Origin of the sequence: Xanthomonas campestris pv. badrii, assembly GCF_012848175.1 — a bacterium.
Classification (GTDB): domain Bacteria; phylum Pseudomonadota; class Gammaproteobacteria; order Xanthomonadales; family Xanthomonadaceae; genus Xanthomonas; species Xanthomonas campestris_C.
Window position 1 is genome coordinate 4,029,142 of sequence record NZ_CP051651.1, and the last position, 57,671, is coordinate 4,086,812.

A 57,671-nucleotide genomic window follows, 5' to 3' on the forward strand; every position below is an offset into this window, starting at 1 on the left:
CGGGTTTCACCGTCACTCGGCACCGGCATCGACAGCCTTGGAGGCGGTTTGCTCAACCGGGTCGCGCGGGCAACAGAGGGATGACTACCACCCTCCTCGTGCCCGAATACCGCTGCCTGCAGTAGCTCGGCCAGCTCGTTGCCTTCGGCCCGAAGTGTTCGTATGAAGCGCAGCACCTGGATCCTCAGACGCTCCGCATCGCCTCTGGCGCCCAACCTTGAGACCTGGACCAATTCAGCCATCAATCTTTCATTTTGGGCCGACAACTCTGCAACTAACTGTTTTTCATCTATTTTTTTCATTGCAAAAGCGGCCTAATTGAACGACCAAATAGTCTCATATGGGCCAACGGAATGCAATCGTGCGCATACCCACCCCATCCGAAGGCAAGGCCCACTCTTCATAGTTCACTTGGCCAGCCAGGCGAGCACGGAGGCCTCTTGAGCGCGAGTCCAGATCTAAGACAGCAGACCGACCGAATCTGCGCACCGGTCTGATCAAGTCGCGCGGAGCACCGGACAAGCGAGGATCTCGGGCGTTCCAAAGCTTCGGGCCTGACTAGGCTCCCCGCGACCTGCATGTGCTAGAGGACATCCAGCGCGACATGCTTGCAACATCGCAAGCAGACCAGTCCGTAATTAGTTGATTTTTGGACTAGGTCAGCCGACTGCGGTCCAGTCCATCATCGGGGCGACGGACAGACGCAGGGAGGCGGCGTAACGATCGGAAGCAACGGTCATTGACGGTCGGCCGCGGCAGGCGGCCATTGGAATGCGAAGCAGGATCAAGAGCTTACACGGGCATCGATGAACCTGCGGCAGTGCGGCATGGCATGCCGGAGCGCCCTGTCTGCCGGAGGCGCTGGATGATCACCTGTTCGCTGCGCGATGTGATCGACCCGTATCGGTTGGCCGAATTCGAACATGACGCTCGCTTGCGGATTCGCTGGTGGCGCGCTTGGGCGGCCAGCATCACGGCTGCTTCCTGCCCTCGGAAGGGGCGAACACCATCGCCCTGGCGCTGTTTTCGTTTCCCTCGCTACAGAGTATGCGCGCTATCGGGAGGCATCGCTGCAGGATGCCCAGTGCCTGGCGGCGTTCGCCTGCGAAGCTAACGCGTTGCATCAATAGTGACGAATGCAGCTTCTTTCGTCCGGTGCTCGGATAGGCGCGTCGCGCGCCCGCGTCCCGGACCCAGGTGCAATTACGGGTTACGGACACCCACACGCTCTTCGGCGCTCAGCGGCTTGCCGAGGGCGTGGTAGGAGGCAGCCAGCACGATCAGCGAAGTCCCCATCACCGCGTAGAAGCTCCACGAGGTTGCCAGCACGTGCACCTGGCCGAACACCAGCGCGACGACGGCGGTTGCGGTGCACAGCACCATGGCCAGCAGCGACATCAGGAAAGGGATGGAGGGATCGATCTTCATGGTGGGGGTTCCAGGCTGCGATGGCTGAAGCATCGGCGTTCCCGGCCCGTTCTTGAACTGTTTTCTGCGCTTTTTTTCGGCCGATTCAACACAAGTCAGCGCACGCTCAGTTTTCTGTCAAAGCCTTGGCGCACAAGGCTTTGCGCGTCGGAAATTCCCTGACTTGCGAGCAGCGCAATCACCACTTCGCCAGAGTTCCAACGCAGGCGTGGCGGAAAACCGACAGTGCCAAAACAGGCGATGTTGCACTGCAAAATCCCTGCGCGCTTTGGGCTAGCGCTGGTGCCCAGACGATGCCGCCACGGCAGAACCTGTTGCTTGAGCGCGGCGGGCGGTCTGCCGATGCCGGCTGTCCACGCGTGATGCGTTGTCGCTTCGGCTCGATGCAGCCAGCTCCGGTGCGTTCCAGGCCCCATCAGAGGGAGCGACATCCAGTAAACGATCAATGACTGGTTACATGCGGCGCGGCGTTGCCTGCAACTTGCGCGGGCGAGCCAGCCCCGAGACACGCAGGCCTATGCGAAAGCCGCGGTGGTGCCGGGTCAGCGTGCCGGGGCGGTAGCGAACTCGCCGCGTTGCAGCTTGGTCACGTCGTTGCCCTGCCCGTCCTTGAGGCTGAGGTCCGCGCCCTTGGCGGCCAGATCCTTGAGCACGTCGGTGCGCTGGAACAGCGCGGCATACATGGCCGCAGTCTGGCCGGCGTTGTTGCGTTGGTCGGGCGCGCAATCGGCCTGCATCAGGCGCTTGGCGATCGCCAGCTCGCCCTTGAAGATGGCGCCCATCAGGGCGGTGTTGCCGCGCTTGTCCTGCGCGCAAGGGTCGGCACCGGCGCTAAGCAGCTGCTCCACCGCCGGGCGCTGGCCGTGGTAGGCAGCCAGGATCAACGCGGTGTAGCCCTTTTCGTCGCGGGTGTTGAGGTCGTAGTGCGAGCGGATGAATTCGGCCAGCATGTCCTGGCGGCCTTCGCGCGCGGCGTCGAAGAAATAGTCGCGCAGTTGCAGCTTGATCTGCTCGGGGCTGGCTACCGCGGTGCGTGCCGGCGCCGGCGTGGTCGTTGGCGAGGCAGCCATGGCTTGCGCGCAGACCGCGCTCAGCAGGATCAACATCAGAGTGCGCATATCGCTCTCCTGAAGAAGGACGGCACCGCGGTGGAGGCCGCGATGCCGTCGGGTGGATCAGTCCTGCAGGCTGGAGGCCAGCTGCTTGACGCGGGCCAGGTCGCCCTTGGCAACGCGGGTTACACCGGTGCCGTATTCCGGGTCGGCCTTGTACAGGAACGACAGCATCAGGTGCTTGCTTTCGGTGTCGGTGTTGGCCAGCGACTCGCCGAAGCTCTGCACCAGATCGGCGCGGTCCTTCTTGCTGTAGGAGCGATACAACTCGCCGGCCTGCTTGAAGTTCTGCTCGCGGGTGATCTTGGCCTGCTGGGTGGTGCCCGACAGCGGCAATTCGCTGTAGCGCGCCGCGGTGTCCTGCGGACGCGGCTCCAGGCGGCTCGGCTCGTAATTCACGCCGCTGGTGGTCTGGCCGATGTTGCCCTGGCCGTCCTGGTTGCCGTTGTTGACGGCCACACGCGGGCGGTTGACCGGCAGGCTCAGGCCATTGGCACCGATGCGATACAGCTGGGTGTCGGCGTAGGAGAAGATGCGGCCCTGCAACAGGCGATCTTCCGAAGGTTCGATGCCCGGCACCAGATTGGCCGGCGCCATCGCGACCTGCTCGGTCTCCTGGAAGAAGTTGTCGACGTTCTTGTTCAACACCATCTGGCCGACCTTCTGCTCCGGAACGTCCGGCCAGATCTTGGTCGCATCGAGCGGGTCGAAGTCGAACTTGGCCAGGTCCTCGGGCTTGAGCACCTGCACGTACAGGTCCCATTTCGGGTAATCGCCCTTCTTGATCGCGCCGACCAGGTCGTTGGTCAGGTGGCTGTAGTCCTTGGCCTGCACCGCGGCGACCTGCTTGGGATCGAGGTTCTTGATGCCCTGCAGCGTCTTCCAGTGGAACTTGACGTAATGCACTTCGCCCTGCGCGTTGACCAGCTTGTAGGCGTGCACGCCGTTGCCATCCATGAACCGGTAGCCGGCAGGCGTGCCTTCATTGGAGTACAACAGGGTCAGCGTGCGGGTGCTTTCTGGCACGTGCGAGAAGAAATCGAAGCGACGCGAGTCGTCGTCCAGATTGGTGCGCGGGTCCGGCTTGAACGCGTGGACCATGTCGGGGAACTTGATCGCATCGCGGATGAAGAAGGTGGGGAAGTTGTTGCCGACCAGATCCCAGTTGCCTTCGCTGGTATAGAACTTGGTCGCGAAGCCATGCGGGTCGCGCAGCGTTTCCGGCGAGTGATTGCCGTGCACCACCGATGAAAAGCGCACGAACACCGGGGTCTTTTCGCCGGCGCTGAACACCTTGGCCTTGGTCAGGTTGGACAGATCGGCGGTGGCGGTGAACTCGCCTTTGACGCCGGTGCCGCGCGCATGCACCACACGCTCGGGAATGCGCTCACGATCGAAACGCTGGAGTTTCTGGATCAGCTGCACGTCCTGCAGCAAGGTCGGGCCGGTGGCGCCCGCGGTCTGCGAGTTCTGGTTGTCGCCCACCTTGGCACCGTTGTCGCGGGTCAGAACGGATTGGGCAAGGACCGGCGGGGCGATCAGCGTGGGGGCTAGCAGGGCTAGCACCATGAGGTGTCCAGGGCGCATGGCGTCAGCTCGTTTGAGGAAGCTGAATCATCGCCAGCAGGCCGAAGCGTGAGAAGTCGTTAATTATGATCGCTTCGATAGGCGAACATGATGATGACCGCGTTGCGTGATATGCATCGCTTTCGGTGTGGCAGCGTGTTGCAGATAGCAGCGCTTTGCTGGGCTGCGCCCGCGTTGCGGGCGTTTGTATTGCATTACGAAACTGCCGACGGCGATGCACTGACGCTGCGATGCAAAATCACTGTGTCCGACCCATGAGGCCCGGCACTCCCAGCCCACGATCCAGTAACGCGATCCGGCACCGTAGTCATGTTACTACCCGCATGCGCCAAGGAGATCAGCGCCCGATCACCCGCTTGAACGGCGGCAAGGCGTCGATGATGCGCTTGCCGTAACGGCGTGTGAGCAGGCGCGAGTCGAGGATGATGACGCGGCCATGGTCGTTGGAGCTTCGGATCAACCGGCCGGCGAATTGGGTGAGCGTGCGTAGCGCGTGCGGGATGGCGATCAGGTTGAAGGCGTTGTGGCCGCGGCTTTCCAGCCACTCGCTCAAGGTCGAGGTCTGCGGGTCGGTGGGCACGGCGAACGGCACCTGGGTGATGACCACGGTGGTGCAGGCTTCGCCCGGCAGATCCAGGCCTTCGCCAAAGGAATTGAGCCCGAACAACACCGAGCCCTCGCCAGCGCCGATGCGGCGCAGGTGTTCGGTGATCAACTGCGACTTGTTGCCCTCGCCCTGCACCAGCACGCGGTTGCGCTGCGCCAGCGGCATCAGGTCGGCCACCTTTTCCATCTTCCAGCGCGAGGTGAACAGCACGATGCTGCCCTTGGCGTTCCAATCCAGTTCGCGCACCAGATACCTGGCCACTTCCTTGGGATGGCCTTCGCGATCGTCCGGGGTCACCGGGAAATTGGGCACGATCAATTCGGCCTGGTTGGGCAGGTCGAACGGCGAGGCCAGCGAGGCCATCTCGGCGTGATCGGGCAGACCGTTATCGATGGCGAAGGATTGAAAATCGCCGCCGCCGGTGAGCGTGGCCGAGGTCATCACCACCGAATCGACCTCGTTCCAGATCATCGTGCGCAACACCTGCGCGGCCGACACCGGCGAGCAGTGGCAGATCAGATCGCCATCGCGCGAGAGGGTGATCCAGCGTGCCATCGGCGGCTGGCCCTCCTTGTCCTCGCGCCGCCAGCCGCTCCACAGATTGTGTTGTTGCTCGGCCATTTCCAGCGCCAGCCCCAGGTTGCGCTGCAGGCGTTCGCGTGCGGCATCGTCCTGCTTGCCCTTGGCCACCGCGCTGTGCGCGGCGTGCACCCAGTTGAACAGCGCGCGGGTTTCTTCGCCCAGCTCCTCGATGGCCGGGCCCCACTGCGGCGGCAACTTGCCGTTGGCCGCACGCCACAACGGATCGCGCTCGCCGGGCTCGGGCTTCCACACGCGCTCGACTTCGGCATGGAAGGCCTTGAGCAACTTGGAAACGCGCGCGGCCACCTCGATGGCCTCGTTGGGCAGCAGGTTGCCGATCCTGTCCTTGTCCACTGCGCGATACGCCGCGGCGATGAGGATCTGCATGCGGCCGGTGCGCTTGGCCATGTCGTCCAGCGGCAAGTTGGCCGCGCCCTGGTCGATCGCCACGCCGGCGATGTGATGGCCCTCGTCGAGCACCAGCAGCATGTCCGCTGGCGGGGCGATCAGCGGCTGGCCGTTTTCGGCATCGCCCAGCGACAACGAGGACAGCAGCAAGGCGTGGTTGGTCACCACGATCTGCGCTTCGCGCACATCGGTACGCGCCTTGAGCACCGGGCATTGCGCGGCGTAGCTGCAGCGGCGTCCCGCGCAGCCGGAGGCCGGGGTGGTGATGCGCATGCGCAACGACACCGAGACCTGCTCGGGCGCATCGTCCAGGTCGCCGTTCCAGGTACGTGCGGCATAGGCCTTGGCCAGCCGCTTGGCCAGATCCGCATCGACCGGGCTCAGCGGGCGGTCGTACAGCGCCTGCTCGTCTTCGAACATGGCGTTCTGGCTGGTGTCGCCTTCCAGCTCGGCGGCGTTGCGCGTGCACAGGTAGCGGGTGCGGCCCTTGGCCAGCGCCACGGTGGCCTCCAGCCCGGTGGCCTTGAGGAAGGCCGGGATGTCGCGTTCCACCAGCTGCGATTGCAGCGCCACCGTGCCGGTGCTGATCACCAGCTTTTTTTTGGTAGCCAAGGCGATCGGCACGCCGGCAGTGAGGTAGCCCAGGCTCTTGCCGACGCCGGTGGGTGCCTCGGCGATGCCGATGCCGCCGGAGGTGGCCAGCGCACGCGAGACCAGGCCGATCATCTGGCTCTGCGCGCGGCGGGTGGCAAAACCGGGCGTATTGGCCTGCAGCTTGGCGTAGGCATCGCGGATGCCGGCCTTGATCGGGTCGGTCAGCACGCGCTGGGTGGGAACGGGCGCAGACGGCGCGGCCGGAGGGGCAAGATCACTCATCGCGCCATTTTCGCACGGACCGGCGCAGCGCCTGCGACCGCCGCGCCCCGCGGCTGAACGCAATGAGCGGGATCACCCGCGCGGGCCGGCATCCTTCGCCGGCCCCTGCAGGCTGCGCGCCAGCGTCCACACCAACAGGCCGATGCCCACCGCCTGCACCGCCGTCAGCACGACGCGGCTGATGCCCATCACCATGCCGATCTGGCGCACATTGCCCTGCTCCAGCAGCAGCATGGGGATGGCCTGGAACGCGCCTTCCGCCAGCACGCAACCCAGCAGCAGCCACAGCCCAACCAGCCCCGCCCGCCGCAGCGGGCCCTGCGGGGCGCGCCACAGCAGCACCAGGCCCAGCAGCACGGCGATCAGCATCGGTACCCGCGACAGCAGGCTGGTGATCACGCTGAGCAGGATGTCGGTGAGCGTCATGGCGGCCGGCTCAGTCGGCGCTGACCAGCACCGCCTCGCGGGCACGCAGCGCGGCATAGACCGGGTCGGTCTCCGGGCGCACGCCATGCCACAGCGCGAAGCTTTCGGCCGCCTGTTCCACCAGCATGCCCAGCCCGTCGATGGCGTAACGGCACTGCGCCGCGCGCGCCCAGGCCAGGAAGGCGATGGCGGTTTCGCCATAGTTGAGGTCGACCGCGGCGGTCAGGCTGTTGACCAGGCCCAGCGGCAATGCGAAGGCGCCGGCATCGCGGTCGCGCCCGGCCGCGGTGGCATTGACGATCAGCTCGAAGTCGCCCAGCTCGCGCAGGTCTTCGATGTAACGCGACATCACGCGCGCCGGTTCGCCCAGCGCATCGCACAAGGCGTCGGCGCGTTCGGGCGAGCGGTTCACCACCACCATTTCGGTGATGCCGGCCTCCAGCAGCGCCGGTGCCACGCCACGTGCAGCGCCACCGGCGCCGAGCAGCAGCATGCGGCGGCCGCGCAGATCCAGGCCGTGGCGCTCGGTGAGATCGCGCACCAGGCCGGCACCGTCGGTGTTGTCGCCCTGCCACTGGCCGTCGTTGCGCACCAGGGTATTGACCGCGCCGGCCAGGCGCGCGCGCGCGCTCAGGCTGCTGGACAGGGCACAGGCGGCCTCCTTCAACGGCAGGGTGACGTTGGCCCCCTTGCCACCTTCATCGGCGAAGCGCTGCAGCGCGGCGGCGAAGTCTTCCGGCGGCGCATCGATGGCGGTGTAGTCCAGCGCGATGCCGGTCTGCTTCCCGAAGTCGGCATGGATGGCCGGCGACAGCGAATGGGCAACGGGGTGACCGAACACGGCATAACGGGATACGGGCATGTAACGCTCTCTGGTTGACTAGACTGTGCGCAAGATGAGGCAGGAACACCGCATGCAAGTTCGATGGACGCTGCCCGCGCTGGCGGCGAGTTTACTCTTCGCGTCGTCTGCGTCGGGACTGGCCGAATTCGGTATCGAAGGCATGGGCGTGGTCTCCACGCCGGCCAACGAGGCGCGCGCCACGCTCAGCCCGGACGGGCAACGCATCGTCTGGGCCAGCGACCGCGCCGGTGGCGCCGGCGGCTGGGACCTGTGGCAGGCGCAGCTGCGCGGCGGGCGCTGGCAGGACCCGCAGCCGCTGGCGATCAACACCGCCCAGGACGAGAGCACGCCGGTGTTCAGTGCCGATGGGCGCTGGCTGCTGTTCGCCTCATCGCGGCCTGGCGGCGCCGGCGGCAGCGATCTGTACCGGGTGCCGGTGCACAGGGCCGCCTCGGTGCGGTGCAGTCGCTGGGCGCGGCGATCAACAGCGCGGGCAATGAGCGGGCCCCCACGCTGTCGCTGGACGGTACGCGCCTGCTGTTCGCCAGCGACGGGCATCGGGGCGCCGGCGGCATGGACCTGTTCGTGGCGCGCTGGGACGGGCAGGCCTTCACCGCCCCCATGCCCTTGGGCGAGATCAACACCGCTGCCGACGAATCCGATGCGGCCTGGCTTGCCGATGGCCGCGGCCTGGTGTGGGCGCGCGGCGCGGCCGGCGGCCCCAGCCAGCTGCTGCTGGCGGCCTGCAAAGGCGGCCACTACGGCGTGGGCCAGCCACTGCCGCTGTCGTTCAACGGGCCGCAGGAACGCACCTTCGGTGCGGTGGTGGATGCGGCCAAGCCGGGCGAGCTGCTGGTGACCGGCAGTGCGCGTGCACCGCGTGCCGGGCAGCTGGACATCTACCGGATGAAGGCGCCGACGGTGGATGCAGAGGCCGGCTGCCGCTGAGCCGAGCCTGCCCGCGGGCAGGTCGCGATGCCGCCAATTCCTGAAAGCGCCAACTCGCGCCATCGCTGCGCACCGCCGATCAGAAAGCTGTGATGCGACCGATAGCGCGACACACCTGCCAGAGCCGCGACCGCTGTCCGCGGCAACCGCTCGTATCAGTAGACATCGCGCCGGTAACGACCGGCGGCGGTCAGCGATTCCACCCGCGCCTGGCCCAGAACGTCGCGCAGCGTGGCGTCCACCGCACGCGCCATGCTGTCCAGGCTGCCGCAGACGTACAGCACCGCACCGCGATCGATCCAATGGCGCAACGCGTCGCCGGTCTCGTGCAGACGATGCTGTACATAGCGCTTGTGCGCCTGGTCGCGCGAGAACACCCGGTCCAGCTGTTGCAGATGGCCGCTGGCCTGCCAGGCCTGCAGCTCGTCGGCAAACAGCCGGTCGTGCGCGGCCTGGCGTTCACCAAACAGCAGCCAGTGCCCGTGCACGTCGGCCAGGTCGGCCTCGCGCAACAAGGCCCGCAGGCCCGCAATGCCGGTTCCGTTGCCGATCAACACCATCGGGGCGGTCTCCACCCGATGGAAGCCGGGATTGGTGCGCAGCCGCGCATGCACCGGCGCACCGATCGGTGCGTGATGGATCAGCCAGCCCGAGCCCAGCCCCGGGCGGCCATCGGCGCCAGTGGTCAACCGCACCACCGCCGTCGCCAGGCCATCGGCCGGCACGCTGGCCAGCGAATAGTCGCGGGTGGGCAACCAGTCGCAGCCATCCAGCCAGGCCTGCGGATCCGGGGGTGGCAGCGGGCCGGTGGCCGGCGCTTCGGGCAACACTCGCTCGGCGGCGGCGCGATGCAGCGGCAGCAGCTGCGCTTCCACGTGCACCGACGCCTCTGCTGGCAACCCCCACGCCGCCAGGCAGGAACGCACCTGCGCGTCGGCATGCGCGGACTGCACTTCCAGGATGTCGCCGGCCTGCCACTGCGCATCGGCCGGCGGCTGCAGGTCGATGCGCCAGATCGGCGCGCCGGCGCTGCCCGGATTCAGATGCGTGCGCGACGCCAGAACCCATTGCGTTCGCTGCGGCCGCGCCAGCGCTACCGCAGTCAGCGGCGTACCGGCGATCTGTTCCAGCTGCGCATGCCATTGCGCCAGCGCCTGCGGATCGGTGTTGTCCATTTCCACCGCCGGGAACAGGGCGCGTGCGCCCTGTGCCTGCACCCACTGTTCGATGCGCCGCGAAAACCCGCAGAACTGCGGGTACTGGCGGTCGCCCAGCGCCAGCACCGCATAGGCCAGCTGCGGCAGTGCAATGCGCTGGCGCAGCAGCTCGCGCTCGACGCCACGCGCCGCATCCGGCGGCTCGCCGTCACCGAAGGTGCTGATCACGAACAAGGCATGCCGGGTGGCCTGCAGTTGCTGCGCATCCACCTGACCGAGCGGGCGCACCTGCACCGGCAGGCCGGCCGCCTGCAGATGTCCGGCCGCCTGCCACGCCAGCCGTTCGGCAAAACCACTCTGGCTGGCGAAGGCGATCAGCCACGGCGCGGCCTGCGAGGCCGGCGGCGCGCTTTGCAGCACCACACGCACCGCACGCAACGCGCGTTTCTTGCGCCGCCGATCCAGATACAGCATCCAGCCGCTGACGAAGAACACCGACATGCCCAGGCTGGCCAGCATCACCACGATGCGCCCCGGCAGGCCGAAGAAACTGCCGGTGTGCAACGGAAACATGCTGACCATCCACTGCTGCCCACGCGCCAGTTGCGCGTAGTCACGGCGCGTCAGCAAGGCGCCGCTGGCGGGATCGATTTCCAGCGTGTCGAAGGCACGGTCGTGATCGGGATCCTCAGGCAGGAACCGCGCGATCAACGGTTGCCCTGCACGCGCGGGAATGCGCACATCCAATGCCGCGTGGCGGGTGGCGGGAATGCCGCCGAGGGTGCGCTGCACCCGCGCGACATCCACCGTGGCCTTGGCGTGCGAGCGCTGCTCGGCGTGCGGCGCCGGTTCGGCGCCCAGCAACGCCGCCATGCCATCGCGATACCAGGGATAGGACCAGGTCAGCCCGGTCAGGGCCACCAGCAAATAGACCAGCAGGCACCAGGTGCCGAACACCGCGTGCAGGCTCCACAGAAAGCTGCGCCCCTGCCGCCGCCATTCCACTGCCAGCCAGGTGCGCGGGCTCCACCAGCGCCGCGGCCAACGCAGGTACAAGCCCGAGGCACAGAAGAACAGCAGGATCAGCGCGCAGGCACCGGTGACCGCCTGGCCACGCTTGCCGGCAGCCAGATGCCGGTGCAGGTCTTCGATGAAGGCGAATGCGTCGCTGAGCCGTGGCGCCGCCACGCGCTGCCCGGTGTAGGGGTCGAAGTACACCCGTGCGCTGCCCTTGGCGGCCAGACGCGCGTTGGACGGCCGCATACCGGTGGGGTCGATCAGCATGCGCGTGACCGCCGGCCCCGTGCCGGGCGCTTGCTGCGCCAGGTCGAGCCGCTGCAGCAGCACGTCCACCGGCAATGCCTGCTCGCCGGCCGCATGCCGCTGCGCCAGCTGCGCGATGGCCGGATTGGCCAACCGCACGACCTCGTCCTCGAACGACATCAACGCGCCGGTCGCTCCCATCACCGACAGCACCAGGCCGGCAGTGATGCCAAGCAGCCAATGCAGTTGAAACAGCAGCGTTTTGATCAAGACGGGAAAGACTGAAGATGGCGTGACGGCATTGTAGATGAGAATGCGTCTCATGCGGTGCAGCGCACCAAACAGCGCGCTCGCCCCTGGCTGCAGGCACATCGCCAGCGGTTGCCTGGCGCAAATCTCGCGGCCTCAGCGAGTTGTCTGATGTCTCTTGGCACGTGGCTGCCTGGTCCTGGCAGCGTTGTTCGGCACTTCCGCAGCGCTGTGGCTACCCGCTGCCCCTGGCCGAAAGCGCTGAGGCAAACCTTTCCCATCGCCAAGGTCGTGCCGCAGGACCACATGCTCTACGGGCAATGGGCAATGGGCAATGGGCGCATCGCGCAGCGCAGGTGCACCAGCGGCGCGATGGCCGCAGGCCTTGACGCTCAGCGCGTTTCGCGCAACCAACGCGCCACTTGCGGGGCGAAATAGGTCAGCACGCCATCGGCACCGGCGCGCTTGAAGGCCATCAGCGCCTCGAGCACGCAACGGCGCTCATCCAGCCAGCCATTGGCCGCTGCCGCCTTGAGCATCGCGTACTCGCCGCTGACCTGATACGCGAAGGTCGGCACGCGGAATTCGTCCTTCACCCGGCGCACCACATCCAGATACGGCATGCCCGGCTTGACCATCACCATGTCCGCACCCTCTTCCAGATCCAGCGCGATCTCGCGCAGCGCCTCGTCGCCATTGGCCGGATCCATCTGATACGTGGTCTTGTCGGCCTTGCCCAGATTGCCGGCGCTGCCCACCGCATCGCGGAACGGGCCGTAGAACGCCGAGGCGTACTTGGCCGAATACGCCATGATGCGCACGTTGAGATGCGCGTCGGCATCGAGCGCGCGGCGGATCGCGCCGATACGGCCATCCATCATGTCCGAGGGCGAAATGATGTCCACGCCGGCCTGCGCATGCGACAGCGATTGCTTGACCAGCGCCTCGACAGTGATCTCGTTGAGCACGTAGCCCTTTTCGTCGATCAGCCCGTCCTGGCCGTGCGTGGTGTACGGGTCCAGCGCCACGTCGGTCATGACGCCCAGCTCGGGGAAGCGCGACTTGAGCGCACGCACCGCGCGCTGTGCCAGGCCGTCCGGATTCCAGGCTTCGGCCGCGTCCAGGCTCTTGCCGGCCGGGTCGATGACCGGGAACAGATCGATCACCGGGATGCCCAGCTCCAGCGCGCTTTCCGCCTCGCGCAGCAGCTCGTCCAGCGACAGGCGCTCCACGCCCGGCATCGATGCGATCGGCGCGCGGCCGGGTAGCTCATGCACGAACACCGGCCAGATCAGGTCATCGGTGGTCAGCGTGTTTTCGCGCATCAACCGACGCGAAAACGCGTCGTGGCGCATGCGGCGGGGGCGATAGTGTGGATGGGCCATGACAAGGCTCCTTTAGACAGCGCATCAGTTTACGCCCGCCATCCCATGCGGGACGCGCTGCGACGCAGTGTCGCAGCGCTGCAACGTCAGATCACCCCGCCACCCAGGCTCAGCCGGATCACCCCGACCACGATCACCAGGCCATTGAGCAGCAGGCCGGTCTTGGCCCGGCCGCGGTTACCGGCCGAGGTGAACAACAGCGCGACCGCGGCAATCAGCGCACCGACGGCCGCGAACGGAATCAGGAACCAATTGCCCCACCCCAGCAGCGGGATGAAGGCCAGCACCATCCACAGCAACGCCACGATGCCCCACAACAGACTGATCAATCCCACGTGCCACCCCGCCTCGACGAAAGCACGAGCTTAGCGGCGCGACCGTCCTCACGCCGTGGGCGGGTGGTCATCATGACCAATGGCGGCTTGGCGGCAGCCTCACACCGGCATGGCTAGGGTGCGTCAAAGTCCGGCGCGATTCAGTCCAGGCGCCGGATCATCGCCAGCACTACCCGGCTTTCATTACCCAAGGGGGCCACATGCACATGCAGTCACTGATCAGGAACGCCGCCATCGCTGTGGCCACCGCCGCCTTGCTGGCCGGCTGCGCCAGCAGCTCCAAGGTGATGCTGGGCCAGGCCCGCGCACCAATCGATCCGGCCCAGGTGCAGGTGTACTCGCACGCACCGGTCGGTTCGGTGGAGATCGCCCAGCTCGAATCCACCAGCGCCGCCGGCTTCGGCACCCAGGGCCAGACAGATGCGGCTGTGCAACGGCTCAAGCGCGAAGCGGCCAAGCTGGGTGCCAATGGCGTGGTGATCGTCGGCGTCGGCTCGGAGCGCTCCGGCGGCGGCCTCTCGGTCGGCGGTGGCAGCTACGGCGGCCGCGTCGGCGGCGGCCTGGGCATCGGCATCCCGACCACGCAAAAACGCGCAGCCGGCATGGCGATCTGGGTGCCCGCGGGTGCAGAGGTTCCTCAACCCATACAGCCATCATCGCCTCAGGTACGTTGAGCAAGCCTGGGGAGAAATGGATACCTTAGTTGCCCCACGTCTCACCGAGGGTTGCAGCCATCGCGTGTTGGATGCCTTGCCAAGGCTCTTTGGTAAGCTTGGTGGCCGGATAGTATCCTTTGCTTATGTTGCCTGACTGACTTGATCGGGTTTCCGCTCGAACGTGCAGATCCTTCATGACGAGGATCGGACCGAGCACACGGTGTCACTTCGCTAACAGAGGGAATCGTTATGAAACGCTGGATATGGATATTGGTTGGCGCTGTTGGTTTGCAAAACACCGCTTCAGCCTCGACACCGCACCAGAAACTGGTTTGTCGTATGGACGATCCTTTTCTATTCTGCACGAAGGGGTGCGACACGCCTGACTACAACTGGAAGCCTTTGGACCCGATTTCTGGTACCTGGACACCCGTTGCGCCCTACTGTCCATTCCCCACACCGACATCAACAAACTACTGTGAAGGCTGGACAATGACAGCAATCACTGCACTCCAGCAGTACCAGAGCATTTGTCCAGGTGCCTTGAAGCAGGGGCAGTGGAAAGGAACAAAACAGCCTGAAATGGTGCCATTCAAGCACTGAGCCAGCTGCGCATGCCACACGTGTTTCTGCACGTGTGGCTAACCCTGCGTTTTGGGTTGTGTCACCCTAGGGAAACTCTGATCAACACCACCAGCAGACATGAAAAGCCGTCCAGGGCCGCGTGTTTTGCGTTCAAACCCTCGATTTTTGCCGTTTTCGGCGCATTTGCTGCCGGTTTCCCAAACTACGGGCGCACGTCGACCACGGCAGGTAATAAATGCTTACGCTTCAGCCACAGATTCGACAGCGCAAACAGCGTCAGCACCTGCGCGGTGTTCTTCGCCAAACCGCGATAGCGCACCTTGACGTAGCCGAACTGGCGTTTGATCACCCGAAACGGATGCTCCACCTTCGCCCGCAGGCTGGCCTTGGTGTACTCCCTACGCTTGGCTCGCTTCAATTCACGTTTGTTCTTGATCTGCTTCAGCTTCGAGCGCTTCTCCGCGATCAGGTAGCGCAGCTTGCGCTTGCCCTTCATCTCATCGCGCTTCTCAAGCCCGGTGTAGCCGCTGTCCCCGCACACCGTGGCTTCCTTGCCGTGCAGCAGCTTGTGCGCTTGCGTGATATCGGCCACGTTGGCCGCCGTGCATTCGACGTGGTGCACCGCCCGGAGTCGTCGTCCACCCCGATGTGCGCCTCCATCCCGAAGTAATACTGGTTGCCCTTCTTGGTCTGATGCATCTCCGGATCGCGCTCGCCCTGCTTGTTCTTGGTCGAGCTGGGCGCAGCGATGATCGTGGCGTCTACGATCGTCCCGCCGCGCAAGCTCTGCCCCTTGCGCCACAGATGCGCGTTCACCCGATCGAACAGCTTGCGCGCCAGATCGTGCTGCTCCAACAAATGGCGGAAGTTGAGAATCGTCGTCTCGTCCGGCACCTCGTCCAGCTCGCCGATCTTGGCGAAACGGCGCATCGACACCGTGTCGTACAGGGCTTCTTCCGCTGATGGATCGCTCAGCGCATACCACTGCTGCAAAAAGTGGATGCGCAGCATCGTTTCCAACCGATACGGCTGGCGCCCCGGCTGCCCGGACTTCGGGTAGTGCGGCTCGATCAGCGCCAGCAAGGCCTTCCACGGCACCACTTGATCCATCTCGGCCAAGAACACCTCGCGCCGTGTGCGCTTGCGCTTGCCGTTGTACTCCGCGTCGCCGAAGGTCAGTTGCATCGAAATCGTCTACTCGGGTCCTTGATCGATTGTCGCAGATCAGGATGGATTGTTCAGAGTTTCCCTAGCGCCTACTCGTCACTTTTCAGTTACTGTCTTGCTGCGCCGGGATGAACTGCGTCTCCACTGCCTTGGCCAGTTGGTCCGGCGGCAACAGGCCCTGGTCGAGCAGGAAGTTGTTGAAGGCCAGGCGATCGAACTTCTTGCCGAGCGCCAGTTCGGTGCGCATGCGCAGTTCGAGGATGCGGGTGTAACCGTAGAAATAGCTGCCGGCCTGGCCGGGGGCGCGGACGGTGTAGCGGTCCAGCTCCTGGCGGGTCATGGCGGACGATAGGCCGACATCGTCTTCCAGCACCTGGCGCGCGCGTTCGCGGTCGATCAGGCCCAGGTTGAGCATCGGGTCGAGCATGGCGCGTGCAGCGCGCAACAGGCGGAACTGCAGGGCGATCAGCTGACCGTCCAGCGGTTCGTACGGCACCATTTCCGCTTCGGCATACAGCGCCCAGCCTTCGACGTTGACCGAGTTGAAGGCGAACATGCTGCGCGCCAGCGAGACGCCGCGTTCGACCATGGCGGTGAACTGCAGCTCGTGACCGGGACGGCCTTCGTGGGCGCTGAGCGTCCAGGCGGCCGAGCCGAAGTTGAAGTCGTCGTACTGCTCCTTCTTGCCCTCCTCTGCGCTCGGGTTGCCCAGCGGCAACACGAACTGGCCCTGCTGGCCGGTGTTACCGATCAGCGGCGCGGGCAGGAAATGCGGCGCCGGTTGCGCGGCGCTTTCGGCGGCGCTGCCCAGACGCATCTGCATCGGGCGGTTGGGCACATCGACGATGCGCTGCTTGCGGATGATCGGGTCGATCTGATCGATCACACCGCGGTAGTGGGTTTCCAGCTGGTCGTCGGCGATGGTGTTGCCCTTGAGCGCGCGGATCACCTGCACGTAATCCTCGCCTTGCACGCCCTTGGCCTTGGCCACCAGCGGGGCCAGCTGACGCATGGCCGAGCGGGTCTCCATGAATTCCAGTTGCGCGCGCTGGATCAGCTGCTGCGGGGCGATATCGATGCCCACCTGCTTGAGTTGGTACGCGTACAGCGGTTCCGGCAGGCGGGTGTCCTTGCGCGCCTTGGGCAGCACGGTGGTGCGGGTCCAGCTGGCGTAGTCCTTGAGCTGGGTGGACATGGCCCTGAGCGCCTCGTCGGCGCCGGCGATCTTGTACTTGGCGAACAGCTCGCCGATGCCGGCAACGTAGGTGTCCACATTGGCCAGTGCCTGTTCCACCTCGCGCTGGGTGGGCTGCAGCAGCGCGGCGTTGCTCAGCTTTTCCTCGTAGCGCTGGCGTGCCAGCGTGGTGGTGGGCGTGCTGCCCGGCACCAGGCCGACATAACGCTTGAGGCGATCCAGCGCCTTTGCCCGGCGCTCGGGCACGGTCTGGTCGGACAGCAGGCCATTGAGGCCGCTGAAGACCGCCTCCGGGGCGTCGCTCCAGGGCAGCAGGTAGCGCTCGTTGAGCTCGCTGCCTTCGATGTTCTGCTCGGCGGCGCCGATCATGATCTGCAGGTCCTGGCGCACGTTGGCATCGCGCTCGGTGGCCAGCTTGGCCTGCAACGCGGCACGCGCCTTGCGCATGGCATCGCGATAGCGCGCGGCGTTGTCAGGGCCCAGGTCCACGACCTGATCGTCATAGCCGGGCACGCCGAAGAAGCTGGCGTATTCGGGCTGGAACGGTGCCTGCGCAGTGAGCAGGATCTGCGCATAGCCGTTGCTGGTCTGTACCCAGGCAGGCGCAGCCGGTGCGCTGGCGGTGCTGGTGCTGGTCTTTGCCTGCAGCGGCAGACAGGTGCCGAGCGCCAGGGCGACGGCAATCACGAGAGGCTTCATCGGGAAGATTCCAACAGGACGATGCGCGACCGTACGCGGAGCGCGTGGCGCCGGCAACCTGCCGAAGGTCATCGTCGGTCCAGGCGCGCACGATCGACCCACCGCCGGATGCGGTGTGCTGCGGGTGATCGAAGCGTCCGCGCAATGGACACGCGGACGCTCGATTCAGCGGGAAAGCCGCAAGGCCATGCCTTCAGGGCGCCAGGCAGCGCGCCAGGAACGCGTCGGCAGTCTTGTAGCGATGCAGCGCCGTGCTGCCGGACAAACCGTGCTTCGCACCGGGATAGGTCATCAACTCGAATGCGGTGCCGCGCTGCTGCAGCTCGCTCATCAGCGCGGTGGAGTTGGTGAACAGCACATTGTCGTCGGCCATGCCGTGGATCAACAGCAACCTGGCGTGCAGGCCGTCCAGGTGGGTGGCGACACGCGCGCCGCGATAGCCGGCGGCATTGCCGGCCGGCAGGTCCATGTAGCGCTCGGTGTAGTGGGTGTCGTACAGGCCCCAATCGGTGACCGGTGCGCCGGCCACACCGCACGCATAGGCGTCGCTGTGCTTGGCCAGCAGCATCAGCGTCATGTAGCCGCCGTTGGACCAGCCCTGCACGCCGATGCGCTTGGCATCGACCCAGGGTTGCTGCTTGAGCCAGGCCACGCCCTGCAGCTGGTCCTCCACTTCCACCGTGCCCTGCCTGCCGTACAGCGCGCCACCGAAATCGCGGCCACGCCGCGGGGTGCCGCGGTTGTCCAGCGAGAACACCACGTAGCCGCGCTGCGCCAGGTACTGGTCGAACAAGGCATCGCCGCGGCTGGCCCAGGCATCGAGGACGGTTTGTGCAGCGGGGCCGCCGTAGACATAGACGATGACCGGGTAGCGTTTGCTCGGGTCGAAGTTGTCCGGCTTGGTCAGCCGATAGTGCAAGGGCGTCTTGCCATCGGCTGCGGCGAGCGTACCGAATTCGATCGGGCGCTGGGCGTCGCGGTACCTGGCGTAGGGATGCTGCGGGTCGTCCAGATCGTTGTTCAGCAGCGTGGCGATTTTTTCGCCATTGGCACGAAACAGTTCGATCTGCGGCGGGGTGGTGGTATTGGACCAGGTATCGACATACACGCTGGCATTGCTGGCGAAGCTGGCTGCATGGGTGCCGTGGATGGCGGACCGCTTTTCTATCGCGCCGCCGCCCAGCGGCACGGCGTAGATGTGGGTCTGGGTCGGCGATTGCTTGCTGGCCGAAAAATATACCTGCCCGGCTTGCTCATCGACGGCGAGCAGCGCGTCGACCACCCAGGGGCCGGAGGTCAGCGGCGTGAGCGTGCGCCCGTCTTCCGATGCCACATACAGATGCTCGTAGCCGCTGCGCTCGGAGTTCCAGATGAAGCGGCCGTCCTTGAGGAACCGCAGGTCGTTGGTCAGCGGCACCCAGGTGGGCGAGGTTTCGGTGATGAGGGTGCGCTGCGCGCCGCTGGCCAGCGTGGTTTCGACCAGCTCGAGGGTTTTCTGATCGCGCGACTGGCGCTGGAACGTCAGCCGCTGCGCATCGCGCCAGTCCACCCTTGCCAGATAGATGTCCGGGTTGTTGCCCAGGTCGATCCACTGCGGCGCCGCACCTGCGCGCGGGGCGATCACGCCAAGCTGCACGGCCACGTTCGGCTGGCCGGCCTGTGGATAGCGCTGCTCCACCACCTCGGTGTGGTCGGCATACACCTCCGGGCGCTTTTGCACCGGCACGCGGGATTCGTCGATGCGCGCGAAGGCGATCGCCGAATCGTCCGGCGCCCACCAGTAGCCGGTATGGCGGTCCATCTCCTCGTCGGCGACGAACTCGGCCACACCGTTGCCGATGGTGTCGCTGCCATCACCGGTCAGCTGCACCTGCTTGCCGCTGGCCAGGTCGATCACCCACAGGTTGCGCGCACGCACGAAGCTGACGAAGCCGCCCTTGGGCGACAGCTTGGCGTCGGTGGCAAAGCCTTCGCCATGGGTGAGCTGGCGCACGGCCGCCGCGCCGGTCTTGCGCAGGTCGTACAGATACAGCTCGCCGCCGAGCGGAAACAGCAGCGCGTGCGCATCCGGCGCCCATTGGTAATCGACGATGCCGGCGTAGGCGGCGATACGCTGGCGTTCGCGCCGGGCCTTTTCGACGTCGCTCAAGGTCTCGGTGCCGGGCAGTACCACTTTGGAATCCACCAGCAGCCGGGTCTGGCCGCTGGCGATGTCGTATTCCCACAGGTCCAGCTGGTTGCGGTCGCTGTCCTTGCCGCGCAGGAAGCTCACTCGCGCGCCATCCGGGGCCACCTTGGGCTTCATCAGCGTCGGGCCGGACAGCGGCAACGGGCCGGTGATGGCCTCCAGAGTGAGTTTTTCGGCGTGGGCCATGGGAGCGGTGCTGAGCATGAGGGCAAGGGCGGCAAATAGTGCGCGCATCGAAGATCCTGTCGGAAGACAGCACACAGGATGCGTGTGCGTGGCGTGTTTGAGAAGCGTGGCGATGATGCGTGTGCGCGATCAGAGCTGTACGCGTGGTTGTGTGCGTGTGATGCAGGGGGGTACCGAGGCTGTGGTCGCTCTGGTTGGGGCCGATGGAAGTGCGCGCGGGCTGGTTGCAATGGGCGCGCTGCGGCTGCTGCATGCGCATTTCATGCGAAGTAGATTGCAGGGGGCGGTAGGCCTGGCGCTACGTGCGCACCCTCACCCCAACCCCTCTCCCGGAGGGAGAGGGGCTTGAGCCGCCGCGATGATGTCGCGTGCGGTTACTGCGCTCGCTAACCGCTACTGCTACTACTGCCAACACTGCGAGTGGTGATGCTATTGCGGCTTGCTGTTGCTGCTGGCTGTGCAGTCGCAACAGCCGCCGCTTTCGCCGTGTGTACAGTTGCGCAACCGCTCCTACGACGTTGCCTTAGCGCTTGCCGAACAGGTGCTTGCGCTCTTCGTCGCTGAGTGGCTTGCCTGCGTTGGGGTTGACCTGCTCTTTGAGCGCGTACGCGCGTTGGGTGGCCGGGCGCGCGGCGATGGCGTCGTGCCAGCGCTTGAGGTGCGGGAAGGCGGCGTAGTCGGGGCGCAGGTCGCCGTACACCTCGATCCACGGGTAGCTCGCCATGTCGGCAATGCCGTAATCGTTGCCGGCCAGGAACGCATGCTCGGCCAGACGCTTGTCGAGCACGCCATGCAGGCGGCGAACCTCGGCGTTGTAGCGGTCGATTGCGTAAGGAAGCTTTTCGGGCGCGTAGACGTTGAAGTGGCCCATCTGGCCGGTCATCGGGCCCAGCCCGCCCATCTGCCAGAACAACCATTCCAGTGCAGCGATGCGGCCGCGGGCATCGCGCGGCAGGAAGCGGCCGGTCTTCTCGGCCAGATACAGCAGGATCGCACCCGACTCGAACACGCTCTGCGGCGCGCCGCCATCGGCCGGGGCATGGTCGACGATGGCCGGCATCTTGTTGTTGGGCGAAAGTTGCAGGAACGCCGGGGCGAACTGCTCGCCCTTGCCGATGTCGACCGGCTTGAGGCTGTAGTCCAGCCCGGCTTCTTCCAGGAACAAGGTGACTTTGTGGCCATTGGGGGTAGGCCAGTAATACAGGTCGATCATGCGTGCTCCGGTACGTAGGGGTGATGCGCGGCTGAGCCGACACGGGCGCCAATAGCGTGCATCGCCATGCGTCAACGCGCTGCAAGCTGGCTTGCGGCCAAGCCGAGCCTGCGCCTGGCCCTGTCGGTCGGGGTGATTCCTTCGGAACGGGATTGGGCAGTGGAGATTGGAGATTTGCGTAAGCACAAGCGCGGCAAGCCTGCCGATCCCGAATGACCAATCCCGACTCCCCGCCCTGCCATCGACGCCCGATGGTACGACCAAGCCATTGCCTGCGCCTGCACTGGACGAAGCCGGCGCTGGAACGATGTGTGACGCCATTGGCTCGCGGCCGATGCTGCACTGCAAATTGACTTTGTTAAGCCGGCGCTAACAAATGCGCGATTGCGCCACTGACCTTTGCCTGTCCCATCCGGGGCCGGCTTTTTCTTCACTTGGGGATGGAATCATCGTGAGAGAGCTACGCACCCTGCCGCGCACGCGGCGCTTGACGTCTGCCCTGCTGTTCGCCCTGTCGACTCCGCTGGCCGCGCAGACCGCGCCAGCGCCGCAGTCGGCCTCTACCGTCCCCGGCTCCAGCCAGGCCGACCCTGCCACCCTCGATACCGTCCAGGTCAGCGGTATCCGCGGCAGCCTCACCTCGTCGATGAACGTCAAGCGCGATGCACAGGGCATCGTCGACGGCATCGTGGCCGAGGACATCGGCAAGTTCCCCGATACCAACCTGGCCGAATCGTTGCAGCGCATCAGCGGCGTGTCGATCGACCGCTCGCTGGGCGAAGGCTCGCGCGTGACCGTGCGCGGCGTCGGCCCGGACTTCAACCTGGTGCTGTTGAACGGCCGCCAGATGCCCGGCGCCAGCATCGAGGAATCCAATGCCTCCAACTCGCGCGCGTTCGACTTCGCCAACCTGGCGTCCGAGTCGATCTCCGGCATCGAGGTGTTCAAGACCAGCCGCGCCAGCACGCCTACCGGCGGTATCGGTGCCACCATCAATATCAAGACGGCCCGCCCGCTGGACAATCCGGGCATGCATGCCAATGTGGGTCTGAAGGGCGTGCACGATGCGTCCAACGAGAACCTGCCCGGCCGCCTGCAGGGCGATTCGCTGACGCCGGAAATCTCCGGCATCTTCAGCACCACCTCGGACGATGGCCGCTTTGGCGTGTCGCTGAGCGGCAGCTACCAGGAACGCGACTTCGGCTACAGCCAGGTCGGCGTGCCCAACGGCTGGCGCTCGTTCCGTGGCGATTCCACCGCCTACGGCACCATTCCGCAGCCGGGCACGGCGGGCTCGGAGAACATCGTCAACCGTCCCGGCCCCAACGATATCTACTCGGTGCCGCAGAACCTCAACTACCGCGTGGTCGGCGTCGAACGCCAGCGCACCAACGGCCAGCTGGTGCTGCAGTACAAGCCGCTGGACAACATCACCACCACGCTGGATTACACCTACTCGGAAAACAAGATCCAGCAGCAGCGCAACGAGATGTCGGTGTGGTTCAACTACGGCCCGTCTGCCAGCGCCTGGACCAATGGGCCGGTGGCCGGCCCGATCACCTATTCGGAAATCGTCGATCCGGCCACCAGCGACCTGGCCACCGCCGGCTCCAAGGCGGCCACGCGCAACCAGAACAAGTCGCTGGGCTTCAACGTGGATTGGGCGGTGAACGATCAGTTCAAGCTCAACTTCGACATCCACCGCTCCACCGCCGAAGCCGGCGCGGACAGCCCGTATGGGTCGAGCAACTCGCTGGGCGTGTCCGGGTTCTATCGCGGCACCTCGGTGGTGGATTTCAGCAAGGATTTCCCGGTGCTGCAGCAGCAGCTGGGCTTCGGGCTGACCGGGCTGGATCCCTCGCGCACGCTGGTCACCGGCTCGGCCTTCCGCAACAGCTACATGAAGTCGGAGATCGACCAGGCGCAGGTCAACGGCGACTTCACCTTCGAAAACTATTCGCAGTTGAAGTTCGGTATCGGCAGCACCGAGGTCAAGAACCGCTCGGCGTTCTCCAACGTGCAGCGCGATACCTGGGGCGGCAACGGCACCGCGGCCGATTATCCGGATGACCTGTGGATTCCGAGCTCGTTCGCGCAGTATTTCGATGCGATCGATGGCAGCGGCAATCCGGCGCAGTTCGACCAGCTGTTCCTGTTCGACTTCGAGCGTGCACGTCAGGCCGCCGCGCAGGCTGCCGGCGATGACGCGCTGTACCGCATCGCGCCGGTGTTCACCACCGACCGCCGCGTGACCGAAAAATCCAAGAACGCCTACCTGCAGTGGAACAACAGCTGGGACGATCTGCGCGTGCCGATCAGCCTGGCCGCGGGCGTGCGTTACGAAGAAACCAAGGTGGATGCGCAGGCGCTGGTGCCGGTGGCGGTGGGCATCGACTGGGTCGCCAACAACGAGTTGCCGATCCGCCTGGCCGACTCGGCGTTCTCCGGCGCCAGCGGCAAGTACGAATACTGGCTGCCCAGCCTGGACCTGAGCTTCAAGCTCACCGAAGACCTGGTGCTGCGCGGCAGCTACGGCGAAACCATCGGCCGTCCCGGCTGGGGCGATATCCAGGGCGGGCAGACGCTCAACCAGATCGCGCGCGTGGAAGGCGGCACCGGCCAGGAAGGCAACCCCGGCCTGAAGCCGCTGCTCTCGCACAACATCGATGTCTCGCTGGAGTGGTACTACAGCGATGCCAGCTACGCCTCGGTGGGCTTCTTCCGCAAGAACATCGACAACTACATCGGCGTGACCACGCGCAACGACACCTCGCTGGGCCTGAACACACCGATTGGCGGTGCGTACTGGAACGAGGCGCTGGGCAACGGCTGCGCCTCGGCCGACCTGACCTGTATTCGCAACTACATCTTCCGCAACCGCGCCGGCGCGCCGGGGGTGGTGCGGGGTGCGGACGACGCCAACGGCAACGCCACCGGCGTGATCAGCGGGCAGCCGGGCGACCCGGTGGCCAACTTCGCCATCACCGCGCCGGCCAACCAGCGCTCGGCCTCGCTGGACGGTTGGGAATTCAATCTGCAGCACATGTTCGGCACCAGCGGCTTCGGCGTGTCGGCCAACTACACCAAGGTCGACTCCGGGCTGACCTACGACAACGCCGTGATCGGCGAGCAGTTCGCGCTGGAAGGCCTGAGCGACTCGGCCAACGTTGTCGGCTTCTACGACAAGGACAAGTGGCAGGTGCGTGCGGCCTACAACTGGCGCGACGAGTTCCTGGCCGCGCGCTTCGACGGCAGTGGCCAGCCCAACCCGGTCTATACAGAGGCCTATGGCCAGCTGGACCTGAGCATCGGCTACCAGTGGAACGAGAACCTGTCGCTGAGTCTGGAGGCGATCAACCTCACCGACGAAGTGCAGCGCCAGCACGGCCGGCATCCGAACCAGATCGTGTATGCCACCCAGACCGGCCCGCGCTACATGCTGGGCCTGCGCTACAAGTTCTGGTGATCTGAGGCCTGTACCAGGCGTCCCGGCGGCAGCGCTGCCGGGACGCTGCTGCAACCCTCACGCGCAGTGCCCGGATGCGGCGCAGCCGGCACTTGCCGCGCGATGGGGAATGTCCAAGCATGGGCCACGCGCCCCCGCGTGATATAGCGACCCCCATGACCAATGCCGTGTTGTTGAACAATCTCGATCACCGCGATCTGCGCGTGATCACCGCCCGCGGCGCCGCCTATGGCGACGACGTGATGTCGGCGGCGACGTTTCCGCAGGAATTCCGCCAGCTGCAGGGCCAGTACCCGATCGTGTTCCACCGCAGCGACAGCGGGCGGTTCCAGCCGCTGGCCTTGCTGGGCCTGCGCCTGGGCGAAAACCTGTTCCTGGATGGCGCGCGCTGGGATGCACCGTATATTCCGCTGGCGATCCAGCGCCAACCGTTCCTGATCGGCCAGCAACCGGAAGGGCCGATGGTGCACGTGGATCTGGACAGCCCGCGCGTGAGCACCCAGGACGGCGAACTGCTGTTCCGCGAACATGGCGGCACCACCGATTTCCTGTATCACATCAGCCAATTGCTGCGCACGCTGCACGACGGGCTGGCGGCCAGCGATGCCTTCGTCGAACGCCTGCTGCGTTATGAGTTGCTGGAACCGTTCGTGTTCGAAGCCACCCTGGACAATGGCCTGGACTGCCGCCTGGCCGGCCTGCACACCGTGCACGAAGAACGCCTGCGCACGCTCGGCAATACCGCCTTGCTGGACCTGCACCGCCACGGCGACCTGGAACCGCTGTACATGGCAGTGGCCTCGATCGCGCAATTCCGTCACCTGCTCGAACGCCTCAACCGCCGCCATGCCGGCTGAGCCGCGCGCCATCGACGAACGCCATGGCCTGGCTGCGCAGCAGCTGGATCCGACGCTGCTGCGCTCGACCACGCCGCTGGTGCTGCGCGGGTTGGTGCGCAACTGGCCGCTGGCGCGCGCCGGCGCGCAGTCCGCGCAGGCCGCCGCCGCGTACCTGCGCGGTTTCGACCGCGGCGAGGCGGTGGTGGCGCAGGTCGGGCCGCCGGAGATCGGCGGGCGCTTCTTCTACAACGCGGACCTGAGCGGATTCAATTTCCGCCCCGAGCGCGTGCCGCTGGGCGTGGTGCTGGACACGCTGCTGCGCGACCTGGGCAACGCCCAGCCACCGGCGATCTATGTCGGCTCCACCACGCTGGACACCTACCTGCCAGGCCTGCGTGCCGCCAACCCGATCGCACTGCCGCAGGCCGCCCCGCTGGGCAGCATCTGGATCGGCAACCGCACCCGCATCGCCGCCCACCAGGACCTGCCGGACAACCTGGCCTGCGTGGTCGCCGGCCGCCGCCGCTTCACCCTGTTTCCGCCGGACCAGCTGGGCAACCTCTACATCGGCCCGCTGGATCTCACCCCGGCCGGGCAGCCGATCAGCCTGGTGGACATCACCGCGCCGGACCTGCAGCGCTTTCCGCGCTATGCCCAGGCGCTGGAGCACGCGGTGGTGGCCGAACTGGAGCCGGGCGATGCGCTGTTCATTCCCAGCATGTGGTGGCATCACGTCCAGGCGCTGGACGGCTTCAACGTGCTGGTGAATTTCTGGTGGCGGCAGAGCCCGGCCTACATGGATTCGCCGATGAACGCGCTGATGCTGGCGCTGCTCACCGTGCGCGACCTGCCGCCCGAGCAGCGCGCCACCTGGCAGGAAGTGTTCCGCCATTACGTGTTCGAGCCGGATGCGCACACCGCCGCACACGTGCCCGAGGCCGCACGCGGCGTGCTCGCGCCGATGGACGACACCCGCGCCCGCACCCTGCGCGCCCGGCTGCTGCAACGTTTGAATCGCTGAGGATTGCCGATGGACCCTGCCCCCGCTTCCGATCCACGCCAGCGCCCGGTGCGGCGCGTGGTCATCGCCGGTGGCGGCACCGCCGGCTGGATGGCCGCGGCCGCCCTGTCCAAGCTGCTTGGCCGGCAGCTGCAGATCACCCTGGTGGAATCGGACGAGATCGGCACCGTGGGCGTGGGCGAAGCCACCATCCCCAGCCTGGTCACCTTCCACCGCCTGCTGGAGATCGACGAGGCGGCCTTCATGGCCGCCACCCAGGCCACCTTCAAGCTCGGCATCGCCTTCGAGCACTGGCGCGATGTGGACAGGCACTACATCCACTCCTTCGGCCATACCGGCACCGATCACTGGAGCGCAGGCTTCCACCACTTCTGGCTGAAGGGCCAGCAGCGTGGGGTGGCGCGCGACTTCGGCGACTACTGCCTGGAACTGCGCGCCACCCAGGAAGGGCGGTTTGCACACCTGCCCAGCGGTGGCATGAACTACGCCTACCATCTGGATGCCGGCCTGTACGCGCGTTTCCTGCGCCGCTTCAGCGAAGGCTTCGGCGTACAGCGCATCGAGGGGCGCATCGGCCAGGTCGAGACCGACCCGGAGAGCGGCTTCCTCACCGCGCTGACCCTGCACAACGGTACCCGCGTGGAAGGCGATCTGTTCATCGACTGCACCGGCTTTGCCGGCTTGCTGATCGGCAAGACGCTGGGCGTGGGCAGCGAGGACTGGTCGCAGTGGCTGTTCGCCGACAGCGCGCTGGCCGTGCAGACCGAGTCGGTGGGGCCACCGGTGACCTACACCCGCGCGCGCGCCGACCAGTCGGGCTGGATGTGGCGCATTCCGCTACAGCACCGGGTGGGCAACGGCATCGTCTATTCCAGCCGCTACATGGACCAGGATGGCGCCCGTGCGGTGCTGGAACGCAACCTCACCGGGCGCGCGCTCACCGAACCGCGGCCGCTGCGCTTCACCCCCAACCAGCGCCACCGCGTGTGGGAAAAGAACTGCGTGGCGCTGGGGCTGGCCAGCGGCTTCCTGGAGCCGATCGAGTCCACCAACATCCACCTGATCCAGCGCGGCATCGTGCGCCTGCTGCAGACCTTTCCGCAGGTCATCCACCCGGTGGACATCGCCGAATACAACCGCCAGGCCGCCGATGAGATCGCCCACATCCGCGATTTCGTGATCCTGCACTACCACGCCACCGATCGCCGCGACACGCCGTTCTGGCGCGACTGCGCCGCCATGGACATCCCCGACTCGCTGCGCCACCGCATTGCGCTGTTCCAGGAGAGCGGGCGGGTGTTCCATCGCGGCAACGAGTTGTTTGCGGAGAATTCGTGGGTGCAGGTGATGCTGGGCCAGGGCATCACGCCCCGCCAGCACCACCCGGTGGCCGACCTGATGGGCGATGCGGAGCTGAGCCAGTTTCTGGAGGGCATCCGCCAGCGCGTGGACGCCACCGTGGCCAGGCTGCCGCCGCATGCGGACTTTTTGCGACACCATTGCCCGGCCGCCCCGCTGCCCGGCCTCCCCGTCCGGGTGCCGGCCGACGCCGCACTGGCGCCCCCGGCACGATGAATTCGCATCCGGCATGCGCAACCCTTGGCTTACACCGCCCCAGCAATGCTAGATTGCGGCATTGCCGCCCATTGCGGGAACAATGGCCGGCGCTCGCCGCAACGTATCTTTCGCACTCGGGGTAAGGGGGACGCATGTTGGATCTGACACAGGGCCGTATGGCACGCCGGATCGCGCCGGTCATTTTGCTGGTTGGCCTGGCTGCCTGCTCCAAGCAGGAAGACAAGGCCGCCACCACCACGCCAGCTGCCGGCACCACGCCGACCACGCAGGCGCCGACGCCGGCCACCGCGGTGTCGCCGCAGGTGCAGTCGATGGCCACCGAGCAGTTGCGCGAATCGGCCACCAAGGCGCTGCAGGACAACCGCATGTACGCCCCGGCCGGCGACAACGCAGTGGAGTACTACCTGGCGCTGCGCGAGAAGCAGCCGCAGGACGCCACCGTCAACAGCGCACTGACCGACCTGCTGCCGTACACCCTGATCGCCGCCGAACAGGGCATCAGCCGCGAAGAATTTCCCGAGGCGCAGCGGCTGATTGCGCTGATCGAAAAGGTCGACCCCAAGGCACCGGCACTGCCGCGCCTGAAGAGCGGCCTGGAGACGGCCATGAAGACCGCTGCCAGCCGCTCCGAACAGGATGCCGAGCAGGCCAAGAAGCTGGCCGAGGACAAGGCCAAGCAGGCCGCAGAGCAGAAGCGCCTGGCCGAACAGCAGACCCGCGAAGCTGCCGCTGCCCAGCAGATTGCCGCCCAGCAGGAAGCCGCACGCCAGCAGGCGGCCGAAGCCGAGCGCCAAGCCGCGGCCAAACGGCCTGCCGAACCGGCAACGCCGGCGCCCGCCGCACCGCGCCCCACACCGGCGGCTGCGGCCGCTGCACCGACGGCGCAATCGCTGCGCCCGATCAGCACCCCGGCACCGCGTTACCCGCCCGAAGCGCTGCGCGCCGGCACCTCCGGCGAAGTGCTGGTGGAACTCACCGTCGGCACCGACGGCTCGATCACCGCCTCGCGCGTGCTGCGCGCCAACCCGCCGCGCGTGTTCGACCGCGAAGCGCTCAACGCCGTGAAGCGCTGGCGCTTCGAACCGGTGGCCGCACCGGTGACCACCCGCCGCACGCTGTCGTTCAACCCGGGTGGCTGAGTGGGTGGCTGGGCGATTGCGCGGCTCTGCACGCGGCTGAGTTGGTGCGTTGGTTGTTGATGGTTGATAGTTGCTGACAATTGATGCACTGCACTTCTGGCAACTACCAGGCGCCCACCAAAAAGCCCGCAGCGATGCGGTTTTTTTGGTGGCTGGCCATCCGTACCCTCATCCGCCCTTCGGGCACCTTCTCCCGAGGGGAGAAGGATTAAAGCCCCTCTCCTGCGGGAGAGGGGTTGGGGTGAGGGTACGGCGACCAAGTGGACGTCACGCACTAAGAGCAGCTAGCAAAACTACTGCGCGGCCGCCAGGCGGGCGCGGTCGGTGCTCGGAATCGGCATGTACCACTCGTACACTGCGGTTCCTCCGCGGCGTCCGCACCCACCTGCCGACCGCTCGCTACGTTTCGTCAGCCGCTCCAAGCAGACAACAAGGACGCTCAGTCATTCAACATCAACATGCGTCACCGTGCATTCGTATTGGCAATCCGTACCCTCATCCGGCGCTGCGCGCCACCTTCTCCCGGCGGGAGAAGGACACATCACCCGGAAATGGCCAGGCGCTCCTGGTGATACCGGCGCACCGCCGCATACCACAGCAGCGCGGCCAGGCCAAAGCCCGCCAACAGATACACCGCCCAGGTCTGCGCATCGATGGTCTCGTGGCGGATCACCTTGAGCAGCATCTGGTTCTGCGCCAGGAACGGCACCGCGAAATGCCATAGCTGCGTCTTCAGCGGATACGCCATCAACGCGTAACCGGGCAGCATCGGCAGCAGCAGCAGCCAGGTCATGTGCGCCTGTGCTTCCTTCATGCTCTTGGCCGCAGCGGCCAGATAGGTCAGCAGCGAGGTGCCGACGAACAACATCGGCACCAGGATGAACAGCATCTGCAGCATCGGCACGAAGCCGACGTTGAGCTGGCGCCCCAGATTCGAGGTGGACAGCTGCGCGCTCAACTTGAATGCCAGCAAGGTGAGCAACAACGACACCATGCCGATCACGCAGGCCGCCGCGATCTTGCCGCTGACGATCGCGCTGCGTGGCGCGGGCGTGGCCAGCAAGGGCTCCAGCGACTGGCGTTCGCGCTCGCCGGCAGTGGCGTCCAGGATCAGCGAGGCGCCGCCCAGGAACGAGGTAATCACCAACAGTACCGGCAACAGCATCGCCATCATCTGGCCGCGCTTGGCTTCGGCGGTGGCCAGGTCCTGCGCAGCGATTTCCAAAGGCCGGCTCACCTGCGCATCGATACCGCGCGCCAGCAAGCGCAATGCACCGACCTGCTGGCTATAACCGCTGAGTGCGGCCTGCAGGCGCATGCTGGGCACGTCGGCCTCGCGGCGGGTGCTGTCCTTGATGATCTCCACCAACGCCGGGCGGCCTTCGCGCCAATCCTGCGCGTAGCTGTCGCTGATGCGCAATGCCACATCCACATCCTGTGTGCGGATTGCAGCGGTCAGATCGGCGGGCGCGTCCACTGCGTTGAGCCCTTGCGCGGCCAGAAACCGCACCAGATTCGGTGCGTTGGCGCGACCGAGCGTGGGGATGTCCAGCGGCTTGTCGATCTGCGTGCGCACGCGGCTTTCGCTCAGGGCGCCCATGCCCAGGATCAGGATCGGGTACAGCAACGGCGACAACAGCAACGCCAATGCCAGGGTGCGACGGTCGCGTGAGATGTCGCGCAGTTCCTTGCGCAACACGGTCCATAGCGTGGACAACAATGATGGGGTGCTCATGCGTGCAGTCCCTCGTCCGAGCCGATCGCCTTGACGAAGGCGTCTTCCAGATTGTCTTCCCCGGTGGCGGCACGCAGTTCGTCGGCGCTGCCCGATGCCACCACCGTGCCCTTGGCGACGATGACGATGCGATCGCACAACGCGGCCACCTCCTGCATGATGTGGCTGGAGAAGATCACGCAGCGCCCTTCGGCACGCAGTTGCTGCAGGAAGCCGCGCATGGCGCGGGTGGTCATCACATCCAGCCCGTTGGTGGGTTCGTCCAGAATCACGTTGCGCGGGTCGTGCACCAAGGCCCGCGCAATCGCGGTCTTGGTGCGCTGGCCCTGGCTGAAGCCTTCGGTCTGGCGGTCGAGGATGTCGTCCATGTCCAACGCCTTCGACAGCAGGCGCGTGCGCTGCACGATCTGCGTGCGCGACAGGCCATGCAACTGGCCGAAGTAGGCGATGTTCTCGCGTGCGGTCAGCCGCTTGTAGACACCGCGCGCATCCGGCAACACGCCCAGCGCGCGGCGCACCGTCACCGGGTCGCGGGCGGCATCCACGCCATCGACGGTGACACGCCCCTGGTCGGGCGACATCAGCGTGTAGAGCATGCGCAAGGTGGTGGTCTTGCCGGCGCCGTTAGGCCCGAGCAGCCCGGTGATCTGGCCATCGGCGGCGCTGAAACTGACCCCATCGACGGCTTTCACCAGCCCGGTCTTGGTCTTGAACGACTTGTGCAGGGTATCGACGACGATCATGCGAGCGCCTCCGTGGCGCGGTCGATGCGGCTCATGGTTCCCATCCGTTGAACGAGGTGAAGGCAGGCACGGTGTTGAGGCTGGCCACGCAGCGGGTATCCAGCGCCTTGGCATCGGCCGTCTGCAGGAACTGGCTCAGCACCTTGGGCATGCAACCCAACCGGAACACGCCATGCCCCTGCCCGGGCGCAATCACGTGGCGGCCATTGGGCAGCCCTTGCAATACCCGCTCGGCGTAGCGTGGCGGTGTCACCGGATCAAGCTGCCCGGACAGCAGCAGCACCGGCAGCGTCGAACGGAATGGCGCGCTCGCAGCGGCCGGTGCCGGCGTCGATGGCCACACCTTGCATGGTGCGAAGAACATCTCTGCCACCTCGTTGCCCAGCAGTGTGGTGTCCTTCTGTGCGGGCACGTGATACCGCCCGGCATCTTCGCTGCACAACACCGACCATTGCATCAGGCGATTCATCTGATCGGACATGCCCGATGCGCTCATCTGCGCCAACGCCATCAACGAGGCGTAGCGGCCTGCGGCAGCTTCATCCAGCACCAGCGGCAACAGCGAGGCGGTTTCCGGCGCATACGAGAATCCGAACGCCAGGCCCACGACGGTGTCGGCAGTGACCTGCTCGTTGCGCAAGGCGCCCGTGCGCGGGTCGCGATACTCCACCGCCACCGGTGCCTGCCGCAACCGCTCGACCACCTGCCGCAACTGCGTGGCGGTATCCACCGGAAAGCGCTTGGCGCAGGCTGGTTGTTGACGGCATTGCGCAGACTGCAGCGCGATCGCATCTTCGAAGGTGCGTGCGAACTCGCCGCCGATCACCAGATCGTTCGGCGCCACGCCATCGATCACCACGGTGCGGGTGTGCTGCGGGTAGCGCGCGGCATAGTGCTGCGCCACACGCGTGCCGTACGAGGCACCGATCAGGTTCAGCGTTTGCACGCCCAATGCGGCGCGTACCGCGTCCAGATCGCCGATGGCTTGGCTGGTGGTGAAGTAGCGCGGGTCGGCATCGTTGCGCAAGCCCTCGGCGCACCTGCGCGCATAGTCGGTCAATTGCTCGGCGCTGGCCGCGCTGCCGTTTTCCAGATCCAGCGGCTTGCCGGCCGCATCGCGACATTCCAGCGGGTGCGAACCACCGGTACCGCGCTGATCGACCAGAAAAATGTCGCGCTGCTTGCGCACCTCATGCAGCCCCATGTCCACGATGGCCGCGACCTCGGTCGCCGACTGCCCCGGCCCACCGGCAATGAAGAACACCGGGTCCGGCGCGCTACCGGCACCAGCGTCGCTTTCCAGCCAGGCGATCTTCAACGCAATGCTGCGCCCGCTCGGTGCGGCCGGATTTTCCGGTACGCGCAGACTGGCGCACTGCGCTTCGATATTGCCTGCGGCGCCGCCAGAGCTCAGCGTGCACGGAGTGAACTGCAGTGTGCCGTAACGACTGCCTGCGGTGCTGCCGGGCGGCGTTGTCGCAGCCGGCTGCTGGGCGGTGTTGCCCGGCGTGGCTGCGGCGGTTTTCCCGGCAGCGTCCCGTTCTGCAGCGGGTGCTGCAGCGGGTGCTGCAGCGCGCTGGCATCCGGCTGCCAGCAGTGCGATCAGCACTGCCGCCACCACTATGGATTGCTTGACCATCGTCATCCTATCTCCTGGTAGTCCCTGTCCCCTGACGTTGCATGCGGCCACACGTGACCGCAGCAACTACAGCGTGTTATGTACTTTGAGGTGAGTGCGAATCTCAAAGTGCATAACACGCTCTAATGCCCGTCTTCGTAGAGAAAGACGTGCTCGATCGATTCCCCAAACAACCGTGCGATACGGAACGCCAGCGGCAGGCTGGGATCGTATTTTCCGGTTTCCAGCGCATTGACGGTCTGCCGCGAGACACCCAGCTGCTCTGCCAGCTCGCCCTGCGACCAGCCATTGGACTCGCGTAACTCGCGCACGCGACTATTCATTCAAAACGACGCGCGTTGATGACTTTGCTGATGCCGTAGATGGCGCACAGCAGCGGGAACACCCACAGCATCGCCGCGCTTGCCGGGATGTCGATCAGCTGCGCAGCCTGCAGGAACCCGGCGGTCATATACGCACCACTGACCAGGCCGGCAGCGATGGCGATCGCTTCCAGCTCGATACGCCGTTGCATTTCATCCGAATCACGCACAAAACGTGCCACCGCACGAATGACCAGCACGACCAGCACTGCCGGTAGCAATGCGATCAGTACCCGCGCCCAGTCCGGATTGACATGCGTAAGCAGATAGCGCCAGAACAGCATCACCACCACGTATGAGCGCCCGGCAGTCACTGCAATCGCCACCAGCGAAGCCTGGTGCCGACATTCCATTTGCACTTGCTGCCGCTGCATCTCGCCGATCCTGTCAAGTACGCTTGACAGGCACGATGCGCTCGTTGGACCTGCCTGTCAAGCACCCTTTACATGCGAGATGACCAGGTCAACCGCACCCTGGCGACTGTGCGGCCGCGTTTGTGGCTCACCGCTGCAGTGCGACACGCAACCTGCGTTAGGCTGCATGCCCAACCTTCAGCGGGAGCGATGATGCGGTTTACTGTTTTATTGGCAGCAGCACTGGGCTGCATGGCGAGCTCTGCAATGGCGCAAGGCAAGGGCCCGCGCACGATCCAGCTGGATCTGGCCACGGCCGGCGCGCCGGTGGACCGCTTCTATGATCTGTCGGTCGGCTCGGACTTTCCCGGCACCTTGATCCGCCCCGACACCCAGGCGCATCTGGTGCCGGCGGTGCAGGAGCTGGGGTTTCGCTACATCCGCTTCCATGACGTCTTCCACGACGCGCTCGGCACGGTGAAGGAGGTCGATGGCAAGCTCGTCTACGACTGGACCAAGCTGGACCAGCTCTACGATGCGCTGCTGGCCAAGCGCATCCGCCCGTTCGTCGAACTGGGCTTCACCCCGAATGCGATGAAGACCTCCGAACAAACCTTGTTCTACTGGAAGGGCAACACCTCGCACCCGGATCCGGCCAAGTGGACGCAGCTGATCAACGCCTTCATCCAGCATATCCGTGCGCGCTACGGTGCCGAGGAAGTGCGGCAGTGGTATTTCGAAGTGTGGAACGAGCCCAACCTGAAGGATTTCTGGGAGAACGCCGACCAGCAGGCCTACTTCGACCTGTACGCGAACACCGCGCGCACCATCAAGGCGATCGATCCGCAGCTACGCGTCGGCGGCCCGTCCACCGCCGGTGCGGACTGGGTGCCGGAGCTGCTGGCCTTCGTGGCGAAGAACAAGCTGCCGATCGATTTCGTCACCACGCATACCTATGGCGTGGACGGCGGCTTTCTGGATGAAGACGGCAAGCAGGACGTCAAACTGTCTGCGTCCCCGGATGCCATCGTTGGCGACGTGCGCCGCGTCCACGCACAGATCAAGGCATCGCCGTATCCGCAGCTGCCGCTGTACTTCACCGAGTGGAGCGCCAGTTACACCCCACGCGATTACGTCCACGACAGCTATATCAGCGCGCCCTACATCCTGACCAAGCTCAAGCAGGTGCAGGGCATGGTGCAAGGCATGAGCTACTGGACCTACACCGATCTGTTCGAAGAACCCGGTCCGCCGCCCACGCCGTTCCATGGGGGTTTCGGCCTGATGAATCGCGAAGGCATCCGCAAGCCGGCCTGGTTTGCCTACAAATACTTGAATGCGCTCAAGGGCCGCGAGATTCCGCTCGCCGATGCGCATGCGCTGGCCGCACTGGACGGCAAGCGTCTGGCTGCGCTGGTATGGGATTGGCAGCAGCCGGTGCAGGCAGTGAGCAATACGCCGTTCTATACCAGGCAGGTGCCGGCCACCGACAGCGCGCCGCTGCAGCTGCGCATGACCCAGGTGCCCGCCGGCAACTACACCTTGCAGGTGCGCAAGACCGGCTACCGGCGCAACGACCCGCTGTCGCTGTACATCGACATGGGCCTGCCCAAGGCATTGAACGCAAAACAGCTGACCCAGCTGCAGCAGGCCACGCGCGATACGCCCGAGCAGGACAAACGCGTGCGGGTGGGCGCCGATGGCGTGGTGGAGGTCAGCGTGCCGATGCGCAGCAACGATGTGGTGCTGGTGACGCTGGAACCGACGGCACGCTGAGCGAGGCGACCGCCGTCGTCACGCCGTGGGTTGGCGGCGTGGGCGTCATCGCCGCTCACACCGCGTCGCGCGCAGTCGTCATGTGGTGTGGCGGCACCTTCGGAACCGGGATGTCTGCCGGGGTGGCTTGACGCTTCCGCATACAGGCCACCGGCCTGACGGCCGCGCAGGCATCTCGTCGGCCAGCCCGCGTGGGACAGCAGGCCGCGGCGACAGGCGCACCCGCGCCCGCGCATTCCCGCACGGCGGCCTACTTGAGGTAGGTCTTGAGGATGGCCGCGATATCGTCCACGGCCAGCTCGCGGTCGGCCAGCGCCTGCGGCGTGGCCACGTGGTGTTTCAGGTGCTCGCTGAGCAATTCCACCATCAAGCCCTGCGCCGCCCCGCGGAAGGCGGCCACCTGGGTCAGCAACGCCGTGCACTCCACGTCCTGGGCCAGGGCCTTTTCCAGTCCTTCCACCTGCCCGCGGATCCTGCGCACGCGCGCGAGCAGTTTGGATTTGTCCTGATTGAGATGTGCCATCGATGTATACCCCCCAGGGGTATTTAGGATACCCTGTGGGGGTACCTTAGCCAGAGCCATCGCCCATGTCGACCATGCCCGTCGCGCCGCATTGCCCGCAGTCGCATACCTTTGCCAGCGCCAACCCGCTGGCCGAGCGCAGTACCCGCAAGGCGGTGCTGCTGACCGTGATCATGATGGTGGTGGAGATCGTGGGCGGCTGGACCCTCAACTCCATGGCCCTGCTTGCCGATGGCTGGCACATGAGCTCGCACGCGCTGGCGCTGGGCCTGGCCTTGTTCGCCTACCGCTTCGCGCGCCGCCATGCCACCGATGCGCGCTTCACCTTCGGCACCTGGAAGGTGGAAGTGCTGGGCGGCTACACCAGCGCGCTGCTGTTGTTGGGCGTGGCCGGGCTGATGGCGTTCCAGTCGGTGGAACGGCTGTTCTCGCCGCGGCCCATCCAGTATCAGGAAGCCACCGTCATCGCGGTGATCGGCCTGCTGGTGAACCTGATGTGCGCCTGGTGGCTGCGCGATTCGCATGGGCATGGCCACGCGCACGGCCATCAACACGGGCATGGGCATGGCAGTCATGGCCATTCGCACCCGCACGACCATCATGGTCATGGTCATCGCCACGACGCGCACAGCGACCTCAATCTGCGTGCCGCGCATCTGCACGTGGTGGCCGATGCCGCAACGTCGGTGCTTGCGATTGTGGCGCTGGTGGCCGGCATGCACTGGGGCGTGACCTGGCTGGATCCCATCATGGGCATCGTTGGCGCGGTGCTGGTCACCGTCTGGGCCTGGGGGCTGCTGCGCAGCACCGGCCGCGTGCTGCTGGATGCGGAAATGGACGCGCCGGTGGTGGCCGAGGTGAAGCAGGTCATCGCCGAGCTTGGGCATGCCATCGACATCGCCGACCTGCATGTCTGGCGCGTCGGCAGCGATCGCTACGCATGCGTGCTCTGCCTGGTGACTGCGGCGCAGATCGATGCGGAACTGGTGCGCAACGCATTGCAGATCCACGAGGAACTGGTGCATGTCACCGTCGAGCTACGGCGCCCACCGACGCTACGCGCGGCGGCCTAGCTGTACGGCGCCTGCTCCATTGCGCGTTGGTTTTGCCGCGCAACTTCAGTGGATCGCTGACACGGCGCCCATCACGGCGCCGCCGGCCCGATCTTGCGCAGGCTCAGCAGCAGTCGCCGCACCCCAAGCACGACACCGGTGAGCGAGAATGCCAAGCCCAATAGCAGCGGCACGATCTGCACACCGCGTCTGATCAGCGGATGCGACTGCAGCAGCGGAAAGTTGGTGGTATGGATGGCCAGATACAGCCAGGCATAGGTGCGGCGGCTGGCATCGAGCGCCAACAACGGTGCACCGCTGGCGGCGTCGAAATACAGCGCGCTGCGCGCAGGCGATGCCACCGTCAGCCGCACCGCATCGGCCGCAATCGCGTCGGCCTGGCGATACAAGGCCTCGCCACTGCCCGGTGCGGCCGGCACCGGGTCCAGCGCCCATGCGCGCGCAGCCGCTTGCCGGATCGTCGCAGGCGACAGCCGGGTGCCGGTGATGCGACCGGACACCCCCTCGCTCACTGCGGTGCCTGCAGGCCCGCGTGCCACGGCAACGGGGCGGCCGCCGACCGCGGTGAAGTCGATCTGTGTGGCGCCCGACAGGCAGCGCAGCGCATCGACATCAATGCCGGCAAAGGCAACCGCTAACGGCGCCCCGGAATAACGCGCAACCTGGGCCGGCTCGGGAATGCCCCTGGAAAACAGCCTGCCGTGATCCATCGACAGCCAGCCGCTGAAGATCCAGCCCAGCACGAACACCGCGGCAACCAGGCCCAGCCCGTGGTGCCAGCGCAGCCAGCCGCGGAAACCGGACCACGCCGGCTTGGGGCTGCGCATGCGTTGCCGGGTGCGGTAGACCCCGAGCAGCGTGCCGGCGCTGGCACTGCACAGCGCCGCCAACGCCAGCCACCACACGGTACGGTCCCACGCGGTGAAACTGCGCCGGAGCTGGGTGAAATACAGCCAGTGCGGAATCGAGCCGACCCAGTTCCACGCGCGCTCGTTCGCGCGCGTGCGCTGCACCACTTCACCGGTGCGCGCCGACACGTACAGCACCGTGCCCAGGTCGTCTTCCAGCGCCGCACGGTACAACGGCCGCCACGGATCGAACTTCTGATGCACCACCCATTGGTCGTAGTCCAGCGGGCCATCCAGTCGCTGCACGCCGGCATGGCCGAAACCGGCGGCGATCGCGCCGGCCGCCTTGGCGCTGAGCATACCGCGCACGCGACCATCGATGCCATCGACCGTGGTCGTGGTGGTCGCGTTACCGACCACATACCCGGGGCGTCCGCCGAGGGACACCAGCCGCAGCGTGGTGGCGTTGCGTACCTGGCGCAAGGCCTGCGCAGGCGCAATCGCCAGCCTGCCCAGATCGATCGGTTCGGCCGCGCTCCAGCGCTGTTGCGGGCTCAACGCCGGGAACGGCACGAACACCAGCACCAGCCCGCTGGCAAACCACACCGCAAACATCAGGCAGAACGCCACACCGGTCCAGCGATGCAACCAGGCGACCCAGAACATCTTCGGCCTGGGCCGTGCCACCCGGTTAGAAGCGTGCATGCAGGCTCAGCTCCACTGTCCGCGGCAGGCCCAGAATGACCTGCCCGGGATAGAACACGTCTGCCCACTGCACGTAGTTGGTGTTGAACAGATTGTCCGCGTGCAGCGACAGCGAGACCTCCGAACTCACATCGTAGGTGGCGTACGCACTGGTCAAGGTGTACGACTCCAGGCGCAGCGTGTTGGCGAGGTTTCCATAGCGCGTTCCGACATGGCGCACCGAGGCACCCAATTCCAACGGCAAACCGGCAACGTTTCTCACGCTGGTCCAGGCATTGAACACCGACTTGGGGACATTGGTCGGGCGGTTGCCCGAGGCATCCAGGCCGCTGTTGCTGTCGATGAACTGCGCGTACTCGGCATCGACGTAGGCGTAATTGGCATTGGCACTCCACTGCGATGTGAGCTGCGCATCGATGCTGAGTTCGAACCCGCGCGAGGTCTGCCGGCCGATGTTGCTGAGCGCATCCTGCGCCGTCAGCGCCAGGATGTTGTTGCGCTTGATGTCGTACACCGCCAGCGTACCGCTCAGGCGTTGATCGGCCATGGCCGCCTTGATGCCTACTTCCGCCTGCCGCGATTTGCTCAATGCAAAATCCTGTCCCGCATTGACGATGAAGATATTGGAGCCAGCCGGATCGGTGGCGGTGGTGTAGGACGCATAAGGGGTGATGGCCGGGGTGAGCGCATAGACCAGACCAACGCGGCCATTGGCCGGGCGGTAGGTGCGCGAGAAACTCGATGCTGGCTGAAACTCGCCATCCGGGCCGAAATTCTTGCGGTCCAGATCCAGGTATTCGTAGCGCCCGCCGAGCACCAGCTTGGCCTTGTCGGTGACGTCCAATGCGTCTTCGAAGAACAGCGCGGCATTGGTCCAGGTGGTGGGGCTGCGCCGCCGCACCCGCTCGCCGAACGTGCCGGTTGGGTCCCGCGTGTCCAACGCCACGCTATCGCCATCGGGGAAACCGCGGTTCCTGACGAAATCCAGGCGGCTGTAATCCAGGCCCACCACCAGGCGATTGTTCAAACCTGCAATGCGGTGGTCGAAGGTCGCGCTGGTCTGATTCCCCCATAGCGCCTGATCGTGATACACGAAGAAGCGATCGCGGTCGATCAGGTTCGTCTGCGCGTTGTAGCTGTAACTCTCCGAGTTCAGCCAACGCCGATCGGCATGAAAGTAGTAGGCCATGTTCTGCAAGGTGACGGCGTCGGAGACCTTCCACTTCAGATACGCCTGCGGCCACACCTGACGCGAGTCGATGCTGGCATCGGCCACGTTGTAGTTGTTGCGGCGGGTGGCGCCATCGACGACCTCGCCGTTGGGCGCGCGCAGGATGCCGTTGATGGGGTTGCGCGCCACATCGGCCGGCACCAGCGGTGTGCCGAAGTAGGTCGACGGCTGGTCCTTTGCGTAATCCAGCGAAAATTGCGCACTGATGTCTTCGCGCGGATGCCAGAGCAGCGACACGGTGGCATTGAGCGCGCTGGAATCGGCGCCGTGCACATAGCCATCGGAAGACACCCGGCTGATGTCGGCGCGGTACGCCCAGTCGTCGTTGATGCCGCCACCGGCACCGACGCCGAACACCCGGCCGCCGTAGCTGGACGCGCCCAGCAGCGCTTCGTATTGCGCGGGCCCGAAGGTCGGCGCCTTGTTGGTCACGTTGACCGCGCCGCCCACCGCCCCCTGGCCGTAGATCACCGACGCCGGGCCTTTCAACACTTCGACCGATTGCAGGTTGAAGGTGTTCTGCGGCCGGTTGGTCATGTTCGACGGCCCCAGATACAGGCCGTTGTGCAAGATGGTGATCTGCCCGTCGGTGAAGCCGCGCATCGAGAACGTCGCCGGATTTCCCGGCGAGCCGCCGGTGTTGATGCCCGGCAGGCTCTCGGCGGCCTTTTCCACGCTGCGCAGGCCGCGCGCGTCGATCGCAGCCGCGTTGATCGCATCCAGCGTCCCCGGGGTCTCACGTGCAGACAGATTGAGCCGGCTGCCGGTTGGGGTGAACTGCTCCAGCGAACGCAGGCGCCCGCTCACCACCACCTGGTCCAGCGTGGTCGCCTGCGTGGCTTGCGTTGTCTCTGCCTGCTGCGCGCGTGCGGTACCGATACAGCCCAGTGCAGCGGCGATTGACAAGGACAGCAGCGTGGCTTGCGTGCACGTCATGCGCATTCTCCAGATAGGCAGGTGGGGAGGGCCGGCGCGCGCGTCTCAGCGTTGCCGCGCAACGCCGAAACGCTGCGAGAGGTAGGCGCGGATGGCGGCCTCGTCGTCGATCACGCGGTAGTGCCCAACCGGTTTGCTGGCGGCCGCCGCGGCATCGGCGGCGGCCAGCACCAGCACCGGCAGCGACTGGTGCTGCTCGCCCAGCAGATCGACCAGCACCTGCCTGGGCCGCGGGAACGCCAGCCGCCGGATCTCCAGCCCATCGGCAATGGCCGGGGCGAGGCTGAGCAAGCCTTCGATGGCAATGCAGTCACCGCAGTAGAAGGGGCCATCGCCATCGACCGTAAATGCGGCCTCGGCCAGGAATAAGGTGTCGCACATCAACGGGTTACTCACCGATCGCTCTCCAGGGGAAGGTGCAAACCGGCCAATGGCTCAGTTCGCATGACAAAGACCATGTGCCCATGTTGCGCAGCAGCAGGCGATGGGTGAAAGTGGCGTAAACGCCATCTATCGGTCATTTCATGCCAACTTCCAGACGCCGCGCACGTCGCGATGGGTTACCGCCACTGGTGGTGGTGGTGGCGTACGACCAGCTGGGCTTGTTCGAATTCGGCATCACCACCGAAATCTTCGGATTGCCGCGCCCGGAAGTGGGCCCGGGCTGGTACCGGTTCGCCATTGCAGCGGCCGAGCCCGGCCCGCTGCGCGCGCTGGGTGGGCTTCGCCTGGAGGTGGACGGCGGACTGGATCTTCTCGACGCTGCACACACCATCATCGTTCCCAGCTGGAGGGATACCAGTACGCCGGCACCGGGTGCGCTGATCAAGGCGTTGCAACGTGCGCACAAGCGAAAGACACGGATCGTGTCGATCTGCGCCGGCGCCTTCGTGCTGGCCCAGGCCGGTCTGTTGCACGGACGCAGGGCCACCACGCACTGGCGCAACGCCGAGATGCTGGCCAACCATTACCCGCAGATCACCGTCGAGCCAGGCGTGCTCTACGTCGATGAGGGCGACATCCTGACCTCGGCCGGCAGTGCCGCCGGCATCGATCTATGCCTGCATATCGTGCGCGCCGACTTCGGCCCGGCGGTGGCCAACCAGGTCGCCAAACGGCTGGTGATGCCGGTACACCGCGACGGCGGGCAGGCCCAGTTCATCGACCGGCCGGTGCCGCCGATCCACGAAAGCGCCCGGCTTGGGCCGCTGCTGGACCGCATCGCGCAGGATCTCACCGCCAATCACAGCGTCGATGCCCTGGCCGACGCCGCCGGCATGAGCCGCAGGACCTTCCTGAGGCGGTTTCAGGCCACCACCGGCATGTCGCCGGGCAAGTGGATCGTCAACGAGCGCCTCAACCGGGCGCGCGAGATGCTGGAAACCTCCGGCGCCGACATCGAGCAGATCGCAACGCGCTGCGGCTTCGGGTCGACCGAAACGCTACGGCATCACTTCCGACGTGCGCTTGCGTTATCGCCAACGCAATACCGGCGTGTATTCGCCGGGCATCGCGGCGCCGGCGAGGCGCCCTGAGCGCATGCAATCATCGAGCGCAGCAAGGAGCGGCCACCGCGCGCGCGCAGCGTCTCACACCTTGGGTGGCGCGGAGCTGACGTATTTTTCGCGACGGATCTGCGCATTGGGCAGGCCGGCGGCCTTCAATGCCTCGGCACAGGTGTCCACCATGTCCGGGTTGCCGCACAGGTAGGCGATATCGCCATCGGCCGCCGGCGCGAACTCGGCCAGATGCTGTTGCACATAGCCGTGGCGCACATCGGCATGCGGCTGGGCAGGCAACTCGCGCGAGAAGCACGGCACATAGCGGAACTGTGGGTGCGCATCGGCGAACGCCCGGAAATCCTCGCCGTACAGCAGCTCGGCCGGGGTACGCGTGCCCTGCAGCAACACCACCTGCACACCGCGGGTGGCGATTGCCTCGGCCAGCAACGGCAGCATCGAGCGGTACGGGGTGACGCCGGTTCCGGTGGCGATCAGCAGGTAGCGCCGGTTCTGGTCGCCTGCCTGCAGGCAGAAGCGGCCATACGGGCCACTGGCCTGTAGCGGGTCGCCGATCTGCAGGCCTTCGAACAGCGCCGTGGCCGAGCCGCCGGGCACGAAGCTCACCGCGATGTCCACCGCCTCGCCCGGTCCCAGCGCGTGGTCGTGGATGGTCGCCAGCGAATAGCTGCGCTTGGTTGGCGTGCCATCGGCAGCGGCGAAATGGATCTGGATGAACTGCCCGGGCTGGAAATCCAGCGGCTGTCCGTCATCACGCACGAACTGGCAGTGGGCCACGGTGGGCGCAAGCATGCGCCGGTCGACAAGCTTGAGGGGGAATTGAACGGGCACGAACGTATTTGGGACAGTCTGTGATCGGGGCAAGCCCCCACGGGCTTCTATAATAACGGGCTGCAACTCGCTGCGCCGTGACCCTGGCGCGAAGGATCCTGCTTGAATTCCCCATCTCCCGGTACGCCCGCCCTGCGCGTGTGCGACCTGCGCAAGACCTACGACAACGGCACCCAGGCGCTCAAGGGCGTGTCGCTGGACGTGGTGCCCGGCGACTTCTTCGCCCTGCTCGGCCCCAACGGTGCCGGCAAATCGACCCTGATCGGCATCATCAGCTCGCTGGTGAACCTGTCCGGCGGGCAGGTGGAAGTGTTCGGCACCGACCTGGTCTCCCATCGCAGCGAGACGATGCGCCTGATCGGCCTGGTGCCGCAGGAAATCAACTTCAACCTGTTCGAAAAACCCTTCGACATCCTGGTCAATTACGCCGGTTTCTACGGCATGCCGCGCAGCCAGGCGCAGGCCCTGGCCGAAGTGGAACTGCGCCGCGCGCATCTGTGGGAAAAGGCCCAGGTGATGAGCCGCACGCTGTCCGGCGGCATGAAGCGTCGGCTGATGATCGCCCGCGCCATGATGACCCAGCCGCGCCTGCTGATCCTGGACGAACCCACCGCCGGTGTGGATATCGAGATCCGCCGCGACATGTGGCGCGTGCTCAAGGACATCAACGCTGCCGGCACCACAATTATCTTGACCACCCATTACCTGGAAGAAGCCGAGCACCTGTGCCGCAACCTGGCCATCATCAACCACGGCCAGATCGTCACCCAGGGGCCGATGCGCGAGCTGCTGGCCAAGCTCGACGTGGAAGGCTTCCTGTTCGACATCGACGGTGAACTGCCCGCCCAGCTGCCGGCGATCGAAGGCACCACGCTCACCGCCATCGACGGCCACACGCTGGATCTGGACATGCCGCGCGCGATGGACCTCAACCGCGTGTTCGCCGCGCTGGGCGATGCCGGCATCCGGGTGCGCTCGATGCGCACCAAGAGCAACCGGCTGGAAGAATTGTTCGTTCGCCTGACCGGGCCCGGCGAGAGTCCTGCCGCCCCGGCCCCTGCTGCAGCGGCGCCCGCGCGCCCGGCAGGTCACCCATGAGTCCCTCGGAGCCGTCGATGTCCGCCACGTCCGCAACACCCCGCCAGCGCAACTGGATCGCGCTGGGCACCATCGTGCGCCGCGAAGTGCAGCGCATCCTGCGCATCTGGGGCCAGACCCTGGTGCCGCCGGCCATCACCATGACGCTGTACTTTTTGATCTTCGGCGGGCTGATCGGCTCGCGCGTGGGCGACATGGGTGGCTACAGCTACATGCAGTTCATCGTGCCGGGCCTGGTGATGATGAGCGTGATCCAGAACAGCTACGGCAACATCTCCTCCAGCTTCTTCGGCGCCAAGTTCGGCCGCCATGTGGAAGAGCTGCTGGTCAGCCCGATGCCCAACTGGGTGATCCTGTGGGGCTATGTGTCCGGCGCGGTGCTGCGCGGCGTGATGGTGGGCGCGATCGTGCTGATCATCGCGATGTTCTTCACCCCGGTGCGCATCCCGCATCCGATCGTCACGCTGACCACGGTGCTGCTGGGCGCGACCATCTTCTCGCTGGCCGGCTTCGTCAACGCGGTGTACGCCAAGAAGTTCGACGACGTGGCGATCGTGCCCACCTTCATCCTGACCCCGCTGACCTACCTGGGCGGCGTGTTCTATTCGGTCAAATTGCTGCCCGGCTGGGCCGAGGCGGCTACCCATGCCAACCCGATCTTCTACATGGTCAACGCCTTCCGCTACGGCCTGCTCGGCAGCTCCGACGTGCCGATCTGGGTGGCCTACGCACTGATGCTGGGCTTTGTCGCGGTGCTCAGCGCGCTGGCGCTGTGGCTGCTGCGGCGTGGCGTGGGGTTGCGGGGTTGATGGCCATGCGCATCCTCATCCTGGGCGCCGGCGGCACCGGCGGTTATTTCGGCGGGCGGCTGGCGCAGGCCGGTGTGGACGTCACCTTCCTGGTACGCGATGCACGCGCGGCGCAGTTGCAGGCAGAGGGCTTGCGCATCCGCAGCCCGCTGGGCGATGCACAGATGCCGGTGGCGCAGGTGACCGCGCAAGACTTGCCGGCGCTGGTGGCGCAACAGCCATTCGACCTGGTGATGCTCAGCTGCAAGGCCTACGACCTGGACAGCGCCATCGAGGCGATTGCGCCGGCGGTGGGCGAGCACACCACGGTACTGCCGATCCTCAACGGGCTGCGCCATTACGCGGCCCTGGACGCACGCTTCGGCGCCGCACGCGTGCTGGGCGGGCTGTGCTTCATCAGTGCGACCAAGGGTGAACACGGCGAGATCGTGCACCTGGGCAAGCCGGCGGCGATCACCTTCGGCGAGCGCGATGGCAGTGCGGCGTCTGCGCGGGTGCAGGCCTTCGCCGCCGCCTGCACGCAGGCTGGCATCGACCACGTGGCCAGTCCCCAGATCGCGCAGGAGCAGTGGAACAAGTACAGCTTCCTCACCGCGCTGGCCGCGGCCACCTGCCTGATGCGCGCACCGGTCGGGGCAATCGTGGCCACCGATGACGGCCGCGCCCTGATCAACGGCCTGTACAACGAATGCCTGTGGGCGGCCGATGCGGCCGGCCAGCCGATCCCCGAACCCGCGCGTGCAAAAGCATTGCAGACGCTGTTGCAGGTGGATTCGCCGCTCAAGGCCTCGATGCTGCGCGACCTGGAAGTCGGCCAGGACGTGGAAGCGGCGCAAATCGTCGGCGACATGCTGGCGCGCGTGCGCGAGACCGGGCGCAACGCGCCACTGCTGATGGCCGCCAACGTGCATCTGCAGGCGTATCAGGTGTTGCGGCATCGTTAGGCGGCTGTGCGTGCGCATCGCCCCCATCCGCCCTTCGGGCACCTTCCCCCGCAAGCGGGAGAAGGACGTGGTCGCTACCGCCGCAAGACTGGCCGAACGGCCTGCCGCTTGGACCGGCAGATCCCTTCCCCCGCAAGCGGGAGAAGGTGGTGCGAAGCACCGGATGAGGGCGCGCTTGCTTGGCGTCGCCCGCGCACCGCCACAGCAACCTGCTGGCCACTCCGCCACTTGCTCCCCGCAGATCCCTTCTCCCGCATGCGGGAGAAGGTGGCGCGAAGCGCCGGATGAGGGCGCGCTTGCTTGGCGTCGCCTGCGCACCGCCACAGCCCCCCGGCCACTCCGCCGCTTGCTAACCGCAGACTTCTTCTCCCGCAAGCGGGAGAAGGTGGCGCAACGCGCCGGATGAGGGCCCGCACGCTCGCCGTCGCCTTCACGCCGCCACATCCACCGTCTTGCCATTCCACCACCCAGCTCCGGTAGATCCTTCTCCCGCATGCGGGAGCCGATAGACCCCTTCTCCCGCAAGCGGGAGAAGGTGGCGCAACGCGCCGGATGAGGGCGTGTTTGCTTGGTATAGCCTTCGCACCGCCGCGACGCCACGCACACGATGCTCTGCATCCCTCCATCGCCGTCATCATCATGAAGCTGCTCAGCCACCTGTTCCGCGCCGGTCATTTCGTGATCCTGGCGTTCTTCGCACTGTGCGCGGCGGGTTTGGTGACGATGGCCGGACTGGAGCTGTGGCATGGCTTCACTCCCGGCGGCGGCATGGTGGTCCGCGACCGCTTCAATGTGGTGCTGGAGGCCATCGGCCTGCTCACCGTGGCGCTGGTGACGCTGGAGCTGGGCCAGACCATCTTCGAAGAAGAGATCCTGCGCGACGTCAAGGTCAGCGGACCCACCCGTGTGCGCCGTTATCTGTCGCGCTTTTTCGTGGTGATCGTGATCGCGCTGGCGATCGAAACGCTGGTGTCGATCTTCGAGCTGATGCACGACGACCCGGCCAAGCTGCCATACGCCGCCGCGGTAGGGATGTGTGCGGCGCTGCTGCTGATCGCCTGGGGCGTGTTCGTCAAGCTCAATCGCAGCGCCGAAGAACTCGAACCCGAGTCGATGGAAGAAACCAAACGCGAAGACCGCGAGGTGCAGGAGTAGGACATTCAGGACTCAGCTGCGCAGGCGGTGCGCGCATTGCCAGGCGAGACCCTCGACAAACCCGTGCGCCAGGGTCGACGCATGTACGCGATCACGCACCCCTGTCGCGTGCAGCGAACTGCCTGCATCCAGATTCTCTGCCGTGGCCCCGGCGACGCCGTAAGAGGCTGAATACGCCCAATTCGGGTGCTAGAGTCCGCTTGTTCAGGCTGTCATCACTTGAACATAACGACTCCTCCATCGACCTATTCCCGCTTGGATATCCCCGGCGGGGATTTTCCTTAAAGCCCTCCATGCCTTCTCATTCTCTTCGTTGTGCTTCATCGGCACTGTTGCTGGCGGCCGCTGTGTTTGCCAACCAGGCCTGCGCCCAAGCAGTCGGCACCCCAGACGGTTTCGCCGCCGGCGTCACAGGTGGCGGCAATGCCCCCGCTGTCAGACCCACCTCTCTGTTGGAACTGCAGCAAGCGCTCTGCAGCAGCTTCGCGGGCAACCAGTGCACCGACACCACCGCGCGCGTGATCGTGCTGGACAGAACCTTCGACTTCACCGGCTCGCAGATCAGCGATGGGTCCCCCACCACGACCACGACCGGGTGCGTGGCCACCACGTGCAGCACCGGCACTAGCCAGCTGGGCTTGAATATCGCCAACTATTGCGCGGGCCGCACGGCTGCGCAGGTCAGTTTCGACAATGCCGGACGCACGCCGCTGCAGATCGGCTCCAACAAGACCCTGATCGGTCTGGGCAGCGATGGCGCCATCACCGGGCGCGGGTTACGCGTGGGTGGCGGCAACAGCAACGTCATCATCCAGAACATCACGATTTCCGACATCAATCCAAGCGTGGTCTGGGGCGGCGATGCGCTCGCGATCGACGACGCGGACGGGGTCTGGGTGGACCACAACCGCTTTGCCCGAATCGGCCGGCAAATGGTGGTGACCGGCTTCGGCAGCGCCTCGCACGTGACCCTGTCCAATAACGAATTCGATGGCCGCACCAGCACTTCCTCCACTTGCGACGATCGACATTACTGGTTGTGGCTGTTCCTGGGCGCGCACGACACCATCACCGTCGCACGCAATTATGTGCATTACACCTCCGGTCGTGGACCGCATGCCGGCGGCTTGAACAATGCATCGGTGCTGGCGCATATGGTCAACAATTATTTCGAAGACCTTTCCAAGGAGGGCGCCGCGATGCCGTTGACCTCGACGGCGCTGTTGCTGCTGGAAGGCAATTACTTCAACAAGGTGAGCCTGCCGGTCTATAACTATCCACACAGTCCAGGCCCCGGCTATACGTTTGCACCCTTCGCCGGCATGAGCGATCCGCGTAACGATCTATGCATGCAGTACCTCGGTCGAGAATGCGTGGCCAATGACCAGATCGCCAGTGGCAGCAAGACCCGGCCGCTGGACGAACAAGCCCTGGCAGGGTTCGGCCCGGTCAGCGCATCGCTGGTGATACCTGCGTCGGCTTCCAGCACCGCGACCACCGTGCGCGCGAACGCGGGGGTAGGCAAGATCAACTAAGAGCGGCTAACAGAACGTAGCGAGCAGTCGTCAGGTGGGTGTGGGCGGCGCGCAGGAACCGGAGTGTACGAGTGGTACATGCCGATTCCGAGCACCGACCGCGCCCGCCTGACGGCTGCGCAGTAGTTTTGTTAGCCGCTCTAAACCGTTGGTGTCCGGCGGAGTGTGCACGCCGCCGTCGGCGGGGGACCGGCCCGAGTACAGCGGGCGTCTACGAAACGAAGATGGCCTGCCTGGCCAACGTCAGCCATTGCTCACCGTTGCGGGCGACACCTGCGCGCGCCCATGTCATGACCAACCGGCAGCACAGGTCTCGGCGGCAACGCCGGCACCTGCATGCACGCGGTATCAGACCGATGGCATGCAGATGTGGCTGGCGCGGACTGCGCGGCGACGTGCAGCGGCAGCCGTCACCCCTGCGCGGGCAACGCCGGCACCGAGGTCGGCTTGCCATCGGCATCCAGCGCGATCATCACGAACTGGCCGCGCGTGCACAGCTCGCGCGCGCCGCTGAGCAGGTCTTCGGCGATCAGCTCCACTTCCACCTTGATCGAGCTGCGGCCCACCGACACCACGCGCGCGATGGTTTCCACCATCTGGCCCTGGCGGATCGGCAGCTTGAAATCCACCTGGTCCGAACGCGCGGTCACCACCGTGCGGCGCGCATAGCGCGAGGCGGCCAGGAACGCGGCCTTGTCCATCCACGCCAGCGCCTGCCCACCGAACAGGGTGCCCAGGTGATTGGTGTGGTTGGGAAAGACGATCTCGGCCATGCGGGCTTCGGTCGGTGCAACGGGGATGGAGTCGGTCATGAGGGCGGCACCGGAAGAAGGAAGGAAAGCCGGCCGATCAGCTGCGCAGCGCCGGCAGGAAACTCAGGTACATGTGATAACGCGCAGGTCGCTGCGGATCGACGAACACGCGCAGCGATTGCCCATCGCGCAGGAACGGCTGCGGATCGGTCCACAGGTTGTCGCTGCGATACTCCATCAAGATGTTGTGCGTGCGGTCGTGGCGATGGGCCAGGATACGGAACGGGTGCACGCCATTCACCTCTACGGACGCATTGCGTTCAACGCAGACGAAGCTCGCTTCTACCACCGTGCCATGCTGGCGCAACCACGAAGCACGCTGCGCATGCCATACGCGATAGCCGAGGATGCCGCCTCCCACGCCCCCAAACGCCACCCCCAGCAACACCAGGATCCAGCGCGCCTGATCCGGCAGCAGCGCCGCGCCCAGCAGCATGCCCAGCCCGGCGATCAGGAAGCTCCAGGCCACCACCGAGACGACCGGGTTCATCGCGGACCGCGGCGTCTTGCGCGGGCGGCCGCTGTAGTCACAGCCCGCTGCGGACCGCCGCTTCGACCTGCGCCGGCGACTGGAAGCCCGGCAGACGCGTCACTTCGGCGCCATCCTTGAACAACGCCAGGGTCGGCGTCTGCCGCAGGCCCAGCTCGCGGAAAAAGTCTTCGCCCACCACTTCCAGCTTCACCTTGAGAAGTGCGACGCCCGTGGCGTCCTCGCTCGCGGCGAACTTGTTTAGCGACATTTCGAGCATCTTGCAGCCCGGGCAATTGTCCTTGTAGAAATCCACCAGCACGCGCGGATGCGCAGCCAGGGTCTGGGTGTAGTGCTCAGGCGACGTGACGGTAATGGTCTGCATTGGGATCGTTCTTGCATTGGGCCAGGACTGTCTCGGTCCAGGCGGCGATGGCCTGCGCGTCGCGCTGGCCGTGGGGCATCTGTTCGATGGTCAAACGGGGAAACGGGCTGTCGAAGAAGCGCGCCATACGGTGCACCGCACCGCAGAAATACTCTTCGCCCCACTGGGTTTCCCCGGTGCCGAACACGGCAACACGCGGCGGCTTGCCCAGCGTCTCGACCAGCTCGACGATGAAACGCTTCATCTCCGCCGGCGTACGCCCGCCGTTGTCGGTCCAGCTACCGAGCAGCACCAGTTCGTACTGCCCGGGCGCATGCGGCACCTGTTCCAACCGCTGCATGTCGGTCTCCACCCAGGTCACCACATGCCCGGCCGCCTCGCAGTGCAGCGCGACACTGCGCGCCACATCGCGGGTGTTGCCGCTCAACGATGCCAGGGCGAGCAGGATGTTCATTTGGCAGGGAGTGGAGATTAGGGATTAGGGATTCGCAAAGGCGGCAACTGGTAGGTCATTGAAAGTCGTCAATCGATTTGTCTTAGCGCGGTGCTGCTGTGACGAATCCCACATCTCGAATGCCTAATCCCGCCGCTTCAACGAATCCCCAATCCCGACTCCCGAATCCCGGCTCCTCACAGATCGTCGAAGCCGTTATCCGAATTGGTCTTCTTGTACGAGGCGTTACGCATCTCGAAGAAGTCGGTCTTGGTCTCGGTGAAGTTGTCGGCGTAGGCCTTGATCCACGGCATCACGTTGTCGTTGGCGCCTTCGTACAGCTTCTCGATGCCGAGCATACCGGCCATCTTGTTGGCGCGGTACTTCACGTAGCGGATCATCTCGTCCACGTCGATGCCGTCGATGCCGTCCAGCACTTCGGCGGTCCACTGGGTTTCCAGGTCGATCGCGTGCTCGAAGGCCTTGTGCACGTAGTCGGTGAGCTGATCGCCCTGCAGCGCCTGGTTCTCACCGATGATGGCGCGAATCAGCTCGCTGATGAACTTCGAATGCGCCAGCTCGTCGCGGTTGATGAAGCTGATGATCTTGCCGGTGCCGGTCATGCGGTTCTGGCGCACCAGATTGTAGAAATACGCAAAGCCGGAGTAGAAGTTGATGCCTTCCAGGATCGAGGACTGGATCAGCGAACGGATCAGCGTTTCGGCCGTCTTCTCGCGCATGAAGTCTTCGTAGGCGCCCATGATCGGCGCATTGCGCTTGATGATGGTCGGATGCGTGCGCGCGATTTCGAACACGCGGTTCTGGTCGGCCAGGCCGGTGATCGAGGCCAGCACGTAGCTGTAGCTCTCGTTATGGATCACTTCCTGCTGGCCGATGATGGCGGCATTGGCGTGCGCGGCCGGGTCGGTGATGTATTCGGCCACGTTGTAGATGAAACGCGTCTGCGGCGAGTCCAGCGTGGCCAGCAAGCCGATGATCGAATCGTAGGCATTCTTTTCGCGCGCCGACAGCTCGTTGTACTGGCGCGCATCGCCCTTCATGTCCACCTCGTCGGGGATCCAGAAGTTGGTCGACAGTTCCTTGTACGCCCGATAGAACGACGGGTACGGGATGTCGTTCCAGTTGAGGATGCCCGAGGTCTGACCGTTGATGATGCCGGTCGAACGGTTGGGGTTGCGCGGCTCAAGGATCTTGATGCGGTCGAGCGGTGTTGCGGACATGGGTTTTTACTCGTGTTTCAGGCGTCGCGCGTCCAAACAGAAACGGCGGCGCAACAAATCAATCTGGAGGAAAGCCCCCTGAGTCAGGGGGCGCGCCGAAGGCGCGGGGTGTGGATGCTAATGAGCCGGGGCCCACGGTTCGCAACGCGAACCGTGGGGAGCGAAAGCGCGAATGCGCTTTAGCTCGAACACCATTCGCACTCACTGATGTCGATGTCGTTGGAACGCACGTAGTACGTGGTCTTCAAGCCTTCGCGCCAGGCGGTCATGTGCAGGTCCAGCAGCGTGCTCGCACGGATGGTGCTGGGCACGTAGAAGTTGAAGCTGATCGACTGGTCCACGTGACGCTGGCGACGCGCGTTCTGGCGCACGCTGGCGAACTGGTCGACCTTGTAGGCGCCCTTTTCGTAGTACGGCCAGGTCTCCAGCGACAGGCCGGGCGCAGCAACCGGACGACGGAAGTCCTTCTTTTCTTCGTAGTAGAACGCGCTGTAGATCGGGTCGATCGAGGCAGTGGAGCCGGCGATCTGCGCGGTGCTCATGTTCGGCGCCACCGCCAGCATCCACGCGTTGCGCACACCATTGACCGCCACCTGCGCCGACAGCTCCAGCCACTGCGGGCTGTTGTAGTCGCGCGCACGGAAGTACTCGCCGTTGTGCCAGTCGCTGCCGCGGAACACGCTGTAGGTGCCCTTTTCCTTGGCCAGCTCCATGCTCGCCTGGATGGTCAGGTAGTTGATGCGCTCGTACAGCTCGTCGCTGTAGTCCTCGGCTTCCTTGGCGTTCCAATGAATCGCTTTCTGCGCCAGCAGGTGGTGCCAACCGAAGGTGCCAAGACCAATCGCGCGGTACTTCTGATTGGTAATCGTGGCCTGCGGCACGGGCAACTGATTCAGATCGATCACGTTGTCGAGCATGCGCACCTGGATCGGGATCAACCGCTCCAGCACGTCGGCACCCAGCAGATCGGCCTGGTCGGCCTGCACGGTGATCGCGCGGCCCAGGTTGATCGAGGACAGGTTGCACACCACGAAATCGCCGGCCTTCTTGGTGGTGACGATCTGATTGCCGCTGATGATCTCCTGCATCATCCGCGTCGGGCTCATGTTCTGCAGGATCTCGGTGCACAGGTTGGACGAATAGACCATGCCCTCGTGCTTGTTCGGGTTCTTGCGATTGACTTCATCGCGATAGAACATGAACGGGTTGCCGGTTTCCAGCTGGCTGACCATGATGCGCTTGAAGATTTCGATCGCCTTGACCGTCTTGCGCGTGATGCGCTCGTCGGCAACGACTTCTTCGTACTTGCGACGGAAGCTGCTGTTGGCGTCGCCCTTCTTTTCGTCGAAGAAGTCCTGCAGGTACCAGCCCTTGATCCGCTTCACTTCGTGCGGATCGAACAGGTACCAGTCGCCGCGGCGCTCGACCGCTTCCATGAACAGGTCCGGGATGCACACCGAGGTGAACACGTCGTGCGCACGCAGGCGCTGGTCGCCGTTGTTCAGGCGCAGATCCAGGAACGCCTCGATGTCGCGGTGGAAGATGTCCAGGTAGACCGCGATGGCGCCCTTGCGCTGGCCCAGCTGGTCCACCGACACGGCGGTGTTGTTGAGCTGCTTGATCCACGGCACCACGCCACCGGACGAGTTGGACACGCCGCGGATCGCCGAACCCGACGAACGCACATAGCCCAGATAGGCGCCCACGCCGCCGCCGTGCTTGGACACGCGCGCCACGTCGGTGTTGGAGTCGTAGATGCCCTGCAGGCTGTCGTCGACGGTGTCGATGAAGCAGCTCGACAGCTGGCCGCCGACCTTGCCGGCATTGGCCAGGGTCGGGGTAGCCACGGTCATGTACAGGTTGGACAGCGCCCAGTAGGCCTCGCCCACCAGCTGCATGCGGCGCTCGCGGCTGCCCTTGCCGGTGCCGATCTCGTCCTGCATCAGATACAGCGCGATCGTCAGCCAGCGCTCCTGCGGCAGCTCGAACACGCCGCGCGAGCTGTCGGTGGCCAGGTAACGCGTGGCCAGCAGGTACAGGCCGTTGTAGGCGAACAGCTTGTCGCGCTCGGGCTCGATCATCTGCCCGGCTTCGATCAGTTCGTCCTTGGAATAGCGGCGCAGGATGTCGTTGGAATAGACATTGCGGTCGGCCAGGCTTTCCTGCAGGCCCACGAACGAGCCGTACTTCTGGCTGGCGTCGTAGAAGCGGTTACGGCTGGCGCGCTTGTACAGGCGGCGCAGGTACAGGCGCGCGGCGAAGTGTTCCCACTCCGGGGTGGTCAGATCGACGCGGGCTTCGGCCTCGCGGATCAGGTGGTCGACCAGGTCGTCGGCGTTGACGCTGTCCTTGCGCTCGACGAACCCGAACACCGAGCGCTTGTAGTCGGCCACGTCCAGCTGCGGGAACTCGGCATGGATCTGGTCGATGGCGCGCTCCAGGCGCTGCGGCTCGAACGGAATCCGGCGGTTACCGGCTTCCTTGGTGATCCAGGTGGAGACGGTTTGTTCTTCGATGGTCTGTGCGTGCATTGCAATGGCTTGGCGGGGAGGCGGCACGATATCCGACGGGTCGGTCATTTCCGGCGCACCGCAGGCGGGCGCAACCACACTGGCAGGAGCGCTGCTCGGAACGCTGGTCGGTGTTGCGGTGCCTGCAGCGATCGCGGAAAGGGTGTCGTTGGTGGTCATGCGTCCTCCATGCGTAGGCACACGAACCTGCCGGAGCAGGCAACAACCGAGCGGCGTCCAGAGTGCATTGGCGACACGGCACGCACAGCGCGCAGGCCATGGCCTGCGGCGGCATCACCCACCAATTTCCCTGAACTCCCACGGCCGCCATCACGCGGTGTGCTGTCGCATGATGGCGTTTCGGTGGCAACGCGCTGCCGTCATCGGGCCGGAAGCGACCGCGGCAATGCCGGGGCGCGTACAGGTCGCTGAGATGGGAGCCGCAGGCGATCTCGTACTTGCGCATCGCCTTCGTCTGATCGGTGCCACTTGGGGGCGGTCACCACCGAACCCCAAGATAGTGGGGTACCCACAGGGGGTCAACACCAAATGTGCCCAATTTGCGACAAGCCTTGCGGCACAACGGGCTGCGCTGACGAGCGGTCGCCTTGCGCGGCAGGAGGACGAATCCGACTGCGCAGGTCAAGTCGGGAGGGTCCTGATTCGCACGCAGCACTCACCTGCCGTCGACACCAAGCGTGCTATCGATCGCACTTTTTATCCGCCGGCGCGACCAGGCGCCGCCAGCCGTTCAGCGGACGCGCAAGCTCGCCGACGATCGCTCAGATCTCGGTCGGCCCGAGATGATGGCGCTTGCGGTAGCGGATCGAGGACCACACCGAGGCGGCGATGAAGGCCACGCCGATCAGGCCGGTGAGCACTTCGGGCACGTGGTAGACCGTGCCCACCAGCATGATGATCGCCAGCACGCCGATGGCGTAGTGCGCGCCGTGCTCCAGGAACACGAACTCGTCCAGGGTGCCCTTGTGCACCAGGTAGACCGTCATCGAGCGCACGAACATCGCGCCGATCGCCAGGCCCAGCATGATGATCACCACGTCGCGGGTGATGGCGAAGGCGCCGATCACGCCATCGAACGAGAACGAGGCGTCCAGCACTTCCAGATACAGGAAGGCGGCGATGCCCGAACGCTTGGCCGGGCCCATGCTGCCGTCTTCGCTCTCTTCTGCTTCGAACAGCGCATCCACGCTGCCGACCAGCAGATACAGCAGGATGCCACCCAGGCCTGCGAACAGCACGCTCTGGAAGATGCCGGCCGGCAGGAACAGCTTGGTGCCCAGCAGCACCGACACCGCCACGATCACCGACATCGCATCGGCCTTGCCCAGCTTGCCGACCAGCCGCTCCACCGGGCCCAGCCAGTGCAGCTTGCGCTCCTGGTCGAACAGGAAATTCAGGAACACCAGCAGCAGGAACATGCCACCGAAGGCGGCAATGGACGGGTAGTTGTCGGTCAGCACCTGGCTGTAGCGGTCCGGCTGCTTCAGCGCCATCTGCATCACCGGCACCAGGCCCATGCCGGTGGCCACCGACACGATCACGATCGGGAACACCAGGCGCATGCCGAACACGGCGATCAGGATGCCCACGGTGAGGAACAGTTTTTGCCAGAACGCGTTCATGTGCTTGAGCACGCCGGCGTTGACCACCGCGTTGTCGAACGACAACGACACTTCCAGCACGCTCAGCACCAGGCATAGCCACAGCGCCTGCCAGATCCCCATCGATGAGGTATGGCCCCACCACGCAGCCAGGCCCAGGCAGATGGCGGTGACCACGAACGACATTCTGAAATCGCGAAACATTGACACTCCCAGGCGGGCCGAGACGACAGCCGGAGCACTAGACCAGATCAAGGCCTGGCAGTCCGGCGTGCGGTGGAGGAGGGGGGACCGCGGCGTGACACAACATCAGGCCGGGCGCGGCTGGCCCATTATAGGCAGTGTCACCGCCATCAGGCTCGCATCCTCCGGATCCGGACGTACCCCAAAGCCCAGGCTCTGGCACATCGCCAGCATGGTGCGGTTCTCGCGCAGTACCTGGCCTTCGATCTGCTTCAGGCCCAGCCAGCGCGCGTACTCGATCATGATGCGCATCAGCTGCCAGCCGATACCGTGGCCCTTGAGATCGGAGCGGATCAGGATGCCGTATTCGCCGCGTTCGTAATCGGCATCGGCGTGCAGGCGCACCGCGCCCAGCATGTCGCCGGTCTTGGGGTCGATGGCCACCAGCGCGATCGAGCGCGCGTAGTCCAGCTGGGTCAGGCGGGCGATGAATTCGTGACTGAAATGCTTGACCGACTGGAAGAAGCGCAACCGCAGGTCTTCGTCGGTGACGCGCGCAAAGAACGCGCGGAACAAGGCATCGTCCTCCGGGCGCACCGGGCGCACCAGCGCATGGGTGCCATCGCCCAGGCCGATCTGGCGCTCCCATTCCTTGGGGTACGGAAAGATCGCAAAGCGCGGATGACCGCGGCCCTTGTGCAGCCTGCGCAGCGGCGCCACCGCCACGCGGGCGTCCAGCGCAATCACCCCATCGCGGTCGGCCAGCAGCGGGTTGATGTCCAGCTCGGTGATTTCCGGGATGTCGGCAGCCAGCTGCGCCAGCTTGACCAGCACCAGCGCCACCGCGCGCTCGTCGGCGGCCGGCACGTCGCGGTAGGCCTTGAGGATGCGCGAGACGCGGGTGCGGCCGATCAGCTCGTGGGCCAGGCGCAGGTCCAGCGGTGGCAGCGCGAGCTCGCGGTCGTTGATGACCTCCACTGCGGTGCCGCCGCGCCCGAACACGATCGCCGGGCCGAATACCGGGTCGTCGGCGATGCCGGCGATCAGTTCGCGCGCCTTGG

The 57,671-nt window shown here is 65.6% G+C and carries 49 protein-coding genes, 2 other RNA genes and 3 pseudogenes (2 of these 54 only partly in view); 19 read left to right on the plus strand and 35 right to left on the minus strand.

Annotated elements, in window-relative coordinates; genetic code table 11:
- Both HG421_RS17170 and HG421_RS21630 read right to left on the minus strand, forming a co-directional pair.
- A protein-coding gene (locus HG421_RS17170; protein WP_169707415.1) for an AAA family ATPase crosses the window boundary here: on the minus strand, positions 1-302 show its 5' end (the start). The gene continues 874 nt to the left of window position 1, outside the view; only the first 302 of its 1,176 coding nucleotides appear in the window; the start codon lies at positions 300-302; its stop codon lies beyond the left edge, outside the window.
- 369 nt (positions 303-671) lie between these two features.
- Positions 672-782: pseudogene (locus HG421_RS21630) on the minus strand (tRNA dihydrouridine(20/20a) synthase DusA); the annotation flags it as partial.
- 166 nt (positions 783-948) lie between these two features.
- Here HG421_RS21630 and HG421_RS17175 point away from each other — a divergent pair.
- Positions 949-1,167, plus strand: a complete 219-nt coding sequence (locus tag HG421_RS17175; protein ID WP_211161741.1) for an NIPSNAP family protein — start codon at positions 949-951, stop codon at positions 1,165-1,167.
- A 36-nt stretch (positions 1,168-1,203) separates the two neighbouring features.
- Here the strand turns inward: HG421_RS17175 and HG421_RS17180 are convergent, their stop codons facing one another.
- From HG421_RS17180 to aroE, 7 genes are all read right to left on the minus strand, one after another.
- Positions 1,204-1,428, minus strand: a complete 225-nt coding sequence (locus HG421_RS17180; RefSeq protein WP_169707417.1) for a hypothetical protein — start codon at positions 1,426-1,428, stop codon at positions 1,204-1,206.
- A gap of 95 nt (positions 1,429-1,523) precedes the next feature.
- Positions 1,524-1,859: a hypothetical protein gene (locus HG421_RS17185; protein ID WP_169707418.1), complete on the minus strand. Its 336-nt coding sequence runs from the start codon at positions 1,857-1,859 to the stop codon at positions 1,524-1,526.
- 111 nt (positions 1,860-1,970) lie between these two features.
- Entirely contained in the window at positions 1,971-2,546 is a 576-nt protein-coding gene (locus HG421_RS17190; protein WP_169707419.1) for an ankyrin repeat domain-containing protein, read from the minus strand.
- 57 nt (positions 2,547-2,603) lie between these two features.
- Entirely contained in the window at positions 2,604-4,109 is a 1,506-nt protein-coding gene (katB, locus tag HG421_RS17195; protein WP_211161742.1) for a catalase KatB, read from the minus strand.
- 355 nt (positions 4,110-4,464) lie between these two features.
- Positions 4,465-6,600 (minus strand): ATP-dependent DNA helicase DinG, encoded by a 2,136-nt coding sequence (dinG, locus tag HG421_RS17200; RefSeq protein WP_169707421.1) that lies wholly within the window; start codon positions 6,598-6,600, stop codon positions 4,465-4,467.
- A 72-nt stretch (positions 6,601-6,672) separates the two neighbouring features.
- Positions 6,673-7,026 carry a hypothetical protein gene (locus HG421_RS17205; RefSeq protein WP_169707422.1) on the minus strand — a complete coding sequence of 118 codons (354 nt, stop codon included), beginning with the start codon at positions 7,024-7,026 and terminating at the stop codon, positions 6,673-6,675.
- 10 nt (positions 7,027-7,036) lie between these two features.
- Positions 7,037-7,888 carry a shikimate dehydrogenase gene (aroE, locus tag HG421_RS17210; RefSeq protein ID WP_169707423.1) on the minus strand — a complete coding sequence of 284 codons (852 nt, stop codon included), beginning with the start codon at positions 7,886-7,888 and terminating at the stop codon, positions 7,037-7,039.
- 52 nt (positions 7,889-7,940) lie between these two features.
- Here aroE and HG421_RS17215 point away from each other — a divergent pair.
- Positions 7,941-8,818: pseudogene (locus tag HG421_RS17215) on the plus strand (TolB family protein).
- Between the two features lie 155 nt (positions 8,819-8,973).
- On the opposite strand, the gene HG421_RS17220 reads toward HG421_RS17215, so the two are convergent.
- From HG421_RS17220 to HG421_RS17230, 3 genes are all read right to left on the minus strand, one after another.
- Positions 8,974-11,508, minus strand: coding sequence for a PepSY domain-containing protein (locus HG421_RS17220; RefSeq protein ID WP_169707424.1), 2,535 nt, complete (start codon positions 11,506-11,508; stop codon positions 8,974-8,976).
- 371 nt (positions 11,509-11,879) lie between these two features.
- The gene (gene hemB, locus HG421_RS17225) at positions 11,880-12,872 is read right to left on the minus strand and encodes a porphobilinogen synthase (protein ID WP_169707425.1); all 993 of its coding nucleotides are present in this window, start codon (positions 12,870-12,872) and stop codon (positions 11,880-11,882) included.
- Between the two features lie 86 nt (positions 12,873-12,958).
- Positions 12,959-13,201: a hypothetical protein gene (locus tag HG421_RS17230; protein WP_206514806.1), complete on the minus strand. Its 243-nt coding sequence runs from the start codon at positions 13,199-13,201 to the stop codon at positions 12,959-12,961.
- Positions 13,202-13,407: 206 nt separating this feature from the next.
- On the opposite strand from HG421_RS17230, the gene HG421_RS17235 reads away from it, so the two are divergent.
- Complete coding sequence (locus tag HG421_RS17235; protein WP_169707426.1) at positions 13,408-13,881, plus strand: hypothetical protein; 474 nt, start codon at positions 13,408-13,410, stop codon at positions 13,879-13,881.
- 231 nt (positions 13,882-14,112) lie between these two features.
- Positions 14,113-14,466 carry a hypothetical protein gene (locus HG421_RS17240; protein WP_169707427.1) on the plus strand — a complete coding sequence of 118 codons (354 nt, stop codon included), beginning with the start codon at positions 14,113-14,115 and terminating at the stop codon, positions 14,464-14,466.
- Between the two features lie 184 nt (positions 14,467-14,650).
- On the opposite strand, the gene HG421_RS17245 is transcribed toward HG421_RS17240, so the two are convergent.
- From HG421_RS17245 to HG421_RS17260, 4 genes are all read right to left on the minus strand, one after another.
- A protein-coding gene (locus HG421_RS17245; RefSeq protein WP_169707428.1) for an IS5 family transposase occupies positions 14,651-15,633 on the minus strand; the annotation gives its coding sequence in 2 pieces (ribosomal slippage) (positions 14,651-15,072 and positions 15,072-15,633; 984 coding nt in all).
- An 85-nt stretch (positions 15,634-15,718) separates the two neighbouring features.
- The gene (locus HG421_RS17250; protein ID WP_169707429.1) at positions 15,719-17,509 is read right to left on the minus strand and encodes a DUF885 domain-containing protein; all 1,791 of its coding nucleotides are present in this window, start codon (positions 17,507-17,509) and stop codon (positions 15,719-15,721) included.
- Between the two features lie 193 nt (positions 17,510-17,702).
- A complete protein-coding gene (locus HG421_RS17255; RefSeq protein ID WP_169707430.1) occupies positions 17,703-19,931 on the minus strand; it encodes a S9 family peptidase in 2,229 nt (742 codons plus the stop codon).
- A gap of 475 nt (positions 19,932-20,406) precedes the next feature.
- Positions 20,407-21,096, minus strand: a complete 690-nt coding sequence (locus tag HG421_RS17260; RefSeq protein WP_169707431.1) for a glutathione binding-like protein — start codon at positions 21,094-21,096, stop codon at positions 20,407-20,409.
- A 66-nt stretch (positions 21,097-21,162) separates the two neighbouring features.
- Here HG421_RS17260 and HG421_RS17265 point away from each other — a divergent pair, with 66 nt between their 5' ends.
- From HG421_RS17265 to HG421_RS17295, 7 genes are all read left to right on the plus strand, one after another.
- Complete coding sequence (locus tag HG421_RS17265) at positions 21,163-21,312, plus strand: hypothetical protein (RefSeq protein ID WP_169707432.1); 150 nt, start codon at positions 21,163-21,165, stop codon at positions 21,310-21,312.
- 235 nt (positions 21,313-21,547) lie between these two features.
- A complete protein-coding gene (locus HG421_RS17270; protein WP_169707433.1) occupies positions 21,548-24,562 on the plus strand; it encodes a TonB-dependent receptor in 3,015 nt (1,004 codons plus the stop codon).
- Between the two features lie 155 nt (positions 24,563-24,717).
- Positions 24,718-25,419: a SapC family protein gene (locus HG421_RS17275; RefSeq protein ID WP_169707434.1), complete on the plus strand. Its 702-nt coding sequence runs from the start codon at positions 24,718-24,720 to the stop codon at positions 25,417-25,419.
- The gene (locus HG421_RS17280) at positions 25,409-26,422 is read left to right on the plus strand and encodes a cupin-like domain-containing protein (RefSeq protein WP_169707435.1); all 1,014 of its coding nucleotides are present in this window, start codon (positions 25,409-25,411) and stop codon (positions 26,420-26,422) included. The genes HG421_RS17275 and HG421_RS17280 overlap by 11 nt, the downstream gene beginning before the upstream one ends.
- Positions 26,423-26,431: 9 nt before the next feature.
- Positions 26,432-27,997, plus strand: a complete 1,566-nt coding sequence (locus tag HG421_RS17285) for a tryptophan halogenase family protein (RefSeq protein ID WP_169707436.1) — start codon at positions 26,432-26,434, stop codon at positions 27,995-27,997.
- A 134-nt stretch (positions 27,998-28,131) separates the two neighbouring features.
- Entirely contained in the window at positions 28,132-29,139 is a 1,008-nt protein-coding gene (locus tag HG421_RS17290; RefSeq protein WP_169707437.1) for an energy transducer TonB, read from the plus strand.
- A 339-nt stretch (positions 29,140-29,478) separates the two neighbouring features.
- Positions 29,479-29,554: non-coding RNA, sX9 sRNA (locus tag HG421_RS17295), on the plus strand.
- Positions 29,555-29,680: 126 nt separating this feature from the next.
- Here HG421_RS17295 and HG421_RS17300 read toward each other — a convergent pair.
- The 5 genes and pseudogenes from HG421_RS17300 to HG421_RS17320 all read right to left on the minus strand — a co-directional run.
- The gene (locus tag HG421_RS17300; RefSeq protein ID WP_169707438.1) at positions 29,681-30,874 is read right to left on the minus strand and encodes an ABC transporter permease; all 1,194 of its coding nucleotides are present in this window, start codon (positions 30,872-30,874) and stop codon (positions 29,681-29,683) included.
- The gene (locus HG421_RS17305; protein ID WP_169707439.1) at positions 30,871-31,617 is read right to left on the minus strand and encodes an ATP-binding cassette domain-containing protein; all 747 of its coding nucleotides are present in this window, start codon (positions 31,615-31,617) and stop codon (positions 30,871-30,873) included. The genes HG421_RS17300 and HG421_RS17305 overlap by 4 nt, the downstream gene beginning before the upstream one ends.
- A 31-nt stretch (positions 31,618-31,648) precedes the next feature.
- Positions 31,649-33,262: an alpha/beta fold hydrolase gene (locus tag HG421_RS17310; RefSeq protein WP_169707440.1), complete on the minus strand. Its 1,614-nt coding sequence runs from the start codon at positions 33,260-33,262 to the stop codon at positions 31,649-31,651.
- A 116-nt stretch (positions 33,263-33,378) separates the two neighbouring features.
- Positions 33,379-33,579 carry a helix-turn-helix transcriptional regulator gene (locus tag HG421_RS17315; RefSeq protein ID WP_169707441.1) on the minus strand — a complete coding sequence of 67 codons (201 nt, stop codon included), beginning with the start codon at positions 33,577-33,579 and terminating at the stop codon, positions 33,379-33,381.
- Positions 33,576-33,914, minus strand: a pseudogene (locus HG421_RS17320) (hypothetical protein); the annotation flags it as partial. The pseudogene HG421_RS17320 and the gene HG421_RS17315, both read right to left, overlap by 4 nt.
- A 270-nt stretch (positions 33,915-34,184) precedes the next feature.
- Between HG421_RS17320 and HG421_RS17325 the strand changes: the two are divergent.
- On the plus strand, positions 34,185-35,747 hold the full coding sequence (locus HG421_RS17325; RefSeq protein ID WP_169707442.1) for a GH39 family glycosyl hydrolase: 1,563 nt from the start codon (positions 34,185-34,187) through the stop codon (positions 35,745-35,747).
- A gap of 250 nt (positions 35,748-35,997) precedes the next feature.
- Here the strand turns inward: HG421_RS17325 and HG421_RS17330 are convergent, their stop codons facing one another.
- The gene (locus HG421_RS17330) at positions 35,998-36,270 is read right to left on the minus strand and encodes a metal/formaldehyde-sensitive transcriptional repressor (RefSeq protein ID WP_169707443.1); all 273 of its coding nucleotides are present in this window, start codon (positions 36,268-36,270) and stop codon (positions 35,998-36,000) included.
- A 65-nt stretch (positions 36,271-36,335) separates the two neighbouring features.
- Between HG421_RS17330 and dmeF the strand changes: the two genes are divergently transcribed.
- On the plus strand, positions 36,336-37,343 hold the full coding sequence (gene dmeF, locus HG421_RS17335) for a CDF family Co(II)/Ni(II) efflux transporter DmeF (protein ID WP_169707444.1): 1,008 nt from the start codon (positions 36,336-36,338) through the stop codon (positions 37,341-37,343).
- 71 nt (positions 37,344-37,414) lie between these two features.
- Here the strand turns inward: dmeF and HG421_RS17340 are convergent, their stop codons facing one another.
- From HG421_RS17340 to HG421_RS17350, 3 genes are all read right to left on the minus strand, one after another.
- On the minus strand, positions 37,415-38,806 hold the full coding sequence (locus tag HG421_RS17340) for a hypothetical protein (protein WP_211161865.1): 1,392 nt from the start codon (positions 38,804-38,806) through the stop codon (positions 37,415-37,417).
- Between the two features lie 76 nt (positions 38,807-38,882).
- Positions 38,883-41,063 (minus strand): TonB-dependent receptor, encoded by a 2,181-nt coding sequence (locus HG421_RS17345; RefSeq protein WP_169707445.1) that lies wholly within the window; start codon positions 41,061-41,063, stop codon positions 38,883-38,885.
- Between the two features lie 45 nt (positions 41,064-41,108).
- On the minus strand, positions 41,109-41,459 hold the full coding sequence (locus tag HG421_RS17350) for a DUF3088 family protein (RefSeq protein WP_169707446.1): 351 nt from the start codon (positions 41,457-41,459) through the stop codon (positions 41,109-41,111).
- A gap of 128 nt (positions 41,460-41,587) precedes the next feature.
- Here HG421_RS17350 and ftrA point away from each other — a divergent pair, with 128 nt between their 5' ends.
- Positions 41,588-42,598 (plus strand): transcriptional regulator FtrA, encoded by a 1,011-nt coding sequence (gene ftrA / locus HG421_RS17355; RefSeq protein WP_169707447.1) that lies wholly within the window; start codon positions 41,588-41,590, stop codon positions 42,596-42,598.
- 54 nt (positions 42,599-42,652) lie between these two features.
- On the opposite strand, the gene HG421_RS17360 is transcribed toward ftrA, so the two are convergent.
- The gene (locus tag HG421_RS17360; RefSeq protein ID WP_169707448.1) at positions 42,653-43,480 is read right to left on the minus strand and encodes a ferredoxin--NADP reductase; all 828 of its coding nucleotides are present in this window, start codon (positions 43,478-43,480) and stop codon (positions 42,653-42,655) included.
- Between the two features lie 36 nt (positions 43,481-43,516).
- On the opposite strand from HG421_RS17360, the gene HG421_RS17365 reads away from it, so the two are divergent.
- From HG421_RS17365 to HG421_RS17385, 5 genes are all read left to right on the plus strand, one after another.
- Positions 43,517-44,512 carry an ABC transporter ATP-binding protein gene (locus tag HG421_RS17365; protein ID WP_169707449.1) on the plus strand — a complete coding sequence of 332 codons (996 nt, stop codon included), beginning with the start codon at positions 43,517-43,519 and terminating at the stop codon, positions 44,510-44,512.
- Positions 44,509-45,321 (plus strand): ABC transporter permease, encoded by an 813-nt coding sequence (locus HG421_RS17370; protein ID WP_211161743.1) that lies wholly within the window; start codon positions 44,509-44,511, stop codon positions 45,319-45,321. Before HG421_RS17365 ends, HG421_RS17370 begins: the two co-directional genes overlap by 4 nt.
- Positions 45,321-46,265, plus strand: a complete 945-nt coding sequence (gene panE / locus HG421_RS17375; RefSeq protein ID WP_211161744.1) for a 2-dehydropantoate 2-reductase — start codon at positions 45,321-45,323, stop codon at positions 46,263-46,265. Before HG421_RS17370 ends, panE begins: the two co-directional genes overlap by 1 nt.
- Positions 46,266-46,904: 639 nt before the next feature.
- Entirely contained in the window at positions 46,905-47,420 is a 516-nt protein-coding gene (locus tag HG421_RS17380; RefSeq protein WP_169707452.1) for a hypothetical protein, read from the plus strand.
- Between the two features lie 200 nt (positions 47,421-47,620).
- Complete coding sequence (locus HG421_RS17385; RefSeq protein ID WP_169707453.1) at positions 47,621-48,955, plus strand: polysaccharide lyase family 1 protein; 1,335 nt, start codon at positions 47,621-47,623, stop codon at positions 48,953-48,955.
- Positions 48,956-48,959: 4 nt separating this feature from the next.
- On the opposite strand, the gene HG421_RS17390 is transcribed toward HG421_RS17385, so the two are convergent.
- From HG421_RS17390 to HG421_RS17430, 9 genes are all read right to left on the minus strand, one after another.
- Positions 48,960-49,035, minus strand: a non-coding RNA gene (locus HG421_RS17390) — sX9 sRNA.
- Positions 49,036-49,365: 330 nt separating this feature from the next.
- Positions 49,366-49,767, minus strand: a complete 402-nt coding sequence (locus HG421_RS17395) for an acyl-CoA thioesterase (RefSeq protein ID WP_169707454.1) — start codon at positions 49,765-49,767, stop codon at positions 49,366-49,368.
- Between the two features lie 37 nt (positions 49,768-49,804).
- Positions 49,805-50,257 carry a DUF3592 domain-containing protein gene (locus HG421_RS17400; RefSeq protein ID WP_169707455.1) on the minus strand — a complete coding sequence of 151 codons (453 nt, stop codon included), beginning with the start codon at positions 50,255-50,257 and terminating at the stop codon, positions 49,805-49,807.
- A gap of 37 nt (positions 50,258-50,294) precedes the next feature.
- Positions 50,295-50,621: a thioredoxin family protein gene (locus HG421_RS17405; RefSeq protein WP_169707456.1), complete on the minus strand. Its 327-nt coding sequence runs from the start codon at positions 50,619-50,621 to the stop codon at positions 50,295-50,297.
- Positions 50,593-51,075 (minus strand): flavodoxin, encoded by a 483-nt coding sequence (locus HG421_RS17410; RefSeq protein ID WP_169707457.1) that lies wholly within the window; start codon positions 51,073-51,075, stop codon positions 50,593-50,595. The genes HG421_RS17405 and HG421_RS17410 overlap by 29 nt, the downstream gene beginning before the upstream one ends.
- Before the next feature lie 176 nt (positions 51,076-51,251).
- Positions 51,252-52,295, minus strand: a complete 1,044-nt coding sequence (locus HG421_RS17415) for a ribonucleotide-diphosphate reductase subunit beta (protein ID WP_003487313.1) — start codon at positions 52,293-52,295, stop codon at positions 51,252-51,254.
- A 179-nt stretch (positions 52,296-52,474) separates the two neighbouring features.
- The gene (locus tag HG421_RS17420; protein ID WP_169707458.1) at positions 52,475-54,985 is read right to left on the minus strand and encodes a ribonucleoside-diphosphate reductase subunit alpha; all 2,511 of its coding nucleotides are present in this window, start codon (positions 54,983-54,985) and stop codon (positions 52,475-52,477) included.
- A gap of 602 nt (positions 54,986-55,587) precedes the next feature.
- Positions 55,588-56,631 carry a DUF475 domain-containing protein gene (locus HG421_RS17425; protein ID WP_169707459.1) on the minus strand — a complete coding sequence of 348 codons (1,044 nt, stop codon included), beginning with the start codon at positions 56,629-56,631 and terminating at the stop codon, positions 55,588-55,590.
- A 105-nt stretch (positions 56,632-56,736) separates the two neighbouring features.
- Positions 56,737-57,671 carry the final stretch of a bifunctional acetate--CoA ligase family protein/GNAT family N-acetyltransferase gene (locus HG421_RS17430; RefSeq protein ID WP_169707460.1) on the minus strand. 1,774 nt of this gene lie beyond the right edge of the window, so the window shows 935 of its 2,709 coding nt (coding positions 1,775-2,709); the start codon falls outside the window, past its right edge; its stop codon occupies positions 56,737-56,739.

Bases quoted from the DNA above. Each gene is read 5' to 3' on its own strand.
- HG421_RS17290 (WP_169707437.1), top strand. From the start codon at position 28,132: ATGTTGGATCTGACACAGGGCCGTATGGCACGCCGGATCGCGCCGGTC.
- HG421_RS17240 (WP_169707427.1), top strand. From the start codon at position 14,113: ATGAAACGCTGGATATGGATATTGGTTGGCGCTGTTGGTTTGCAAAAC.
- aroE (WP_169707423.1), bottom strand. From the start codon at position 7,888: ATGCCCGTATCCCGTTATGCCGTGTTCGGTCACCCCGTTGCCCATTCG.
- HG421_RS17180 (WP_169707417.1), bottom strand. From the start codon at position 1,428: ATGAAGATCGATCCCTCCATCCCTTTCCTGATGTCGCTGCTGGCCATG.
- HG421_RS17370 (WP_211161743.1), top strand. From the start codon at position 44,509: ATGAGTCCCTCGGAGCCGTCGATGTCCGCCACGTCCGCAACACCCCGC.
- HG421_RS17190 (WP_169707419.1), bottom strand. From the start codon at position 2,546: ATGCGCACTCTGATGTTGATCCTGCTGAGCGCGGTCTGCGCGCAAGCC.
- HG421_RS17380 (WP_169707452.1), top strand. From the start codon at position 46,905: ATGAAGCTGCTCAGCCACCTGTTCCGCGCCGGTCATTTCGTGATCCTG.
- HG421_RS17420 (WP_169707458.1), bottom strand. From the start codon at position 54,985: ATGACCACCAACGACACCCTTTCCGCGATCGCTGCAGGCACCGCAACA.
- HG421_RS17425 (WP_169707459.1), bottom strand. From the start codon at position 56,631: ATGTTTCGCGATTTCAGAATGTCGTTCGTGGTCACCGCCATCTGCCTG.
- HG421_RS17285 (WP_169707436.1), top strand. From the start codon at position 26,432: ATGGACCCTGCCCCCGCTTCCGATCCACGCCAGCGCCCGGTGCGGCGC.
- HG421_RS17400 (WP_169707455.1), bottom strand. From the start codon at position 50,257: ATGAACCCGGTCGTCTCGGTGGTGGCCTGGAGCTTCCTGATCGCCGGG.
- HG421_RS17415 (WP_003487313.1), bottom strand. From the start codon at position 52,295: ATGTCCGCAACACCGCTCGACCGCATCAAGATCCTTGAGCCGCGCAAC.
- HG421_RS17345 (WP_169707445.1), bottom strand. From the start codon at position 41,063: ATGACGTGCACGCAAGCCACGCTGCTGTCCTTGTCAATCGCCGCTGCA.
- katB (WP_211161742.1), bottom strand. From the start codon at position 4,109: ATGGTGCTAGCCCTGCTAGCCCCCACGCTGATCGCCCCGCCGGTCCTT.
- HG421_RS17280 (WP_169707435.1), top strand. From the start codon at position 25,409: ATGCCGGCTGAGCCGCGCGCCATCGACGAACGCCATGGCCTGGCTGCG.
- HG421_RS17185 (WP_169707418.1), bottom strand. From the start codon at position 1,859: ATGTCGCTCCCTCTGATGGGGCCTGGAACGCACCGGAGCTGGCTGCAT.
- HG421_RS17235 (WP_169707426.1), top strand. From the start codon at position 13,408: ATGCACATGCAGTCACTGATCAGGAACGCCGCCATCGCTGTGGCCACC.
- HG421_RS17205 (WP_169707422.1), bottom strand. From the start codon at position 7,026: ATGACGCTCACCGACATCCTGCTCAGCGTGATCACCAGCCTGCTGTCG.
- dmeF (WP_169707444.1), top strand. From the start codon at position 36,336: ATGTCGACCATGCCCGTCGCGCCGCATTGCCCGCAGTCGCATACCTTT.
- dinG (WP_169707421.1), bottom strand. From the start codon at position 6,600: ATGAGTGATCTTGCCCCTCCGGCCGCGCCGTCTGCGCCCGTTCCCACC.
- hemB (WP_169707425.1), bottom strand. From the start codon at position 12,872: ATGGCCCATCCACACTATCGCCCCCGCCGCATGCGCCACGACGCGTTT.
- panE (WP_211161744.1), top strand. From the start codon at position 45,321: ATGGCCATGCGCATCCTCATCCTGGGCGCCGGCGGCACCGGCGGTTAT.
- HG421_RS17305 (WP_169707439.1), bottom strand. From the start codon at position 31,617: ATGATCGTCGTCGATACCCTGCACAAGTCGTTCAAGACCAAGACCGGG.
- ftrA (WP_169707447.1), top strand. From the start codon at position 41,588: ATGCCAACTTCCAGACGCCGCGCACGTCGCGATGGGTTACCGCCACTG.
- HG421_RS17340 (WP_211161865.1), bottom strand. From the start codon at position 38,806: ATGTTTGCGGTGTGGTTTGCCAGCGGGCTGGTGCTGGTGTTCGTGCCG.
- HG421_RS17315 (WP_169707441.1), bottom strand. From the start codon at position 33,579: ATGAATAGTCGCGTGCGCGAGTTACGCGAGTCCAATGGCTGGTCGCAG.
- HG421_RS17275 (WP_169707434.1), top strand. From the start codon at position 24,718: ATGACCAATGCCGTGTTGTTGAACAATCTCGATCACCGCGATCTGCGC.
- HG421_RS17255 (WP_169707430.1), bottom strand. From the start codon at position 19,931: ATGCGCGCACTATTTGCCGCCCTTGCCCTCATGCTCAGCACCGCTCCC.
- HG421_RS17260 (WP_169707431.1), bottom strand. From the start codon at position 21,096: ATGATCGACCTGTATTACTGGCCTACCCCCAATGGCCACAAAGTCACC.
- HG421_RS17250 (WP_169707429.1), bottom strand. From the start codon at position 17,509: ATGAAGCCTCTCGTGATTGCCGTCGCCCTGGCGCTCGGCACCTGTCTG.
- HG421_RS17325 (WP_169707442.1), top strand. From the start codon at position 34,185: ATGCGGTTTACTGTTTTATTGGCAGCAGCACTGGGCTGCATGGCGAGC.
- HG421_RS17405 (WP_169707456.1), bottom strand. From the start codon at position 50,621: ATGCAGACCATTACCGTCACGTCGCCTGAGCACTACACCCAGACCCTG.
- HG421_RS17410 (WP_169707457.1), bottom strand. From the start codon at position 51,075: ATGAACATCCTGCTCGCCCTGGCATCGTTGAGCGGCAACACCCGCGAT.
- HG421_RS17330 (WP_169707443.1), bottom strand. From the start codon at position 36,270: ATGGCACATCTCAATCAGGACAAATCCAAACTGCTCGCGCGCGTGCGC.
- HG421_RS17265 (WP_169707432.1), top strand. From the start codon at position 21,163: ATGCGTCAACGCGCTGCAAGCTGGCTTGCGGCCAAGCCGAGCCTGCGC.
- HG421_RS17300 (WP_169707438.1), bottom strand. From the start codon at position 30,874: ATGAGCACCCCATCATTGTTGTCCACGCTATGGACCGTGTTGCGCAAG.
- HG421_RS17310 (WP_169707440.1), bottom strand. From the start codon at position 33,262: ATGACGATGGTCAAGCAATCCATAGTGGTGGCGGCAGTGCTGATCGCA.
- HG421_RS17395 (WP_169707454.1), bottom strand. From the start codon at position 49,767: ATGACCGACTCCATCCCCGTTGCACCGACCGAAGCCCGCATGGCCGAG.